We start from the raw sequence: 57,671 nt of genomic DNA, 5'->3' as shown, positions 1-57,671 counted from the left end.
CGCGGAGCTCTGCGGCCGGAGTACCGGTAGCCATCAGAACTGCTCCTCCCTCGTCACGATCCTGCACTTCATGGGGAGCTTGTGCATCGCGCGGCGCAGGGCCTCACGAGCGATCTCCTCGTTGGGGTAACTCATCTCGAACATCACGCGACCGGGCTTGACGTTCGCGACCCACCACTCCGGCGAACCCTTACCGGAACCCATACGGGTTTCGGCCGGCTTCTTGGTGAGCGGGCGATCCGGGTAGATGTTGATCCAGATCTTGCCACCACGCTTGATGTGGCGGGTCATCGCGATACGTGCCGACTCGATCTGCCGGTTGGTCACGTACGCCGGTTCCAGAGCCTGGATGCCGAAATCGCCGAACGCCACCGAGGTGCCGCCCTTCGAGAGACCGCTGCGGCTCGGGTGATGCTGCTTACGGAACTTGACCTTGCGGGGCATCAGCATGGGTCAGCCCTCCTGCTTTTCTGCCGGGGGCTCGGCCACCGCGGTAGCGGCGCGCCCGGCCTCGGTGCTGGTCGCAGTGGTGCCGGAAGAACCGGAACGACGCGGGCGGCTCGGCCGCTCCCGGCGCGGGCGATCGCCGGCCGGGGCGCTGGGGGCGGGCAGCTCACGCTTGCCGCCGACGATATCGCCCTTGTAGATCCAGACCTTGACACCGATACGACCGAAGGTGGTCTTGGCCTCGTACAGGCCGTAATCGATATCGGCACGCAGGGTGTGCAGCGGCACGCGGCCTTCGCGGTAGAACTCCGAGCGCGACATTTCGGCGCCACCGAGGCGGCCCGAGCACTGCACGCGGATGCCCTTGACGTTCGGCGAGCGCATGGCCGACTGGATGGCCTTACGCATCGCGCGACGGAACGCCACACGGTTCGACAGCTGTTCGGCGACACCCTGAGCAACCAGCTGGGCATCCGATTCGGGGTTCTTGACCTCGAGGATGTTCAGCTGGACCTGCTTCTTGGTGAGCTTCTCCAGCGCGGCGCGGATCCGGTCGGCTTCGGCGCCACGGCGACCGATGACGATGCCCGGACGCGCGGTGTGGATATCGACGCGGACCCGGTCGCGGGTGCGCTCGATCTCCACCTTGGAGATGCCGGCCCGCTCCATGCCGGTGCTCAGCAGCTTGCGGATGGCGACGTCTTCCTTGACGTAGTCCGCGTACTGCTTATCGGCGTACCAACGGGACTTCCAGTCGGTAGTGATACCGAGGCGGAAGCCGTGGGGGTTGATCTTCTGTCCCATTTACTTTGCCCCTCCCTTCCGGCGGCCACGAGTGCCACCGGCGGTGGGGACGCTCTCGACCTCGATGGTGATGTGGCTGGTGCGCTTGCGGATCCGGAAGGCCCGGCCCTGGGCGCGCGGCTGGAACCGCTTCATGGTCGCGCCCTCGTCGACGTACGCCGTCGAGATGACCAGGGTGTCCGGGTTGAGGCCGAGGTTGTTCTCGGCGTTCGCCGCGGCGCTGGCCACGACCTTGGCGACCGGGGTGCTGGCGGCCTGCGGGGCGAACCGGAGCAGGTCGAGCGCATCGGAGACGCGCTTGCCGCGGACCAGGTCCACGACCCGGCGAGCCTTCATCGGGGTCACGCGCACGTGCTTGGCGGTCGCGCGCGCAGTCGGATTCTGCGTTTCTGTGCTCATCGCCGCTTGCTCTTCCGATCTTCTTTCACGTGGCTACGGAACGTCCTCGTCGGCGCGAACTCACCGAGCTTGTGCCCGACCATGTTCTCCGAGACGAACACCGGCACGTGCTTGCGGCCGTCGTGGACGGCGAAGGTGTGGCCGATGAAATCGGGGGTGATGGTCGAACGACGCGACCAGGTCTTGATGACCTGTTTGGTGCCCTTGTCGTTCTGCACGTCCACCTTCGCCTGGAGGTGGTCGTCGACGAACGGGCCCTTCTTGAGGCTGCGTGGCATTTCTTACCTCCTCCTTAGCGCTTCTTGCCGGTGCGACGGCGACGGACGATGAGCTTGTCGCTCGGACGGTTCGGCTTACGGGTGCGGCCTTCCGGCTGACCCCACGGCGAGACCGGGTGGCGACCACCGGAGGTCTTGCCTTCACCACCGCCGTGCGGGTGGTCGACCGGGTTCATGACGACACCACGGACCGTGGGACGGCGTCCCTTCCAGCGCATACGGCCGGCCTTGCCCCAGTTGATATTCGACTGTTCGGCATTGCCGACCTCACCGACGGTGGCGCGGCAGCGCACGTCGACGCGGCGGATTTCACCGGAGGGCATACGCAGCGTGGCGTAGGGGCCTTCCTTACCCAGCAGCTGGATGCTGGCACCGGCGGAGCGGGCCATCTTGGCACCGCCGCCGGGACGCAGCTCCACCGCGTGGATGGTGGTACCGGTGGGGATATTGCGCAGCGGCAGGTTGTTGCCGGGCTTGATATCCGCGGTGGGACCGGACTCGATCTTGGTGCCCTGCACCACGCCCCGGGGGGCGATGATGTAGCGCTTCTCGCCGTCGAGGTAGTGCAGCAGCGCGATATTGGCGGTGCGGTTGGGGTCGTACTCGATATGAGCGACCTTGGCCGGTACACCGTCCTTGTCGTGCCGGCGGAAGTCGATCAGCCGGTACGCGCGCTTATGACCGCCACCGCGATGACGGGTGGTGATCCGGCCGTGGCCGTTACGGCCACCGCTCTTGGTCAGCGGGCGAACCAGCGACTTCTCGGGAGTCGACCGGGTGATCTCGGCGAAGTCCGAGACGGACGACCCGCGGCGGCCCGGGGTAGTCGGCTTGTACTTACGGATTGCCATGAGTTCTTCTCTGCTTTCTGGATTCCCAGGCGCTTACGCGACCGGGCCTCCGAAGATCTCGATGGGCTTGCTGTCGGCCGAGATGGTCACGAGCGCGCGCTTGGTGTCTTTGCGCTTGCCGTAACCGAAGCGGGTCCGCTTGCGCTTGCCCTGACGGTTGGCGGTGTTGACGCTGGTGACCTTCACCCCGAAGACCTTCTCGACCGCGATCTTGATCTGGGTCTTGTTGGAGTCCGGGTGGACCAGGAAGGTGTAGGTGCCTTCCTCGATCAGGCCGTAGGACTTCTCCGAGATGACCGGCGCCAGCAGGATGTCGCGCGGATCGGCGATGGTGCTCACTTGCTCTCCTCCTGTGCAGCCTCAGCCGGGCCGTGCACGAAGGCGTTGAGCGCCTCGACGGAGAACACGACTTCGTCGCTGTCCAGCACGTCGTAGGTGTTCAGCTGGTCCGGTGCGATGGTGTGCACGTATTCCAGGTTGCGGGCACTCTTCCAGGCGGTGACGTCCTCGCGGCCGACGACCAGGAGGAACTTCTTACGGTCCGAAAGCTCGGACAGGAAGGTCTTCGCGGTCTTGGTGGAGGGGTCCTGGCCTGCGACGAGCTCGCTGATCACGTGGATCCGCTCGCTGCGCGCCCGATCCGACAGCGCACCACGCAGGGCGGCCTGGATCATCTTCTTGGGGGTGCGCTGGCTGTAGTCGCGCGGCTTGGGGCCGTGCACGATGCCACCGCCGGCGAACTGCGGGGCGCGGGTCGAACCCTGGCGGGCGCGGCCGGTGCCCTTCTGGCGGTACGGCTTCTTACCACCGCCGCGGACCTCGCCGCGGGTCTTGGTGGAATGCGTGCCCTGGCGGGCGGCGGCCTGCTGGGCCACGACCACCTGGTGCATCAGCGCGATATTCGCGGTCACATCGAAGATCTCGGCGGGGAGATCGACGGTACCGTTGGATTTGCCACCGAGTTCCTTGACCGGCAGCGTCAGGTTTGCCTTCTTCTCGAGGCTGGTCATGCGTGCGCACCACCCTTCACGGCGCTCTTGACGATCACGACGCCGCCCTTGCGACCCGGGATCGCTCCCTTGATCAGCAGCAGGCCGTTCTCGGCGTCCACCTTGTGAACCGACAGGTTCTGCGTGGTGACGCGGTCGTTACCCATACGACCCGACATGCGCATGCCCTTGAACACGCGGCCGGGGGTGGCGCAGCCACCGATGGAACCCGGGCGACGGTGCACGGCCTGTGCACCGTGCGAGGCGCCCTGGCCGCTGAAGCCGTGGCGCTTCATGGTGCCGGCGAAGCCCTTGCCCTTGCTGGTACCGGTGACGTCGACGTAGGTGCCCTCTTCGAAGGCATCGGCCGAGATCTCCTGGCCGACCTCGAACGAGGCGACATCGGCGACACGGATCTCCGCGACGTGCCGGCGCGGGGTGACACCGGCCTTGGAGAACTGGCCGGATTCCGGCTTGTTCACCTTGCGGGGGTCGATGGCGCCGAAGGCGACCTGCACGGCGCTGTAGCCGTCGCGCTCGACGGTACGGATCTGGGTGACCACATTCGGTCCGGCCTTGACGACGGTGACCGGGACGACCCGGTTCTTGTCGTCGAACACCTGGGTCATGCCCAGTTTGGTGCCCAGGATGCCGGCCGCGGGCCTGCTCTTGTTGTCAGTCATATCGAGAGTCCCCGTCACTGGATATTGACGTCGACGCTGGCCGGCAGGTCGATGCGCATGAGGGCATCCACCGTCTTCGGCGTCGGGTCGAGGATGTCGATCAGCCGCTTGTGCGTACGCATCTCGAAGTGCTCGCGCGAGTCCTTGTACTTGTGCGGCGAACGGATGACGCAGTACACGTTCTTTTCGGTCGGCAACGGCACCGGCCCGACGACCCGGGCCCCGGTGCGGGTCACCGTTTCGACGATCTTGCGTGCAGACGCATCGATCGCCTCGTGGTCATAGGCCTTGAGCCTGATGCGGATCTTCTGTCCCGCCACGCTAAGTGTCCTTTTCTCCGCTTTCGTCCGTGATCCGGATACCGGCTAGGGCGTCCGTACCACCTTCATTTGCACAGCCCGAACACACGATGACGTCTCAGTGGAGACCACGACCAGGGAAAACCCAGTCCGTGCCGCTGTTCATCTGTCATGGTTCTCCGGTCCACGCGGTCGGGCGTGTCGCCTTCTCGCTCATTCCTCGGCCCCGGAAGAAAACTTCGATCGTGGCCTGCGGAACTTCGTCCCGGACGTACCCGCACCGCATACGATGAGGTACTCGCTGGTTTTACTCACCCCGCCCAGCCGTGCCATTTCATGGAAACGACGGCGACCCGGGGCAAGGCAACCCGAACAGTATGCACGAGGCCCCCGAGGCGTTTCAAATCGGGGTCGGCCGAGGTCGCGCACTGCGGCAACCATACCGCCGAACGGCTATCTTACCGCTGAGTAAGATAGCCGCATGACGAACCTAACCGGTACCTACCGCGGCTGGCGCAAACTGCCGGACAACCCCCTCGGCCACGGACTGTTCTCCCTGTCGATGGTGGCCCGCGTCCCCTATTTCGCCACGGTCCTGCCCCGGGTGGTCCGGCTGGAACCCGGCCTGTGCGAGGTCAAGGCCCCCAAATGGTTCGGTGTCCACAACCACCTCGGCACCTTCCACGCCATCGCCGCCTGCAACCTGGCGGAGATCGCCATGGGCATGCTGAGCGAGGCAACGGTCCCCACCACCCACCGCTGGATCCCCAAGGCGATGCAGGTCCAGTACCTGACCAAGGCCACCACCGGCCTCCGCGCGGTGGCCGAACTCACGGAGATCCCCGACTTCGCCACCCTCACCGAGGGCCGCGATCTGACGGTCCCCGTATCGATCTACGACAAAACCGGTCGCGAGGTCGTGCACGCCGACATCACCACCTGGGTGACCCCCAAGAACTGACTCCCAGCCCGGCCCCGCAACCACCATCACAAACAGCCGCCTGTTGCTCTCCCCCGGGTGAACCCCGTTGAATGCCTTGTATGGCAGCCAGTACGGACAAGTTCGATCTCTGCGTCGTCGGGCTCGGCCCGTCCGGCCGGGCTCTCGCCCACCGCGCCACTGTGGCCGGGCTGCGGGTGGCGGCCGTGGATCCGCGGCCCGATCGGCTGTGGCCGCCGACGTTCTCCTGCTGGATCGACGAACTGCCGGAATGGTTGCCGCACAGCGTGATCGCGAGCCGGATCCCGGCACCGGTCGTCTGGACCACTGCCGAGCTCCGGATCGAACGCCCCTACTGCGTGTTGTCGAAACCGCTGCTGCGGGATGCGCTGGCGCTCGACGATGCCCGGGTGTTCGCGCAGCGCGCAGCCCGGGTGGATGCGCACGAGGTCGAACTCGCCGACGGCACGGTGATCCGCGCGGCGGTGGTGGTCGATTCCCGCGGTATGCCGGGTCCGGGTGATCGCCGGACGGCCAGCGCACACGGGATCTTCGTTGCCGCCGAAACCGCTGAGCCGATGGTCCGTGAGGGCGAGGGGCTGCTGCTGGACTGGCGGCCGGAGAACGGCGCGGGCCCCGACGAGCCGCCGTCGTTCCTGTACTCGGTGCCGCTCGGCGACGGCACGGTGATCTTCGAGGAGACCAGCCTCGGGTTGCGGGGCGGGATGCCGCAGCACGAACTGCGTAAGCGAACCCTGAACCGGCTGGCCGCGCACGGTATCGAACTGACCGGGGAGGAGCCGAGCGAGGCCGCGCACTATCCGCTGGACACACCACCACCGGCCAGGGGGGTCGGGCGGGTGGTGCCGTTCGGTTCCCGCGGCGGGATGATGCACCCCTGTACCGGCTACAGCGTGGCCGATTCGTTCGCGCTCGCCGATACCGCGGTCGCCGCGATCGGGCGCGACGAGGATCCGATCGCCGCGTTGTGGCCGTGGCAGGCGCGCCTCACCTACTGGATGCGGATGCGTGGACTGTGGGGGCTGGGCCGGTTGACCACCGAACAGTCCGTCGCCATGTTCGATTCCTTCTTCTCCGCATCCCCGCGCGGGCAGCGGGCCCTGCTGTCGGCGCACGACGACTACGCCGTCCTGGGGTCGGTGCTGTTCAACACCGTCGCCCATACCTGGCCGTTCCGCTGGCGCTACGACCTCGTCGGCTGGACCAACCGCAACCGGTGGGTCGATTACCCCTTCGCCCCCGCGGTGCCGGCCGACAGCCGCAGGTAATCCCGAGCCGAACCCACCGACAGCCGGGAGCAACCCGAGCAGGCCGGCCGATAACTGGGCCTGACTCCGGCGCCGGCCGCGGCGTCAGGCCCGATAGAGTCGGCGGTCCCCTGAGCCACCGGGCCGACCCGCCGAAATCGACCCCGGCCGTGCGCACGGCAACGGCCCCGGCCACCCCGCCGAATGCCGGGAGCGGTCCCCGACGGTGCCCACGGCTGCCGGCAGTATGCCCACCGGCCGGTCCGGGCCGGGTGCGGATGCTTTGCGCCGATCCGATGGCGGCCCGCAGTACTTCGCCGCGGCGGCGAGTTCCTCAGCCGCTGGTTTCCGAAGCCTTCCGGTAGCCGCGGATCGCCGGGTAGCCGAAGATCAGGATGACCCCGCCCACCCACAGCAGGGTGTCGATGAGCGGTTCGGCGACCGGACCGCCGTAGGAGAGCCCCTTCATCGCCTCGATGGCGCAGCTCATCGGCTGGTTCTCCACGGTGGAGCGCAGCCAGGTCGGGTAGGCCTCGATCAGCACGAAACCGGAGTTGAAGAACAGCAGCAGGTTGGTGAGCAACCCGACCAGCTGCACCAGCAGCGGCCCTTCGGTGACGGTGGCGATCGCGGTGATGAACACCGCGAATCCGATACCGAACAGGACCGGGATCCCGATGAGCCCGAGCGCCGCCAACGGCCCCTGTTCGAATCGGAAACCGATACAGAAACCCACCGCGATCACGATCAGTGTGGTGACCAGCACCCGGATCGCTTCGGCCAGCAACCGGCCGGTGAGCCCGGCCGCACGATGGATCGGCATGGTCCAGAACCGGCCGAGGAGCCCCGTGGCCTTCTCGTTCTTGAAGCCGAGGGCGCTCACCACGGCCCCGATCATCGCCGCGATCAGTGTGATCATCGGGACGGTGCCGTAGACAGCCGGTTTTCCGGAGAAAGTCGAAATGGATTCGTCGAGGACGATCCAGAACATCAGCAGGGTCAGCGCCGGGTACACGATGGTCTGGATGGTCGTCGACGGATCGCGCAGCCAGGCTGTCAGCAGCCGTTTGCATTCGACCCAGCTGTGGATGGCCCAGGCCGCGGGCGAGTTCTCGGCGCGGGTGGTGACCTTCGGCAGGTCGATCGCGGCGGCCGTCGGCGCGAAACGTTCACGGCCCGCAGGGGTATCGACAATGCTCATGCCCGCCTCACACTTGCCCAGACCGCGAACGGGACGAACAGCACTGCCCCGGCGATCAGCCAGATCAACCCGACCCGCAGCACCTCCCAGCTCACCCCGTCGCCCGCCATATCGCGCAGGGCGTAGGCGAACTGGGTGATGGGCTGGTTGCGGACGAACGGCTGGACCCATTCGGGGAACTGGGTTTCCGGGACGAACCCGCAGGACATCATGCCGAAGATCAAGGTCGGCAGAGTCAGCGCCTGGCTCAGCGCCTGCGGGCTCTTCGTCAGGCTCCCCAGGCCGTCGGCGCCGACGGCCAGCATGGTGCCGACGGCGAGCGCGAAGGCACAGAATCCGACGGTTTGCCCCCACCCGGCGGTGAATTCGAAGCCGATGATGTGCCCGTAGATCAGCGCGGCGGTCAGCGAAACGACGGACCGGACGAGACCGGCCGCGATCCGCGAGGTCAACGGCACCAGCAGGCCGATCGGCATGGTCTGCAACCGGGTGGTGAATCCGGTGCGCGCCTCGAAGGCTGCCAGTTGGGCATTCGACATCATGGTGAACGCCATGGTCTGCAGTACGACGATGGGCATGACGAACTGCGCGTAGTCGATGCCCTGGAACTGCATCACCAGGCGCAGCGGCAGATAGAAGCCGACGGTGAAGACGAGCGGCGTGAGGATCGCGCCGATCAGCTCACCCTTGCTGACCATGGTCCAGACGGTCCGGCCGGTGAGTGCCCGCCACTGGGCGAAGTACGAGACGTGCGTACGCGGCAGATCAGCGGCGAAGAGACCGGTGCGGTCGAGGGCGGGAGCGCTCATGTGGGCTCACCCGGCCGCTCGGTGCCGGTATGGCCGGTGATCGACAGGAAGACATCATCGAGGGAAGGCCGCCGCAGCCCGATATCTGCGAGCCTGATGTCGGCGGCATCCAGCCGGCGCAATGCCTCGGCGAGTGTCGCGGCGCCCTCCGGCGCGGGGATGGACAGCCGCTCGGAACCGTCGAGATCGGCGGCGACCGCGGACGGGACGAGATCGCCGAGGGCCGCGGCGGCACGACGTACCTCGGCGGGATCCAGCGGCACGATTTCGCAGTAGCTGCCGCCCGTCTTCTCCTTGAGTTCGTCGGCGGTACCTTCGGCGATCACCGTGCCCTTGTCGATCACGATGATGTTGTCCGACAGGACATCGGCTTCTTCGAGGTACTGGGTGGTCAGCAGAACGGTGATGCCCTGTTCCTTCAGGGCGTTCACCAGCTCCCAGACGCCCTGCCGGCTCCGCGGGTCGAGACCGGTGGTCGGTTCGTCGAGGAACACCACTTCCGGCCGGACCACCAGCCCGCAGGCGATATCCACCCGGCGCCGCATACCACCGGAATACTGGTGCACCGGGCGGCGGCCGGCGGCGACGAGATCGAATTCGGCGAGCAGTGTGTCCGCGCGTTTGCGCGCCGCCGATTTACTCAGGCCCATCAACCGGCCGAACAGTTCGAGATTCTCCCGGCCCGACAGGTTCAGGTCCAGCGCCGCGTACTGGCCGGTCATCATGATCGAACGGCGCACCGCGGCCGGGTCGCGCCGGACATCGTGACCGGCCACGATCGCCTGCCCGGCGTCCGGCCGCAGCAGGGTGGACAGGATCTTGACGGTGGTGGTCTTACCGGCACCGTTGGGTCCGAGGATGCCGAGTACGGTGCCGCGCTCGGCGGTGAAACTCACCCCGCGCAACGCGTGGACCTCGCCGAACGATTTGGTGATCCCGTCGACTTCGACCGTCGCCGAACCGGCGGTCGCGCCGGGGCCCGGTATCCGGGGGGTCGCCCGGCTCACCTCCGCGGGAGAGTTGTCCGCCTGGGCCGCGGCGCTCCCATCCGGCTCGGCGCGCACACCATCCGGCTCGGCCGGAGAGATATCGCCCGGCTCAGCCGGAGAGGCAACGTTCCGGGCGGCTGTCCCGGCATCATTCGAACTCGGCATCAACTCTCCACTATCGGCCGGATGGGGCGGTGGGGCGGACCGGCGCATCGGTATCCCGCTGGATGATCCCCGGCGCCGGTCGCGATGTTACCGATCGGCGTTTCGGCGTCCCGGACGCCGCCGGTACCCCGAACGGAATACGGCCAACTGTGCGTTTGCTCACAGCAGCGTATGGGCAGACCATCATTGCTGGTCGGCGGTGCATTGACAGCGCACGGGCAGTACGAGTGCCTTGTCGGCGTGGCCGCCACCACCATAATCTGACGTGCATGGCCGATACCGCGCAGCCCGAGGTGGCGGCGCGTTCGGGAGGACCCGGCCGACCGAGCGTGCTCACCTCCTACGATCCCCGCACCGGAGAGATCGTCGGCAACTACAACATCGCCGGACCGGGCGAACTCGAACGTGCCGTGTCCGATGCCCGTTCGGCCGAGAGCTGGTGGTCGACAGCGGGTTTCGGGCCACGTAAACGATTGCTGCTGGAATGGAAACGCGTGATCGCGCGCCGCGCCGCGCAATTGGTGGAGATTCTGCGCGAGGAAACCGGTAAACCCGAGGCCGATGCCGCGATCGAGGTGATGCTCGCGGTGGAGAACCTCGATTGGGCCGCCCGCAACGCGGGCCGGGTGCTCGGCCGGCGCACACTGGCATCGAACTGGCTCACCCGCAACCAGCACGCGTCGGTCGGCTATCTGCCCCTCGGGGTGGTGGGTGTGCTGGGGCCCTGGCACAATCCGGTTTTCACCCCGATGGGATCCATCGCGTACGCCATGGCCGCCGGTAATGCCGTGGTTTTCAAACCCCATGAACTCACCAGCGGTACCGGTCTGTGGCTGGCATCGACCTGGCGGGAAGTCGCGCCGGACAAACCGGTGCTGTCGGCGGTCACCGGTGACGATTCCACCGCCGCCGCGCTGTGCCGCGCCGGGGTGGACAAGATCGCGTACGCGGGCCCGGAGGCGCCGGGCCGGGAGGTGATCTCGCTGTGCGCGCAGACCATGACCCCGGTCGTGGTGGAGAACTCCGGCAAGGGCGCCATGATCGTGCACGTCGACGCGAAAGTCGATGATGCCGCCGAGGCGGCGGTGTTCGGTGCCATGGCCAACGCGGGCCAGAACGCGACCGGCGTCCAGCGCGCCTATGTCGCGGCATCGATATACGACCAGTTCCTCGACCTGGTCGTGGACCGGGCGCGGGCGCTGCGTCCCGGCGCCGACCGCCGGTCGTCCTACGGCCCGATGATCCTGGAATCGCAGACCGAGGTGGTGCGTAGACAGGTCCGCGACGCCCTCGCCCGGGGCGGCCGAGCGGTGGTCGGCGGCCTGGATTCGATTCGGGAGCCCTACGTCGAACCCATCGTTCTGGCCGATGTCCCGGAGGAGAGCATCGCCATCACCGAGGAGGGCATCGGCCCCGTTCTCATCGTGAACAAGGTGCGCGACCTCGACGATGCCGTTACCCGGATCAACGATGCCGGGCGCGGTATCGCGGTATCGGTGTTCACCCGCGATATCGCCGAGGTCGAAATCTATGCCGAACGCCTGCGGGCGGGAGTGGTCACGGTCAATACCGCCACCACCTACGCGAGCATCCCGGCGCTACCGTTCGGCGGTGTGGGCGAGTACGGGCAGGGCCACAGCCATGGTGATCTGGGCCTGCGCGAATTCAGCCGGACGTTGTCCATCGCCCGGAACCGCTACGGGGAAGCGCTGGGGTTGTCCAGCTTCTACCGGAACGCCCGGCGACTGCGATTCGCACGCGCTGTTTTCCGCTTCCGGCACGGGTGAACGCCCGCCGCCAGAGCGGACGCGTTCAACCGGCGCAGTTGCCCGCGAGCCCGGCCGAGGATCCCGGGCAGGTGAGGTGATACCGGCCCCCGCGGTCGACGGTTATCCACGCCGCAGGCTCGAGCCCGAACCGGAAAGTGTTTCGCAGCGGGTCCGCCGGGTGCGGTTCAGGACGATTGCGGGCCCAGCAGCGTGGCCATCATGAGGGCATGCAACCTGGCCATCTGCTGCGGGCGGGAATCGAAGCGGATCAACCGGCCCACATCGATCACCTGACCGATCGCCGAATGCACCCGGAAGCGCGCCTCCGTGGCGTCGTCGTCGAGCAGGTTCGCCCATTCGTGCACGTTCTGCCGCTGGATCGCACGCAGTTTGTGCTGTTCGGCCTGTGGCAGGTTCGGGAATTCCGCGTAGTACACCGGCATGATCTCCGGCATGGCGAAACTGAGCCGCACATACCGGTCGGCGATCTTGTTCACCGCGTCCGCGCGGCCACTGGCCTCCGCCAGCGCCTCGGTGATCGCGAACGCCAACCGGTCACCGGTGCGGTGGAACGCCGCGGCCAGCAGATCGGATTTACTGCTGAAATACCGGTAGACGCTGGAGGCATTGATACCGACGGCGGCGCCGATCTCCTCGATACTGGCCTCGTGATAGCCGCGGCGGCCGAATATACGGATCGCTTCGGTGAGCAACTGTTCCCGTTTGGAGGTCACCGGTAGACCGCGCGGCTGCGGATCGGCCTCACCGGGGCCGGGTGCGGCCGGGAGTTCGGTATGCACGATCGCCCACGCCATATCGCACAGCAGCGGTAGCAGTTTGGCGCTGGACAGGGCGGTGCGATGCGCCGAGATACTGCCGATCACGCTGAGCACCGCGGCCGCCAGCAGGGCGATATCCTCCGGTGGCGCGTCCGGCCGCAACTTCTCGATCGGCCCGGCGAAGGTCCGGTTGATCTCGTTGTAGAGGGTGCGGATCCGGGCGCGGTCCGGCTGCTCGAGATAGCGGCCCTCCCAGCGGTACAGGCCGGCCTCACGGCGGATCTCGATGGTGTGCTCGGCCACGGCGCGGATCAGGGCGTCCAGATGCTGCTCCGGGGTCGCGCCGGGTTCGTCCGCGCCGCGCGCGGCGTCCAGGAGTTGGCGCGCGCCTTCTTCGGCCGCGGCCACCAGCAGCGCGTACTTGTTGGCGAAATGGCGGTACAGCGCCGGGCCGGAGATCCCCACCTCGGCCGCGATCTCGTCCACGCCGACCGGGTAGTAGCCGCGCTCGCTGAACGCGCGGGCCGCCGCGCGCATGATCTGTACTTTGCGATCCTTGGGACGCCGGCGCCCGCCCTGGCCGTTGCCACGGTCGGCCGGACGAATGCGCACCGGGCCCACCCGGCTGCTCTCCGCGACCATGCATTCTCCGTTCGCCTCGGCGGCGCCGCCGGTGTTGACAGCGCCCGACAAGTCAACCTAAGTTAACCACAATTCGCAATGTTAACCGGTATTCGCGAGCCGGTCGGCACCGGACAGCACCCGATGGAGCACATATGGTCAACACAGATTCCCCCACCACACAGCCGGCGGGTTTCTCCGCGGTGCACGACGGCCGGGTACTGCGGGTGACGCTCACCAAACCCAAACGCAAGAACGCCCTCGACTACGACAGCCTGGTCGCGCTCGGCGATACCTTCCTCGCCGCGGCCGAGGACAAGTCGGTCCGGGTCATCGTGCTCACCGGTGAGGGTGGCGATTTCTGCACCGGCGCCGATCTGGCCGCCAGTGCCGAAGAAGGTGCCCGTGGCATCACCCCGGATATGGTGATGGATGCCGCGAACCGGCTGGTCCGTGCCATTGTCGATATGCCGGTTCCCGTGATCTCCCGGATCCGCGGCGCGGCCGCCGGGGTCGGGGTCGGTATCGCGCTGGCCGCCGACCTGGTCTACGCCGAAGCCGACTCCTACCTATTGCTGGCCTTCATCAATATCGGCCTGATGCCCGACGGCGGTGCCGCGGCCCTGGTCGCCGCGGCCGCAGGGCGCCCACTGGCAGCCCGCCTGGCACTGCTGGGCGAGCGCCTGCCTGCCCCCGCCGCTCGCGCCGAGGGGCTGTTCACCGATGTCCTGGCGACCACCGAGGAGCTCGACGCCGCCGTCGAGGCCGCCGCCGAGAAGATCGGCCACGGCCCCCGCCGGGCGCTGGAACTCACGAAGAAGGCGCTCAACCGCGCCACTCTGGCTGCGCTCGACACCGCACTCGCCGACGAAAAAGCCGGGCAGGTGGAACTCCTGCAATCGCCCGATTTCTTCGAAGGTGCGGCCGCCATGCTGGGCAAGCGCAAAGCGGTCTTCGCGGAGTAGGTGAGCCGTACTCGATGACAGCGGCCCGGTCGGTGCGACCGGGCCGCTGTCGTGTTCCGGGTCCAGGACCGCCGCAAGTACCGGCAGTGCCGTCGGCCGCCGGCAACGAACTACCTCGTGGAAGTCCCGGGGCCACGCACAGATTCTGGGCGGTGGGCGCTGGGGACTCCGACGATGGACTGCGCACATACGAATAAGGGCGGCCCGGTCATCGACCGGGCCGCCCTTATTCGATTTCGCTTATCCGCGTGGCGGGATCAGACGCCGAGACCGCGGGCGAGCACCGGCCAGGAGGCCCGGAACTCGTCTTCCCAGTAGCCCCACGAGTGGGTGCCCGAATCACGGAAGTTGAAGGTCGCGGGGATACCCAGCGAATCCAGCCGGCCCTTCAGGTTGTGGGTGCAGAAGTTCGTACCCGCCTCGATGACACCGCCCACGATGAGCTGGTTGGCCAGGCCGTAGGACCCCGGCAGCGTATGCGGGCCGTTCAGCGTGTCCCAGCGGCCGGGCAGGCCGTTACCGGTGGATACGTAGAGTTCCATACCGCGCAGCGCCTCGGCATGGACATACGGATCGTTCGCGACCCACGCCTCGGAGCCCTGCGGACCCCACATGTTCATGGTGTCGCCGCCGCCCCACGTCTCGACGGTGAGCTTCACGAATTCCGACCCCACCGGATCGCTGGTCTGCGCGCAACCGCTGTAGGAGGCGGCCGCCTTGTACAGGCCCGGTTTCCCGATCGGCAGGGCCAGCACGGTGGTGGCGGAGGTCGACAGGCCGGCGAGGGCATTGACGCCGTTGGTGCCGAGCGCACCGTCGACCAGCGGCGGAAGCTCCTCGGTGAAGAAGGTCTTCCACTTGTTGCGGCCGAGCGCCGGATCATCCTTGATCCAGTCGGTGTAGTAGGTCCAGCTACCACCGATCGGCTGGACGACGTTCACATTCTTGTCGGACAAGAATTCGAGCGTATTGGTCTGCGCCTGCCACGACGCGGAATCCTCGCCGCCGCCCGCACCGTTCAGCAGATACAGCGTGGGCCGGGGCACCGAGGCGTCGGCCGGACGCTGGACATCGACGACGATCTCCTTGTCCATGGCCGTGGAGTGCACGTACAGGCGCAGGTTGCGATCATCCTTGTACTCGGCCTTGACGATCCGCGACCCGTTGGGCGAAGTGGGATCGGCGAGCAGCGTCTTGGACTCGATGATCGGGTCGGCCGCCGCCGCAGTACCGCCACCGAGCCCCGTCATCACTCCCGCGAACACCGCTGTGGCCGCGACCATCGCCGCGGCGCGTCTTCCGCCACGCCGGCTGAGTCGACGTATCAATTTCGCACCTTCGCTTCGTCTCGAATGTTCATCGGGCTCTTTCCACACACCGGCACCCGCCGGCTCCTGGACCCGAACGCCTCACAGTAACCGGGCACGAGTCGGCCGCCCCGGAGTTTCCGCCTGTGTAGTCGTACGGCGTGGACATATCGTTACCGTAGCGTTGTCCGAATGTCTCGGGCCGGTCGCGCTGATCGGGCTAATCATGCCCGCCGCGTCGCGAACCGACCGGCAGCGACCCACCGTTGCGCTCCGTACGACCCAGGTATTCCAGCACACCCTCGCGCCGCCGCACGATATCGCCTGTGCGGTACAACCGGCCGCCGCCGGCCGCGGCGATGAAATGCACGGCGGTGGCCCCCGGCGCATCGTAGAAACCACGCGCCAGCTGCGGCCCGCCGATGTACATCTCGCCGGCGGTGCCCGGCGGCACCGGACGCAATTGTTCGTCCAGCAGATACACCCGGTCGTTGGTGACCGGCCGCCCACCGACCGACCCGACGGTGATCACCCCCGTCTCGTTGTGCCCGTACCAGATGACCAGCTCCGCGCCCGGCAGCAGATTCATGAACCGTTCCACCCCGCCCGACGGCAGGGCGGCACCGTCCACGACGAGACGCCGCAGGCTCGGATGCGCGGCCCGGCCACCGCCGTCGGTCACCGAATCGAGGAACCGGTCCAGCAGCGCCGGGACGACATGCACGACCGTCACCTTGTGGGCGGCGATCGACCGCGACAGATCCGCGGCCCGGCCGGGATGGTCGGGCATCAAGATCTGCGCGCCGCTGTGCAGCGGCCGGAACAGCTCCCAGAGTGTGATGTCACCGACTGTGGGCGCCGCGTGCAACACCAGATCCGCCGAATCGTACGGATGGCTGCGCTGCGCCCGGCGCAACCGTTCGACCATCTGCCGGTGCGTACCCGCAACCCCCGCCGCCATATCCGGCCGGTAGCGGATATCGGCGATATCGTCGGCGGCCACCGCCGGGTCGGCGGCCGGATCGGTCGGCAGGTCCAGGTAGAGCAGGTCGATCGCGACGACCGGGATACCGGTCCCCGTGGTCACGCCGTCGTCGGAAACGCTCAGCACGCAGATCGGCTCCGCCGATGCCAGCACCCGGTCCAAGTCCTCGGCGGAACCACCCGGATTCACCGGTACATAGGCGCCGCCGGCCCGCAACACCGCGCAGACCGCGACCACCAGGTCGATTCCAGGTCGCATGGCCACCGCGACCGGGGTCTGGGCTCCGACACCGAACCGGATCAGCTCCACCGACAGCGCCCGCGATTTACGGTCCAGTTCGACGTAGCTGAGCAGCCGAGCACCCTGCCGGACCGCCGGGTCGGCAGGTGTACGCGCCACCTGCGCATCGAACAGCGACAGCAGGGTGTTCTCGTCGTCGCGGGGGTCGAGATCGCGAATCGGTGACAGGTACGCGGTGGTCTCCACATCGGCGACCGGCCGCAGGAAGGTCGTCGGCTCCGGATCGGCCGTGGACTCCGGCTGCTCGCCACCGGGTTCGTCCGCTACTGCGGCGAGTTCCGGCCGGCGCTGCGGCAGCGGCGCCGCGGCTTCGGGTGCGGACCACCCGCCGGACTCGGGCCGCCGCTGTGGTTCGGCGGTCTGCCCGGAATCTGCGGAACCTTCGACCTGAACAGGGCGTCGCTGCGGCAGCGAAACCGGCCCGGCGGCGGGTGCGGCCTCTCCTGGATCCGTGCCGGTAGGCGACCGGCCCTGGACAGAGGTGGCGGAGTAAGCCTCATCGATGCTGTGATCGGCCGGTCGCGGCCGCCGCTGCGGAAGGCCGGAAGGACGCGGCGAAACCGGCTGCTCCGAGGAATCCGGGCCCCCTTGCAGCGTCGGCCGGCGCTGCGGCAGACCGTTCGAACCCGCACCGGCAGCCTCGTCATGCGGGCTCCCGGAGTCCGCATTCACCTGCGGCACATCGACAAGACCGGCCAGCGGTGATTCCGGACGCTGTGCCCCGGTTTCTCCGAGCTGCTCATCGGCCGGGTGGTACCGCTGCGGCAGAGCCGGGCCGGGTACGGGCTCCGGTGGAAGCGAGCTGTCCGCCACACCGGGCTGCCGTTGCGGTAAGCCCGAATTCGCCGGCGGCTCGGCCGAAAGCGAGCCGTACTGCGACCGTTGCGGCAGGCCGGAGCCGATCGACGGCTCGGACGGAGGCAAACCGCGTTCGGACCGCGACTGTCGCTGCGGCAAACCCTCGGTACCGGATGTGGGCGCGCCACCCGCCGACCGGTCGGCGGACTGCCGGCTGCGCTGTGGCAGTTCCGAGGACGACGGTGACTCCGGCAGCAGCGGGCCGTCGTGTAAACGCGGTTGACGCTGCGGCAAGCCCGAGGAAGGCGATATGGACGGGGCCGACGGTTCCTCGGCAGCCCGCGGTGGAGCGATAGGTGCCGGTGTGTCCGGGTGTTCATTCCCGGATTTTGGACGCCGCTGGGGCAGGCCACTCGCGCTCAGCCGAGAAACCTCACCGGACTGATCTGCGGAACCTCCCGGCTCCTCGCCGACCAGCGGCCGGTCGGTCGCATCGGACGGGAAGGCTTCGGGACGTCGGTCTTCCGTTCCTGCGAGCTGGTCCCCCGTCTGAAGACGGCGTTGTGGCAGACCCGGACCAGCGGATGGAACCGGCGGGGTCGCACCATCCTGCGACCGCGGACGGCGCTGCGGCAGACCATTCGGGACCGGACCGGCTGCGGTTCCGGCACGATCATCGACGTTCGCGGGCTGCCGCTGTGGGAGTCCCTCGACGGCGGATTCGGGGGCGTCCGGAGCTGGATCGCTGGTCCGGCGCCGGCGCTGCGGCAGACCGGAGCCGACGGGAGGAAGCGGTGCGTCGGTGACCGGGCGCAGCAGGGAAGTGACCTCCGCGTCCGGGACCGGCGCCTGCTCCGGCGTGCGCGGATCGTGCTCCGGGAGGGGTTCCCGTTTCGCCGGCTCCTGCGGAGCGACTCCGCCGTAGCGCCATGCTCGGTCGTCGGCGTGGCCGTCGGCAGGTGATTCGGTCGGCGGTTGCTGATCCGGCGGTGCACTCGCGCCGGCCGCGGAATCGGCGGCCTCGTACCCGGCCGGGGTGTACGAATCAGCCGTTCGCGGCGTGTACGAGCCGGGGCCGGCCGTTGTGTACGAATCGGCCGACGGCGGCGCGTACCGGGCCGGGCCGGTCGTTGTCCCCGGATCCGCTACTTGGTCCGGCCCGGTTGTTGCGCCCGGATCGACTGTCTGCGGGGCGTACCGGTCCCGCCCGGTTGTTGCGCCCGGATCGGCTGCCGGCGGGGCGTACGGGGCCGAGGCGGTGGGTGTCTGTGGCGCCGGGGCGGGCGGGGCCGGGCGGAGGCCGTGTTCGGCCAGCCCACCCAAAGCACGAACCCAGTGCTCGGCAAAGGTTTTCACATCTTCGCCGACGAAAACTTCGGTGGCGTAGTCGAAACGGCACAGCAGGCCGTCGTCGGTGACATCGACGGTCAGGACCAGCGGGACCCCGTCGGCCGGGCCGTCGGTGTGCACGCGGGCCGGCCGCAGGTCGCGGTAGCGCAGCGTGAACCGTCCCGAATCGGCGGCGGCGAATTCGGCGGAGGTCTCCGCGCTCAGATAGCGCAGCAGCGCGTACCCGGCACCACCGCCGGGGACCGAGCGGACGAGATCGCGGATCTGGGTGAGCGCGGCTCCCGCGGCGGGACCGCCCACCAGTGCGTCGGCAGTATCGATATCGGCGACCTGCACCGACAGTGGGAACTCGGTGGCGAATCCACCCACCAGATCGTCACTGCGGCTCATCAGCGAGCGGGCATCGGCGTCGTAGCGCACCAGTGAGCCCAGAGCCCCGACGACCGCGCCCTGTTCGCCGGTGCGCAATGCGATCGCGACCGCGGTCAGCAGTACCTCGGGCACCGTGGTCTGGTAGGCGTCGGCCGCGGCGGTCACCGCGGCGGTGCCTTCGGCGGTGATCGCCAGCGATACCCGGCGCCGGGCCCGCAGGTCGACGGTACCCAAGGGTGCCGCGGTGCGGGCACCCGCCAGATTCCGGCGCCACCAACCGGCCTCGTCGAGGAGATCGATGGACCGGGCGCGCTGATCGAGGGCCTGGACGAGCTGCGGTAGCCGCGATTCGGAGGCCGCGGGCGCAGTATCGCCGGCGATCAGTTCATCGACGATCACGCGCCAGGACCGGTCGTCGACCACAAGACCGTTCGCTACGACCACCAGTCGACGCGCCGATTCGGGGCCGGTGACCACGAAATGGATATTGCGACCGGTCGCCGGATCGAGGGCGTCCGCGGCTGCCTGCACCACATCGTCGGTCGCGACCGTGTTCTCGCCCGATTCGGGATCGAGCCACCAGTGCTGCCGGTCACCGCGCTGGTCCCGCGGCGGAACCCACAGGGTGGGCGACCGATCGCCGGTGTCGAGCCGGGCCGACAGCAGCGGATGCCGGGTGACCAGTGCACGAACCACTGCTTCGGTGTGGTCGAGCGGCCGGCCGGCAGGCAGGTCCAGCACGATCGATCGGACTTCGACCCCCGGCAGTGGATTGTCGAGGAGACGGATCACCGTCGGGGTCGCGGGGAGTTCTCCGTAAACCTCGGAGCCACCCGAACTCTCGCCCTCGGCAGCCGGTCCGCGCTGCGGTTCGGAAACCGCCGCAGTGTCGCCCGGGTTCCGGGAAGTATCCGTATCGTTCGCGGCGGTATCGCGCTCGCCGTCGACTACGCCGGATCCGGAACGCACACCGGCACCCGCGAACTCCGCGGCGCCGGTATCGACGACAGCACTGTCCTCCGGCCGAGTATCCGCGCCGATGGCCGTCGCAGGATCGGCGCCGCTGACGGCCTCGGTATCCGGGCGATCGACCACCCCGGATTCCACGGACCCGGCAGCACCGACCGCATCGGCAGCGGAGGTTGCGCCGATCGTGTTTGCAGCATCGCGGGTTCGGCCCCCGGTACGGCCGGCCGTGTCCATGGCCGTGTCTCGGGCACCGGCGCGACCCGGCAGGTCTGCGTTCGCGGTTTCCGCTGCGGCACCACCGGCCATGTTCACGGCGCCGGTATCGCGTACGACGCCCGCGGCCGTGCTCCGGATATCCGACGGGTCGGTGTTCGCGGCCTGCACATCGCCGGCCCCGTAAACGTCGGCTGTCGAGGTCTGCGCGACTCCGGCAGCGGGCTCTCCGCCGCGACTGTCGAGCTGCGCGACGGATTGCACCGGATCCGGCTCGAATGCAGTGGTGAGTGCCGGAATCTCGTCGGGGTCCGGCAGCCGGTCGCTGTCGGGTTCGCCCGCGGAGTTCAACGGAATCTGTTCGACGGCCTGGTACGCCACCGGCAGGAGGGCGGCCGGCAACAGCCGGGCGAGCCCGGCCCGGACCCGGTCGAGGTCCGGATCGGTGCCGGGTTCGAGCACCACGTAGACGGCCGAGCGACTGCCGGGAGCGGTCGGGTCGATCCCCGCGGCGACGGTGCGCGACAGAACGGCGGCATCGGCGATCCCCGGCAGTGTGCGCAGGGCTGCCGCGATCACCTGTGGCCGGAGGCGGTGGCCGCGGAACCGGACCTGGTTGTCGGTGCGGCCGAGCAGGTCCAGACGCTGCGGTGTGGTGTGGGTGGCGTCGCGCCACAGCACCAGATCGCCGGTCCGGTACATGCGCTGGCCGTAACCGAAGGGGTTGGCCACGAAACGGTCCGCTGTGAGCGCGGCCCGGTCGGCGTATCCGCGGGCCAGCTGGTCACCTGCGAGATACAGTTCGCCGGGCACGCCCGGCGGGACCGGGCGCAGGCGGGAGTCCAGGACATACACCCGGGTGTTCCACTGCGGCAGGCCGATCGGGACCGACCGTTCGGCCGATCCGGCGGCCGGCCAGGCGGTGGCCGATACCGCGGTTTCGCAGGTCCCGTACAGGTTGTGCACCTGGGCGCCGCAGCGAGTGCGCAGCGCGGAGACGATTTCCGGCGCCAGCGGTTCGCCGGTCACGAAGATCTCGCGCAGGCTGCCCACTCGGCCAGGCTCGATGAGTTCGGCGAATTCGGCGAGTTCGGCCGGCCCGAAATCGGTGACCGTCACCCCGTGGGCGGTAACGGCTTCGGCGATCTGCCGGGTATTCGCGGGCCCGGTCAATACCAGTTCGGCACCGGCGCGCAGCGGCAGGAAGAAACCCCAGAGGGAGGTGGCGGCGGTGGCCGCATTGCGCTGCAGGTAGACATCGGTGAAGCCCAGCGGGGACTGGGCGAGCATCAGGGTGATCTGGTTGTTGAGGGCGGTATGCGTGAGGATCGCCAGTTCGGGTCCGTCCGCGGCGGCCGATACACACATCACGCAGGCCGCGTTACCGGGCCGTGCCGGGCGGGTCAGTTCCGCGGAGCGTACGGGTTCGGTGGAGTACCGTCCGAGCTCGTCCGAATCGACCAGGAGAACCGGTGCGGACTGCCGGCTCGCGCGCACGGCTTCGGCGGCCCGGGATTCGCTCGCGCGGTCGGCCAAGACCACGGCCGGTACGGCGGTATCGAGGACCTGCGCGGTCCAGTGCGCCGGATCCCGAGGGTCCAGCGGCAGGTAGGCACCGCCCGCGGTGAGCACGGCGTAGATCGCGACCACGAGATCGGGAGTGCACCGGGTGGCGATACCCACCACTGTTTCCGCGCCTACCCCGGCCTCGATCAATCGGCGCGCCAGGCGGTTGACCCGGCCGTCGAATTCCTGGTAGCTCAGCTCGGTTTCCGAATCGGCCACGGCCACCGTATCGGGCCGGATGGCGACGGTTCGGCGGTAGCCGTCGAGCAGGAGTTCGGGCGCCACCGGATAGCGGGTGTCGTTCCACACCACCAGCAGTCGGTCCAGGTCGGCACGCGAGAGGAGGTCGATATCGCCGACCGGGCCGTCCGGGTCGCCGCCGGCGACGGTGAGCACCCGCTGGAATCGCCGCGCGACCTCGACGACGGCGGTGCGCCCGATCCGGTCCGCCGCGAAGCGGAATGCGGCGGCGATTCCGTCCGGGGCGCCGTCGGGCGCCCGGTGCGGATCGATGACCAGGCGTAACGCCGCGCCGGCCGGTGCGGTGGGAACCTCGACGGGTTCGGTGGCCAGGCTCGGCATCTCCAACCGCGGGATATCGGTGTGCCGCAGTGCGATGGCCACATCGAACAGAGAGCCGTCGATACCGAGTGCCTCGGTGAGCAGTTCGAACGGCAGATCCGCGTTGGCGAAGGCCCGGCGATCGGATTCCGCGACGCGTTGCACCAGGTCGAGAAAGGATTCGGCCGGGTCGATACGGGTGCGCAGGATAACGGTGTTGGCGTAGGGGCCGATCGAGTCGTCGAGTTCGCGTTCGTCACTACCGCGCACGGAACTGCCCAGCACGATATCGGTGACCGCCGCCGACCGGGCCAGCAGCACCGCGAAGGCCGCCCGCAGCACGATGAATTCGGAGGTGCCGGCCCGCTGAGCGATTTCGGCGATCCGGCGATGGGTGCGGGTACCGATATCGAAGGCGTGCATACCTTCGCCGGTGGCAGCAGCGGTATCGGCCGGGAACTCGAGCCGCGGCGGCAGTTCGGCCAGGTACTCGCGCCAGTACGCAAGCCGCCGGGCGGCGAGTGAATCCGGGTCGGCGATATCGCCGAGTTCGGCCCGGCGGCCGAGGAAATAGTCGAGGTATTGGATCGACAGCGGCTGCCACAGCGGCCGCGACCGGTTGCGGCGGCCGAGGAATGCCCGCAGCAGATCGCGGAGCAGCAGGCCGGCCGAGACGTCGTCGGCGAGGATCCGGTGGACCACGACCGCGACCACATGTTCGCGCGGACCCAGCTCGGCCAGCGCGAACCGTACCGGGACCTGGTCGGCTGCTGCAGCGTCGAAATCGGTTTGCGATAACGCGTGCAACCATTCGCCCAGGTCCGCGGCGGGCACCGGTTCGGCGACCACTTCGGGCACGGCCTGTTCGCGAGGCAGCACCACCTGTTGCGGTGCCGCGCCCCCCGCCGGGTAGACGGTACGCAGAGTTTCGTGCCGGTCGACCACATCGGCGACCGCGGCCTGCATGGCCGCGGCGTCCAGAGTTCCGGACAGCCGCATTGCCGCGGTGATCGTTTCGACGGCGGTACCGGGCGCGGTCTGGTTACGTTCCCACAACCGCAACTGTCCGGGTGAGAGCGGAATGGTCGCGGGACGTTCCACCGGGTCCGGCGGCCCGGCCGGCCGCACCTCGTCCAGATCGGACGGAACGCCCGGTCCGCCACCGGAGGGATTCGGCAGCTCCTGCTCGGCGGACCAGGCGGGAGGTACCGCCCAGTCCGGCCGGGCGGCCAGTGGCTGTGCGGGCCCGGGTGCCGCGGTATCGCGGTCCGGCTCCCGTCCGGTGGACAGCGGGTTCTCGTAGAAGGCGGTGGCGTCGCTGGGGATCGGCGCGGGGCCGGTGGGCCGCAGGGCGGCGCCCGGCGATAGGTCCGCGGCGGCCGGGAACTGGTTCGCGGGATCCCCGGGGCCCCCCACGGGTCCGGGGAGCTGTTGGCCGCTACGCAACCAGTCGTCGGTCGAATCCTCGAACCGGTGCCGATCGGGGGCCGCGGCGAATCCCGGCTGGGACAACCCCGAATCCGCAGGTTCCGCGCGATCCGCCCGTTCGGCTGCACCGAGTCCTGCTGATTCCGATTCGCCGTACAGACCGGGTCCGGGCGAATCGGCAACCGCCGGTTCGAACGGTTCCGTGGCACCTCGGGGGCCGCGGCCCGGAAGGGTTTGCTGACGGTCGGGCATCTCGAGATAGCCGCGACCCGTCAGTTCCATATCTCGCTGTTCGGAGGCCAGCCGGCTGCCCTTCTCCGGTGACGAGTCCGGGGAAAGCTCGGCGTGACCGGCGAAGCCGTGGCCCTGGGATACCGGCTCGGGCGAACCGCTCGGCGCGGGGCCCGATCCGCGCGGCGCGGAGGTTCCGGCACCGGAATCCGATCCGGGCATCCCGAATCCGCTCGCCATCGGATCGGCGTCCCGCACCGGCCGGTCCGGATCCGCCGGGTCCCGAATCGGCAGGCTCTGCTCGTAATCCGGTAGGTCACCGGCGGGCCACCGGCCGGATGCTGCCGGCGTTTCCGGTGCCGCGGGTTCGCCCGCTACGGGTACGGCTGTTTCGCCGCGACTCGGTCGCGATACCACGGCGGGACCTTCGAGAGCCGGTAACTCGACCCGCCCCACATATTCCATGGCACCGCCGGACCCGCGCCGCACCAGGTCACCGGTGCGGTAGAGGCGGGAGCCGTCCGCGGCGAACGGGTCGGCGATCAGCAGTTGCGCGGTCCGGCCGGGCCGGCGGTGGTAGCCACGTGCCAATTGCAGACCACCCAGGTACAACTCGCCCACCGCACCGTCGGGAACCGCGGCGAGCTGTTCGTCCAGGATATGAGCCGTCACCCCGCGGATCGGTGCGCCGAGAGTGAGCGGAGCACCCGGCACCAGCGGTGAGCTGATATTGGTCATGACGGTGACTTCGGCCGGGCCGTAGCCCTGGTAGAGGACCCGGGACGAACCACCGGTCACCGGAATCGCCCAGCGCTGCACCGACTCGGGCGGGCACGGCCGCCGGCCGGCGATCACCACACCCAGTTCGTCCAGTCCGGCGGGGTCGATCAGTTCGAGTGCGTCCGCGGGCAGGTAGGCATGGGTCGTGCCGGTGCGCCGCAGCAGTGCGGCCAGTTCGTCGGCCCGCGAGACCAGCGGGGACACCACGACCATGGTCGCCGCGCCGCCCAGCGCCAGCAGCAGTTCCAGTACCGACGAATCCGAGGGCAGCGGCGCGAAGTTCAGGGTGCGGTCATCGGGTTCGACCCGGTAGCGACCTTGCTGTTCGCTACAGAGACCGGACAGTCCGGCCTGGGTCACCACGACCCCGTCCGGCAACGTCTCGCCATCGGCGACATAGGTGACGTAGGCGGGATGTTCGGCGCGCAACGGGCGGACGCGGTCGGCGTAGGTGACCGAGTCGGCGGAGAACTGCTCCAGTGAACGAGCCGTATCGACGGTATCGACCTGCAACCATTCGATTTCTTCCGGCAGTTCGTTGCGCACCCAGGACACCGCCAGGCCGTAGACAGCACCTGCGTCGACGAGTAGGTGCGCGACCCAGCCCGGTGGATAGGCCGGATCGATCGGGACGAACCCGGCACCGGTCTTGGCCACGGCCCACACCGCGAGGACGGCATCCAGCGAACGCGGAATGGCCACGGCGACCAGGTCCTCCGGGCCGATACCGCGGGCTATCAGCGACCGCGCCAACCGGCTGGACCAGGCGTCCAGATCGGCGTAACCGACCTGTTCCAAGGGCCCGGTGCCGTCGGCGAGGACGAGCGCGACACCATCGGGATTCGTTTCGACGGCATTGGCGATCAGTTGCGGCAGAGTGGTCACGCGGGGCCGCCGGATTCGCTGCGGCCTGGTCCGGACCGGCCGCGTCATGCTGCGCTCCGGAGGAGGTCATCCCGCTGACCGACTACCGCATCCATCTATCCGCCTCGCCTGCCTATCGCACTTCACCGCCGCGCCGACCGTGGCCGCGGCATGGTGGCAGCCTGCCACAACCCGCCGGTCCCCGGTATGGCACCCGGCAGGTTACCGCCCCGGTCACTGTTCGACCATCCGGCCGGCCGTATCCGGACCGGCAGGCCGTCAGCCGATCAGAGCCGGTAGGTCCAGCACCCAGGCAACCCCGTGCCATGCCGGTCCGGGTGGACCGCCGTCCGCCAGGATCAGCGCGGTCAGGTCGGGTAGTGATCCGGGATGCAGGAACCCGAGTCCCTCGTTGTCGGACCACAGATGGGTGATCCATTCCTCGGCAGGAGTCGCCCTCCGGACGTCGCCGAGGGGCAGGACCACCGTTGCGCCTGCGGCCCCGGCCGCCACGAACTCCGTCACCGCCGCCGGACCGTCACCGCGGCCGTAACCGTATGTCCTGGCCTCGTAGGTCAGCTCGGTGGCGGCATGTACCCGCGCCACCGCGGCCGCCAGCCGGTCGTAGGTCACCCGCCGGCCGGTGGCGTCCACCACCACGAGATCGCCGCCGCGCAACGGCCGTACCCGGTGTGCGTGGGTGACCGGCCGCGCGGACTGCCGGCCCATCTCGGTTTGCATAGCCGGACCGTCCAGTACCAGCCACTCCACCTCCGGCTTCCTCGGCGCGGCGGTCACCGCCATACCGAACTCCACCACCAGACCTGCGGTCGCCGCCACCCGCACGGCGTCGGCGGGCACCAGTGCCGCACCGGCTTTGAGTACCGCCCAGGTGACCACCACCGAATCCATGTCACGGTCGAACGCGGTCACCACCCCGGTCCCCGGCCCGCACCCGCGGGCGATCAGGACCCGCGCCAACCGGGACGAACGGGTATCCAGTTCCTGGTAGGTCATCACCTCGTCGCCGCGGACCACGGCCGGTCCGTCCGGTTCGTCTTCCACGGAGACCGTAAGGGTCCGGGCGAGCGCGATACCCGCGGTCGCTGCCGAAACCGCCGGCCCGGCAGTAAATTCGCTCCCCGCCGTATCCGGCGGTACGAATGCTGCCGAGGCGGGCGAACGCGCCGCAACGCCCGTTTCAACCGTCGCGATCCCGGTCGAACCCGCCGCAACAGCCGACTCGTCCCCGGATGTATTGCCCGATATACCCGCCGGATCAACCGACCCACCACCGGACGCAGTAGCCGCCATACCTGCCGGAACCACTGCCTCATCATCGGGCGTGATGCCCGGCACCTCCGCCGAACCCGCCGGTCCACCACCGGCCCCAGCGTCCGGCACATCCGCCGAAACCACTGATTCGGAGCCGGATGCCGCGTCTGCTGTATCAGTGGGTTCGGCAGCCGGCTCCGGGGCGGAATCGCCGATGATATCGATATCCCCGACCCGCAACCTCGGCTCCGCGGCGACCGCGGTGAGGATCCGGGTCAACCGGTCGCCGAACGAGAGCACCGTCTCCTCGTCGAACAGGTCGGTGCGGTACGCCAGCGCGATCCGGAGCTCGCCGGGAGCACCGTCTCGCTCGCGGTGCGGATCCATATCTATTCGCAGATCGACCTCCGCGTCCGAGATGCCGTGATCCAATCCGCGGACCGTCAGCCCGGGCAGATTCACGACGGCCGGTGTGTCGAGCAGCGACAACAACACACCGAACAGCGGTTCGCCCGCGGGTGTTACGGCGTCCAGGACCTGTTCGAAAGGAGTATCGGCGTTGGCGGAGGCCGCCAGATTCGTTTCCCGGGTGCGGTCCAGCAGCTCGATGAAGGTCTGTGTGGCCCGGACCCGCGTTCGCACGGTAACCGTATTCGCGAACCGGCCGACCAGATCGGCCAGCGCCGGTTCGTCGCGGCCGGTGATCCGGCGGCCGACCGCGATATCACCGGAGCCGGTCGACCGGTGCAGCAGTGCGGTCACCGCCGCGTGCAGGATCAGCAAGACGGTGGCGCCGCGTTCCTCGGCCAGTGCATCCAGCGACCGGTGCAGCTGCGCGGGCAGGACGATATCGATCGCGGCATCGGGTAGCGATATCCGTTGCGGGCGCAGCCGGTCCGGTGGCAGCGCGCTGCTCCTGGCCGATCCCCGCAACTGTTTCTGCCAATATCCCAATTGCTGTGCCGCGAGCGAATTCTCGTCTTCTTCGTCGCCGAGGAGAGCGCGCTGCCAGATTGCGTAATCGGCGTACTGCACCGGTAGCGGCGACCAGCGTGGCGATTCCCCGCTCACCCGCGCCAGGTATGCGGTCATGAGATCCCGCAGCAACGGCGCCGGGGACGCGCTGTCCGCGGCGATCCGGTGCGCCACCAGCGCGAGGATATGCTGGTCGGCGCCGGTGCCGAGCAGCAGTCCACGGATCGGCGCCGCGGTGGTGATATCGAACGCGGTGGCGCGCAATTCGGCGATCCTGCCGGATGGGTCGTCGGTATCCGCGATCTCCAGGCCGCCCCGTAGTACCTGGGCCACCGGCAGGATGTCCTGATACGGCACCCCGTCCGGTCCCACCGGGTAGCGGGTGCGCAGCGGTTCGTGGCGTTCCAATAGATCCGAGATCGCGTACCGCAGCGCCGAGGTGTCGAGCGCACCGGTGAGTCCCACGGCGAGCACGATATTGTGCGCGCCCGGGTCTGCCCGGCCCCGCAGCCATATCCGGTGCTGGTTGGGCGCGAGCGGGATCCGCTCCGGCCGCTCGGCCCGGTCCAGGGCCGGCCGCTGCGCCGCCCGGGCGGCCCCGGGTACCACCCGGGCGGCCAGCGCGGAGACAACGGGGGCTTCGAACACCGTGCGCAGGGTGAGATCGGCGCCCAGCGCTTCGTTGATACGGGACACTGCCCGGCTGGCCAGCAGCGAATTACCGCCGAGGACGAAGAAATCGTCGTCCGCGCCGATCCGGTCGTCGTCGAGTAGTTCGGCGAACACCTCGGCGACAACGGTTTCCGTACGACCCGCAGGCTCCGTATATGGCGCGCGCTCCCCTGGAGGTTCGAGGGAGACGACGTCGACTACTTCGGGCCCGGCCCACGACTCGCGCGGCTGCCGTCGACCGGTGTACTCCAGGTTGGCGCGTCCGGCGAATCCTGCCCACCGCCCGAAATCCCCGGACCGGTACATCCGCGACCCCGGCACGCCGAAGGGGTCGGCCACGAATCGTGTCGCGGTGAGTCCGGGCCGGTCCAGGTAGCCGCGGCCCAGTTGGGCGCCCGCCACGTAGATTTCGCCGGGCACGCCCACCGGTGCGGGCTGTAGCCGATCGTCGAGGACGAGCGCGTCCAGGCCCGGCAACGCCCGCCCGATCACACTGGCCGGGTGGTCCACCAGATTTTCGTCCAAGATCAGGTACGAGGCGTGCACGGTCGTTTCGGTGGTGCCGTACATATTCACCAGCCACGGCGCGTCCCTTTCGCTGCCCGCTGAGGCGCCGTGGCGCTCGTACCAGGGCCGCAGGCGGCGCAGGTCGAGGGCTTCGCCGCCCAGCACCACATACCGCAGGGCGGACGTCTCATCCGGGGCGTTCGTGATGCTGTCGGCCTCGATGAATCGATAGAACTCCGACGGAGTCTGGCCGATCACCGTGACCCGCTCGCGGACGAGTAGTTCGCGGAATCGTTGCGGCGAATCCGCGGTTTCCGCGCCGACCACCACCACGCAGCCTCCGCCGGCGAGGGCGCACCACAGCTCCCATACCGAGAAACCGGAGGTGACGGGATGGAACAGCGCCCATATATCGGCGTCGTCGAAATCGAACAGCAGTTGGGTATTCGCGAACAGCTCCACCACATTGCGATGTGTCAGACCGGTGGGTGCGGCCGGGTGCGCGGCATACATCAGGTTGTCGGGCCACAGTGGCGCGCGCCGGTCCGTGTCGGTGACCGGGTTCGCGGAATGGTGCGTGGTTTCTTCGACAACCACCACGGGCATGCCCGCGGGTACCGCATCGAGTGTCGTCGCGACGGTGAGCACAACGACGGACTGCGTTTCCGGGAACACAGGCTGCACCGTGTCGATAGGCAGGTACGCGGCGCCCGTCAGCAGCACGCCCAGCAGGGCCACCGGGAGGTCCTCGGTGCGCGGTACCGCGACCGCCACCAGGGTTTCCGGGCCGGCACCCGCATCGATCAACCCGCGCGCCACGCGATAGGAGCGGCCGAGCAGTTCGTCGAAACTCAGTACCGCATCACCGGACCGCACGGCGGGGGCCGCCGGGTCCAGGCGGGCGCGGGCCTCGATCAGGTCGACCATTGTCACCGGCGGCACTGCGGCGCCCGCACTGTTCCACTCACGCAGAACCAGTTCGCGTTCCCCGGGGAAGTGCAGGTCGATATCGCCCACGACGACGCCGGGGTCGGCGGCCACGGCGGTCAGGATGCGGAGCAGCCGGTCGGCGTGATCCCCGACGGTCGGTGCGTCGAACAGGTCGCGGGCGTAGGTGAAGGCGAGGGTGGCGCCGGCGCCGTCGGCGACCAGATCGACCCGCAGATCCAGCTTTTCCGGCAGCTCGGCGGGTTCGCTGTCGGTCGACAGCAACACCCGGAAGGGTGGCCGGCCAGCCACCGTGCGGAGGGTGTCGATCAGGTGGCCGAGGCGTTCGCTGCCCCGGCCGGCCGTGCCCAGGGCCGCGGCCCCGGCTTCCCGGGCCTCGACCAGTAGTGCATCGAAACCGTCCGCCGGATTCACGTCGGTATGCAGGACCGACAGCCCCGCCGCGGACCCCTTGGTCGCGAACGCGCCCACCGCGGTTTCCCGATATCCGGACAGTCGTGCCAGCAGTACGGCCAGCGCAGCCTGCACCACGGTGAAATCGTTCGTATCGTATTGCCCGGCAGCAATATCCAGCGCGTCGTGCAGCGCACTGTCCAGTTCTCGGCGCAACACACCGCTGCGCCGGGACGCGGTGGCCGGCCGCGGCCGGTCGGCAGGTAGCTCGCCGTGATCGCCGAGCACTGTGGGAGCGTGCCACCAGCCCGCGGCCGGTAGAGCAACCTGCGCGGGTACGGCCAGCAACTGTCCCACGAGCGCCCGCAGCAGCCCCGACAATGCTTGCGCGCCGAGTTCGCCGACACTGTCGCGGCGGTAGCGCAACCGCAGCAGCAGCCGGTCGCCCGCTTCCACCACCAGCGTCACCGGGTGGGGGCTGTCGATCCGGGTGGTGAGATCCACGACCTCCAGACCGTCGAGCGCCCCGGCCGCGGCGCGCAACCCGGCCGCGTCGACCGGGTCGGGGTCGAAGGCCAGCACGGTGTCGAAAAGGTGGGTGGCACCCGGGGGGATACCGGCCGGGTCGAGATAGTGGTGTTCGAGCAGGGTGGCCTGTTCGGACTGGATCCGGGTGAGCAGTTCCCGCACGGTCCAGCCGGGCTCCGGCCGTACCCGCACGGGAATCGTATCGGCCAGTAGCCCGGCCATCTCGTCCGCTCCACCGAGCTCCGGCGGGCGGCCCGGAACAACAGCGCCGAAGACGATATCCGCGCGGCCGGTCAGACTCGCCAGGACCAGCGCCCACAGGGCCCGCACCACGGTTTCGACCGTGACACCGGAGGCCACCGCGTAGGCGGCCATCGCGACTGTTTCCTCTTCGCCGAGCGCGTGTACCGATTCCCCGTACCCGTCCTCCGGTTGCGCGGGCGGAGCGAGTACCGCACCGAGTTCGGTGGGCCGGGCACCGCGCAGCACCTCCGACCAGCGGGCACGGGCGGCCTCGGCATCGCCGTGCGCGCGCCACCGCAGGTATTCGCGGTAGGCCGGCGGATCGGGCAGCGCCGCTCCGTCGCCGTGCCGGCCGTACAGGGTCAATAGATCGCGCAGCAGAATCGCCGCCGACGCGGTGTCGAACAGCAGCGGATGCGCGACCAGCACGCAATGCGTCCGCCCGGATACCGTGCGGTAGACCGTGAACCGCAGTGGCGGCGCGCTGTCCACGGCGAATCCGGTGCGGTGTTCGGTGGCCAGCAGGTCGGCCATCTCGTAGTCGCCGACATCCTCGACCACCCGCCACGGCACCTCGGCGGTTTCGATGACCAACTGCACCGGGACGCCGTCGGCGCCGGTGGTGAATACCGAACGCAGCGCCGGATGCCGATCGGTGAGCGCCTGCGCGGCACTGTGCAGCCGGTCGAGATCGACAACACCGCCGAGTTCCAGCGCGAAAAGCATCGCATCGGCACCGTCCGCGGTGAGCTGGGAACGGAAGAACAGGCCGGTGCCCAGCGGCCCCAGCGGCAGCACCTCCGCCAGCCGCGGATGCACCGCCCGCCAGGCCTCCAGTTCCGCATCCGCCACTGGTATCAACAGCGAATCGAACCCGCTCGCGGCAGGGTCCCCGGCGTGCCGGGCCAGCGCGCGCACAGCGGCCAGCCAATCACCGGCCAGCTCTCGGACCGCGGATTCGTCGACGATATCGGCGAGATAACCGAACACCACGGTCAGCGCGCCGTCGGCCCGCACGACGGCATCGATATCGACGACCAGGTCCACCGGCATACCCGGATCGGGTTCGGCGGGCACATCGCCCAGTTCACCGGTCGGCGACCAGGCCGGATCGGCGCGTTCGGCCACTCCCCCGTCGCGGCAGGTGAAACCGATCTGTGCAGGGGCCGCACCGGGCTCACCGGGGGTAGCCGGGTGCAGTGCTCCGAAACCGGCTCCCCCGTCCGGAACTGCGTCGAGCTGTTCACACACGGTCTGCAGCAGCGCGGCGGTTTCGGCGCCACCACGTAACGCCGCATCGCCGGCGATACCCGACAGGTCCAGGGCCACTGGGTATTCGGTGCTGAATCGGCCGACGGTCCGAGCGATATCGACCTCGGAAAGTATGGCGGACGAACGGCCGTCCCCTTCGAGCCGGACCCGGGTGAAAGCACAATCCACACCGCGCCGTAACCGCCAATTCCGTACCGCCAACGCCAGCGCCGCCACCAGCGGATCGTCGGCGCCGGTTCCGTACCGGTCCGGTAGCTCGGCCCGGACCTTACCGGCGATACCGGCCGGCACCTCGACCGCGAACCGGCACACCGCCCCGTGGGTATCGGTGGCCGGGTCCGCCGGGCGGGTGCCCAGTAGTGGGTCGGGCGTGGCCAGAACCTCACGCCAGTAGATGTTTTCGCTGTCCCGGTCCGCAGTGGCCAGCGTATGCGCGCAGGTCCGGAACGATATCCCGGTGGGCGGTAGTTCGACATCGCGCCCCGCAGCCATCCGCTCCCACGCCCGGGCCAGATCGTCGACGACAATGCGCCAGGACGCGGTATCGACGACGTATTGATGCACGGCCAGCAGCAGGGCATCCCGGGCGCCGGGCCGCCGCAGCCAGGTGGCGGCGACCATCCGGCCGCCCAGCGGGTCCAGCTGGGCCACAGCAGAATTGGTTGCCGCCCGGACGATCTCGGCCGGCCCGGTACCGCCGGCGCCTGCCGGAACCTCGACCTCGGAGATCAGCACACCGGTCCCCGGCGGGTAGTCCGGCACCTCGAAGCGGTACCGGTCACCCTCGGTCACCACCTGAGCACGCAACATCTCGTGGCGGGCCGATACCGCACCGACGGTGGCGGCCAGCCCGGCGCGATCGATACCTTCCGGCAGCGACAGCACCACGCTCTGCGCGAACCCCGGAAACACCCCACCGGCGAGGTACCGGTCGAGAAGCGGGGTCAGCGGGACCTCGCCCATACCGCCGGTGGCCGTATCGGTCGCTGTCCATGCGAAACCCGGCTCACCACCGCGGGTCGCGGGTCGGCTGCCATCCAGCAAGCCGGCGTCGCCCACCAAACCGCGGACGCCCATCAAATCCGCGTGGCTCGTCGAACCGGCATCACCCCGCAGGCCGGCGTCACTCCCCAGCCCGGCATCACCCTGCAGCCCCGCGCCGCCCGGTAGTTCCGACCCACCCGGGAGCCCCGGCCGACCTGGTATTTCCGGCAACGGGGTCGCGGGGCGAGCGCCGGCGGTGGCTTCCGCTGCGGATTCGGTGATCGCCCCGTTCACCGCCGCGGTCGGTGTCTCTGCGGCGGAATGGGAATCCGGCCACTCGAGCATGGGTTCCGGCAGCGCGCCGAGGTCGGGCTCGCCCCCGGTAGCCCGCGAATAATCACCGGTGTGCACGAAGGCGGCAGGGGTCGCGGGTGCGGGTCGCGATTCGGCCGGGAAGGCCGGCAGGTCGCCACCGTGGGCCTGCGGCCGGGAATCGGCGCTGCCCAAGAATTCGATTTCCCAGCCCCACGGTGTTTCGACGTGCCGGGCCAGGTCGCCCGTCCGGTACATCCGGGTGCCCGGCCGGCCGCCGCCGGGTACGGCGACGAAACGTGCGGAGGTCCGTGCGGGCAGATTCGCATAGCCCTGCGCCAGGACCGCGCCCGCCAGATAGAGCTCGCCCGCTTCCCCCGCGAGGACCGGCCGCAGCCGGGCATCGAGAACCAGCATCTCGACCCCGGCCGCCGCGGTACCGATGGTGCCCGGCCGGTCCGGGGGCGCCGGGCCGGTATTCGTGGCGACGATCCCGGCCTCGGAGCAGCCGTAGGAGGTGACGAAACAGTGTTCCCGCGCCCAGCGCCCGGTCGGCGCGGATCCGTTCCGGTCACCTACGACGGCGACGAGCGCGAGTTCGTCGAGCCCGGCCGGGTCCACCGATTCCGCGACGGCTGCGGTGGTGATCAGGTGCGTCACCTGTTCCCGGTGGATCAGTTCGCCCAGTTCACGCCCGCCGGATACATCGGCCGGGGCGATGACCAGGGTCGCGCCCGCGGTACATGTGAGCAGTAATTCGAGAACAGCGATATCGACGGTCGGCGGGCAACTGTGCACGACCCGGGAATCACTGGATATCCCATAGCTGTCGCCGACCGCGGCGACCACCGCGCCGAGTCCGGCGTGCGGGACCACGATGCCCACGAGTTCACCGGTGGGACCGCCGGGGTAGGTGATGTATGCGGGATGTCGCTCGTCGAGTGTCCGAATCCGGTCGGCGTAGGAGAGGGGATGCCGGGGCCGCCGGGCGATACGGTCGGCCTGGACCGGGTCGTCGAGTTCGATCCAGTACAGGGCGCGACCGAGGACCCGCCGGTACTTCGAGGTGGTCAGGCCGAAGGCAGCCCCGGAATCGGTGGCGATAGACGCGATTCGGCCGGCCGGGGCGGCGGGGTCGATGAAAACGTGGGCGGCACCGGTTTTGGCGACGGCCCATACCGACAGCACCGATTCCGGGCTGCGTGCTATGCCGATCGCCACCACATCGCCCGGTCCGATTCCGCGTTCGATGAGTTCCCGCGCGACCTGCGAGGACCGCTGGTCCAGCTCCCGGTAGGTCAGCTCCAGCTGATCGGCGGGCGCGCCCGTCGGGTTGTAGCGGATCGCGACCTCGTCCGCGGCGGATTCCACCGCGGCGGTCAGTAACTGGCCGAGTGGAGGGGTGCCCGCACGACGCCGGCGACTGCCACGAGGGGAACGACGGGCAGTTTCCATTCGAGTGCATTCACCCTCTCGCATCGAACCCGGATCCGGCCCCCGCGTGCCCGAACAGCGGAGAACCGGTGTGCCCGGGGCGAGCGCGGTCCGGCCATCATATCGGCCGAACCGGTCTTGCGATCAGTTCACAGCCAGCCGCGGCGAATTGCCTGTACCCCGGCCTGGAACCGGGTGCTTGCCCCGAGCCGTTCGAGCAGCCGCGCTGTCCGCCGGACCACCGTGCGCCGCGACATCCCGAGCCGGCGCGCGATCGTATCGTCGGTCGCGCCCATGCTCATCATGGTGAGAATGGCCCGGTCGCGTTCGTCGAGTTCGTCGGCGGCCGGCTGCACCGAGATGGGCGCCGACAGTGTCCACAGCACATCGAAACTTCGGACCAGCAGATCCAGCAGGGGTGAACCGCTGATCCGCAAGGCCATCGGATCGGGCCGGCGTTCGTCGGCGTGCAGGACGAGGCTGGCCCGCTCGTCGTCGGCGACGATCAGCTTGAACGGCGGATCGGGCAGGGTGCGGGCCTGCGCCCCGCGGGCGTTGGTGGCCAGCGTATGCCGCAGCCGATCGGCATCCTGGTAGATCGTGTCCTGGTACAGGATCCGATACCGCACACCTTCGGCCATCCGGGACTGTTTGAGATCGCTGATCCGGCTGTCGCGTTCGGTATCGCTGAGGTGCGGGGTGCGCTCCACCATTTTCACGCCGTATGCCGCGTTGGCGTGCAGGGCCTCGAAATCCGCGAGCAGTTCGGCCCGTTCGAATACGGGGACCACCGCGCCGTTCCAGCCCTGGGCGCGGCGCACCGACCGGAAGGTTTCGCTGAGCCGGGCCGCGGCGGCGTGCATGGTGCTGATCTGTTGCCGGCGCCGGCGGGCTTCGGCCTCCGACAGCGATTCGGGCGCATGCGCGTCCCAGCGCGGTGTGCCGTCGGTATCCACTACCCGGAGTACCGCGCGCAGCTCCGACAATTCGTCCAGGGCCGTTTCGACGGCGGAGTCGGACAGGCCGGTGTGCCGCGCGATATCTGCGGTACCGGACCGTGGCCGCTGCACCAGGGTCGCGTAGACGCGTCCGTGGATGGAGTCGGGTTCGAAGATTTCCGCCAGTTCGGTCACGCCGGGGGTTCGTAGGTCTCCTTGCAGCCCGGTAGGACCGGAAAGGATCGGACGGTCGAGAGAGTTCGAGGAACTCAGCGCGAGGGTCCCCACTCCAGTGGCACCCCCTTGGAAGCCATCCACGTCATCGGATCGATTTTGTTCCCACCCTGATCCCAGATCTCGAGGTGCAGATGCGGACCGGTGGATTGGCCGCGGTTGCCGACGGTGGCGATCACATCGCCCGCCTGCACCCGCTGCCCCTGTGCGACATAGATATCGTTCACGTGGCCGTAGACGCCGGTGGTGCCGTCGTCGTGCAGGACCCGGACCCACATACCGAACCCGGAGGCCGGCCCGGCCTCGATCACCGTGCCGTCGGCGACCGATTTGATCGGCGCGCCCAGGGCATCGGCGAAATCGATACCGTAATGCATGGCGCCCCAGCGACTTCCGTAACTGGAGCTCACCATCCCTGCCACCGGACGCACGACCGGCGCGGGAGCGAACTGCTGGTGCAACTGTTTCAGGGTCTGTTCGGCATGAGCCAGCGGAGCGGCGACCTCGGGCGGCAGATTGCTCAACCCGAAGGGGGCGGCAACAGGAGCCGGGGCAGCGATCTCGGCGGCCTGAACTGGCGCCGGGGCCGGAGCTGCTACATGCGCCTCCGCCGACTGCTCGGCGGGCTGTGCGACCTCCTCGGCGACCGGGGGTGCAGGGGCGGCCTCTGCGGCCTCCTTTTCACCGTTACCCGGGAGCAGCGGCGCGGCGTAGGCCAGCGCCGGCGCGACCTGTGAGGCGGTACCGATGATCGCGCCCGCCGCGACAGCGGCGCCGGCAGCCGCCCGGGCCTTCTCGACGGCGGTGGACGCGGCCCGGTGGCGATGCGGCCGCACGCGGACCTCGTCGCCGATGAGGCTCATAACGGTGATGGAACCGGTGCCTGATCGATGGTGCGCCACTGTCCGTCCTCGCTATCCGGTCAACATGTTCACGAATGCCTCACGTGCGGATCCAGACCCGAGCCCGGTAAACGTAACGTTTAGGCATCCGTTGTGACGGTAACTCTACCGCCCCGTGACCATATCGCAACCTTTCCTCGGAAAGGCCCGGTCAGCGGCCTGAAATGCCGGTGTGAAACGGTCACGATCGCGCGAATTTCCCGTGACCTTACCGGCCGCGAACCGACCTCCGGCGAACACACCCGGCGCCTCCTCGTAGCCGTCCGGCCCGCATCACCCCCGGCCACGATGCCGAAGCCCGTCCGGTCAACCCCCCGCGACGAGCCCGCCGGCCACCGTCGCCGCAAGACGACCGACCGGTTCGGCGGAGACTCAAAATGACCACCACCGAACATCTTTCAATGGCAATCCACTGTTATTGACAACCGATTTCGATTAGACTCGGCCCGGCAGATCTGCCGCGGATTTCCGCATCACCTGTCGCACAGACCAGTTGACCTCAGGAGGTCGCCGTGTCCTTAGATGTCCCCACCGCCCTGTTGGAACGCGCCGAAAGCGGCGAGATCAGCGACGCCGAATTCGTCGAATGCGTCCGCACCTCCCTGCCCTACGCCTGGGAGGTCGTCAGCCGCGTCGCCGATGAATTGCAGACCGGTACCGTGGAATTCGCCGACAACGAAGAGGCTCCCCCGGACGAAACCGCACGTGGCCAGCTGTTGCGCGCCCTGGCCTCCGATGCCATCCGAGGCGGGCTGGAACGGCATTTCGGCGTGAAGCTGGCGTTCCAGAACTGCCATCGCGTCGCGGCGTTCCCGCTCGCGGCCGTCGGCGGTGATACGTACAACCGGTTCATCAGCCCGCGCAACCAGTTGCTCAACCAGAGCCCGGAACTGCGCAACTGCTGAGAACACCGGTCCCCGACGCGGTTTCGCGCCGGGGACCGCGTTTTCCGGTGCTCAGTGCACCGTGGTCACATCCAGTTCCCCGTCGGCATGCCGCGCCCGCAGCCGCTTCTTGTCGAATTTGCCGACGCTGGTCTTGGGCACCTCGTCGACGAAGGTCCAGTACTCGGGCAGCTGCCATTTCGCGAACCGCGACGACAGGAATTCACGCAGCTCCTCCGGCTGCACCGAGGCACCCTCGGCCACCACGATCGCCGCCAGCGGCCGCTCGTCCCATTTCTCGTCCGGAATGCCGATAACGGCCGCCTCCGCCACGGCAGGATGCCCCATCACGGCGTTCTCCAAGTCCACCGACGAGATCCACTCACCACCGGACTTGATCACATCCTTGGACCGATCCACCAGCGTCAGATAGCCGTTCGGCGTGATCTTGCCGACGTCGCCCGTGCGCAACCAGCCGTCGTCGAATTTACCCGGGTCCACCGCCACCCCCTCGGGTGAGTAGTAGGAGCCGGTGATCCACGGTCCACGAACTTCCAGCTCCCCCAGGGATTTCCCGTCGTTGGGCACCACCGACCCATCGTCGCCGACCAACCGCGCCTGCACGCCGGCCGGGAAACGCCCCTGTGTGACCCGGTAGGTCCAGGCTTCCTCCTCACTCACCCCTTGCGGTGGATGCGCCAGGCTGCCGAGCGGCGATGTTTCGGTCATCCCCCAGGCGTGCACCACCCGCACCCCGTGCTCCTCCTCGAACGCCTTCATCATCGACGGCGGCGCGGCCGAGCCGCCCACCACCACCGCACGCAGATGAGTGATGTCCTGCGGTTGCGCTGCCAGCGCCGCGAGCACCCCGCCCCAGATGGTCGGCACCGCCGCGGCGAAGGTGGGCTTCACCGCCGCCATCATCTCCAGCAGCGGGCCCGGCTGGAGGAAGCGGTCCGGCATCAATACGTTCGCGCCGGTCATCAGCGCCGCGTACGGCAGTCCCCAGGCGTTGGCGTGGAACATCGGCACGATGCCGAGCACGGTGTCGTCGATACGCAACCCCATGGCGGAGGGGGTGGTGGCCTGCATCGAGTGCAGCCAGTTGGAGCGATGCGAATACACCACCCCCTTGGGGTCGCCGGTGGTGCCGGAGGTGTAGCACATCGCTGCCGCCGAACGTTCGTCGACGACCGGGAAATCGAAGCTGTCGGGGTATTTCGCGAGGAGTTCGGCGTAGTCGTGCACGGTGACGCCGTCGACCGCGGGCACAGCCGCGACATCCCCGTTCACCACGATCACATGCCGGACCGTTTTCAGCTGCGGCAGATACTGGCCGAACATCGGCACCAGGCTGCCGTCGACCAGTACCACCTGATCTTCGGCATGGTTGGCGACATAGATCAGCTGTTCGGGCGAGAGCCGGATGTTGAGGGCGTGCAGCACCGACCCCATCGCGGGAATGGCGATATAGGCGACCAGATGTTCGTTGTTGTTCCACATGAAGGTGCCGACCCGGTCGCCCCGCCCGATACCGAGATCGGTGAGCGCATTGGCCAGCCGGGCCGAATCGGCGCCGACCTCGCGATAGGTCATGGTGCGCACTCCGTCGCCGGTCCAGGTGGACACCGTGGAATCGCCGACGAAGGTGGACGCGTAGCGCAGCAGCGTCGCCAGCGAGAGCTGGTCGTCCATCATGGTGCTCAACATCGGAAATACCCCTTACTGATCTGGGTGGCGGAGGGCGCGCGATATGAGCCCGGACCTCTTCGGTGAGACACAGAAGTGGGCATGACTCACATCACACCGCCGGAGACTACCGTGCAGTAGCTGGGCATGGGGACGGTAGGCAGGAAACCGTTCGAAATAGGGTCGACGCTGGTCAGCGGGCGAGAGTCCAAGCGCGGCGACGGCGACCGAGTGACGGGATGAGACGCAGTGCCCGCGACGCCCCCTGCGGGCCACCGGCACTGCGTCATCGCCGCCGAGCACCCACTTGTGATAGCCGGGATTTCCGCGCGCTGCCAAGTCAGATAACGAAATGACATCTAAACGAGACACGGTCCCTATTCGTGTACCGACTGATGGGATGAATCCACCACCGGACCAGCAACGCGACCACGCGTTATGGTCGACACGGACCGACGGAGCGGAATAATCCGAAATCACTTACAGATGCACGCGCAGCGACGTCCGAGCCCGGAAATCTGGCCGGAAATATCGATTCACTGACCTCCGTTCCCCTCCGATACGACCGGCCGGCGACCTACGCTTGAACCATGACAACGCCGTCGATCATCATCATCGGGGCCGGCTTCGGCGGGCTCGGTATGGGACTCGAACTCCTGCGGGCCGGAATAGACGATTTCACCATCGTCGAACGCGCCCAGGACCTCGGCGGCGTCTGGCGGGAGAACACCTACCCCGGCGCGGCCTGCGACGTACCGAGCCCCCTGTACTCGTGGTCCTACGAACCCCGCTCCGACTGGCCGCGGCGTTTCTCCGAGCAACCCGATATCCACGACTACATGCGCCGTGTGGTCGGCAAATACGATCTCGAACGCTATATCCGCTTCGGCACCGAGATCAGCGACGCCGAATACGATGAAACCACCGCGAAATGGCAGATCCGCACCAACAGCGGCGACCTGCTCACCGCCGATGTACTGATCTCCGCCGTCGGCCAGCTCTCCCGCCCCGCCATGCCGAACATCCCCGGTATCGACACCTTCGGCGGGCCTGCGTTCCACTCCGCCGAATGGGACCATTCCGTCGACCTCACCGGCAAACGGATCGCCTGCATCGGCACCGGCGCCAGCGCGATCCAGTACATCCCCCGCATCCAGCCGATCGCCGAACACCTCACCCTGTTCCAGCGTTCCGCCGCCTGGGTGCTCCCCAAGGCCGACGCCGCATACGCCGCCCGCCACCACGCCGTATTCAAGTACCTGCCCCCGGTCCGCTGGGCCGAACGCTTCGGCTGGTGGATGTTCTTCGAGGTGATGGCGCTGGCCCTCACCGATCTGCAGGGCATCCAGGCCCCGGTCCTGAAGGTCGCCGAAGCCCACCGCGCCAGGCAGATTCCCGATCCGGTCCTGCGCGAAAAACTCACCCCCGACTACGCCGCCGGCTGTAAACGCGCCCTGTTCTCCAACGACTACTTCCCGGCCCTCGGCCGGCCGAACGTCACCGTGGAAACCGACGCGATCACCGAAATCACCTCCACCGGCGTGCGCACCGCCGACGGTATCGACCACGAGGTCGACGTCATCATCTACGGCACCGGCTTCAAGGGCACCGAATTCCTTGCCCCCATGAACATCTACGGCACCGACGGCCGCAAACTCGCCGACGCCTGGGCCGCCGAAGGCGCCCGCGCCTACCTCGGCATCTCGGTCCCGAAATTCCCCAACCTGTTCATGATGTACGGCCCGAACACGAACGTCGGCTCGGGCTCCATCGTCTACATGCTGGAATCCCAGGCCCGCTACATCCGTCAAGCCGTCGAATACCTCCGCCACCACCCCGGCCGCGGCCTGGCCGCCCGCACGGAGACCGAACAGCGCTGGGACGACTGGCTGCAGAAACGCCTGAAGGACACCCCCTGGAACTTCTGCTCCAGCTGGTACCGCAACGCCTCGGGCCGCATCACCAACAACTGGCCCGGCGCCACGGTCCTCTACCGCTGGAAAACCCGCCGCTTCGACTCCGCCGACTACGAAACCACCGTCGCATCCTGACGTCCGCGGGCCGCCGGACCTACGATGCGGCCCTACAGGGGGTCACCCGGTAGACTGCTGCCCACCGGCCCCCGGCCCGGCCCTCGTAGCTCAGGGGATAGAGCACCGCTCTCCTAAAGCGGGTGTCGCAGGTTCGAATCCTGCCGAGGGCACAACCTGCGACAGCGTTTCCGCAGGTCAACCGGACTTCACGATCCGCGAACGACTCGAGAATCGTCAGCAGAACCGAATATGTGCAGGTCAAAATATGTGCAGGTCAAACGGTTCCCCTAGTTCGATCCTCGAGGAAACACAAAACAAGGGAAACCGGACCGGCAATTCATGGAATTCAGGGTCAGCCAACATCGAAGCGGCCTGCCTGCCACCTCAGCAGTGCAACAAGAGCCTTCGCCTGCGCGGCAGTGATGCGCTCTGCTTCCGCACCGGTGACATACCGAATCTCGAAAGACGTCGTCATCCCGGTTTCTGCGTCCGCTGTCGGTAGCGCCGTTCGGCATAGGCCAGGTCGTCGCGCCACAACCGGGTCGCGGCGCGGGTCATTATCGGCCGTAGGAAGCGGGCGGCGTGGCTGGCTCGGGCGAAGCCGAGGCGAGTCGAGTCGGCTATTACGGCTTCGATGACGGCGGTTCGTGGTTCGCCGTCCGGCCCGGGGCCGAGCGGTGTGGCATGGGTTTCGACGACACTGCCCGATCCTTCACCGTCGATGATGCGCATCGTGACGGTCCGGGGCTCCGGACTGGTGAACTCGGCGCGCACCGGGACACCGAGACGGCCGCCGACCCGAAAGGTGACTGCAACCAGGAACCGGTCGTCGGAGTCGGCCGAATCGTGTTGCTGGGACGGAGTCTCTAGTACTTCCAGCCGGGTGAATGAGTATGGGTGGAACCAGGCGCCGTGCCACGGGTCGAGTCGGTTGGCGACAATATCGGCCGGTTCGCACACCCCGCTGAGGGTTGCTACCGCGGCGATGGCGCGGTGCGCGGGCGGGCGGGCCCCGATAACAGGTGTTTCGAGCGGGCTACTGTCGCCGATATGGTCGAGGCGGACCCACGCCAGTACGCCGTCATCGTGGCACGGTAATGGTGTCCAGCCGGCCTCCCCGCCGCTGTCCAGTCGCAGCCCGTGCCATCGGCACACGAGGGCACCGCAGTCGATATGTGCCTGCGCCAGCGGCGCGCCCAGATGTGGGCACGCTCCCGGACCTACGACAAGTCGTTGCCCTCGGTCTCGCCATGCGACGAGTTCGACTCCGGCGATCGTGAATCCGAACGGGCGGCCGGGGCGAATGTCTCGGCTGGCGGCGAAGACGTACCAGTTCCCGGACGGGCGTTGTTGTGCGCGTTGGAGTGTGGCGGCGATGAGGGCGGGTTTCGCGGCGTGGTAGGTGGGTTCCTGGTCTGCCCAGTTTCCGGGGTCGATGGGTTGCAGTGGCCATCGATCGGGCCAACGCCGAAACAGGAGGTTGTTCATCGGAGGTCCTCGGCAGGTGCGGTTGCCGTTGCGTAGCGGGTGGCGAGTCGGCGCAGTAGGGCGTTGCGGCCGCTGGTCGGCACGGTGTGCAGATCGTGGCCGGGTAAGCCCCATTGGGTGAGCAACGCGTTCGCCGCCGCCCATCCGGTGGTGGCGGCGCGTTCCATCAACGCGACGGGCAGGTCGATGCGGATGCCGTCGCCGGCCAGCACGAGCCGACGGTGTGGTGTGCGGATGGTGGGCCGGTACGCGTGGTCGCCGACACCGAACAAGGGGCAGTCCTGGTTCCATTGCAGGTGTTCGCCGAGGATTCGGGCGTCGGCGGTTTCCGGGTAGAGGCGGTTCAGCCGGGCGCGCAGCCGAGCGGGGATATCGCGCTCCTGGGCCGGTGTCAGCTGTGCGGGCAGGGCGTAGGCGTGGAGTTCCAGTACGGCGCCGCCGTGGCGCGCGGCCCACGTGCGGGCCTGTTGCTCGTAGTGGTTCAGCACGCTGACGTTGTCGAGGGGGGCGAGGCCTCCGGTGGCCAGGAACGCCGGTCGATGCGGCGCGACCGGCTTGTCCAGCCAGATCCGATACACCAGAAACGGTGGCGCGCTGCGTAACCGTTCGATCGATGCGCGCCACACTCGGTCGCCGAGTTGCGGCGAGTTCTCGACGATGCGACGCAGTCCGGCGGCATCTGTGGCGAGGACGACGGCGTCGGCGGCGATATCACGACCGTCCTGTGCGCGCACCCGGAAGCCGCCCTCGCCCGCGGGCTCGACGGCGGTCACCGTGCTACCGGTGCGGATCCGGACATCGTGCGAGATGAGGTAGTCCTGCAGCGGCGACCACAGTGCGGTGTCGTAGTTCGAAGTGGGGACGTCGAACAACAGACCTTCGCTCGAACCGAGGAAGTAGATGTGGAACATGGTCGCCAGCTCGGCCGCCGACAGCTGGGCGGGTGGCGCGAAGAAGCTGCGGGAGAACACGTCGAAAGCCAGATGGCGGGCGGTGGCCGGAAAGTTGATCTGCTGCAGGAAGGTTTCGGCGTCGGTGTGGTCGAGCAGGTCGTAGATCCCGGGTACGGAGACCGCCGCGAGAGGTGCCGCGGCGCGCGCGTCGATGCGGCGCAGGTCCTGCAGGGGGAAAGTGTGGCTGCGGGCGGCGAAAGCGAGGGCATTCCATGGTGGTGTGCGCGGCAGACGCCGGAAGGTGTCGCGGCGTCCGTGGCCGTCGATGAGTGGGTAGTCGTCGATCGCGACGAGCCGATGCAGCTGCGGATCTGTGCGGCGCAGTAGCGCGCGCAGGTTGTAGTACTGACGGAAGAAGGCGTGGAACCCGCGGTTGATTGCGATCGCAGTGCCGTCGGGCAGGTTTTCGGTCCAGCCACCGACCCGGCCGCCGAGGTAAGGCCGGCGCTCGATGATTTCCACGTCGATGTCACGTTCGGCAAGCCCGGTTGCCGCGGCGAGTCCGGCGATACCGGCGCCGATGACCACCACGTGTGGGCGGTGGTCGAGGCCGCGGCGTCCCGAGGCCGCTGGGGCGCGATGGTGGACAGCACGTCGGTCGCGTCCGGAGCCGGCACGCATCATGGAGCCCCTTCTGATTCGGAGCCGGGCCCCGGCACGGTCGCGGTGAAGGTGTGCACGATGTCGTACTGCCATCCGGGCACAGTCGCCACCCGTATCCCGGTGAAGCCGTTCTCACGTAACCGTGCCCGGAACTGGTGCACGCTGTCGAACGCGGTCACGCTGCGACGCAGGTGCCGGTACAGGGTGGTGTCGCCAGTGAGCAGCGCGCCGAGCGGAATGATCACTGCGCCGCAGACCGTGTTCCACACCACGCGGGCGGGCAGTGACCCGCGCACCGAATACTCGTGCACTACGAGCGGGGCACCGGGATGCAACAGCGCGGCGAACGCGCGCAGCTGGGCGTCGGGGTCGGCGAGGTTGCGCAGCAGATATGCGGCGAAGATCCCGTCGAAACGGCCGCCGCAGCCGGCCGCGTCGAGGTCTTCGATGCGGGTGTGGTGGAACCGCACTGTGGAAGGCCAGTTCTTCGCGCGGGCGCGGGCGAGCATTTGGGCCGATGCATCGATGGCGACGATCTCGGCGTCCGGGGCAACCGACAGCAGCGCTGCGGTCGAGGCGCCGGTACCGCAGCCTGCGTCGAGCAGCCGGAGTCCGGCGCCGTTGGCGGGTAGCTGCATACGTCGCGCGGACAGGCGCAGATGCTTGTGATAGCCGGGGTTGTACCCGACGAGACGGTCGTATTCGGCGGCGCCGTGGTCGAAGGTTGCCGGTACCTGGTCGCGTGGGAGCCCGTCCGGGCCGAGCCGGGCGCAGTTCACGGCGCTACCTTCCGGCTGAGGTGGTGTTCGTTTCGGCGGTGATCGCGATCGCGTCCCACACCAGCAGTATGCCCGCGACGGGCAGCACGCTACCGGCAAGACGCGCCGGACACCGGTGGCCCCTGTGTCCGACGAATTCCCGTAGGACGGTCACCATGAGGCACAGGCCCATCAGGATCAGGTGCTGCCAGTGATCCACGATCACCTCCTATCCGTCCACAAGCTGAACCCGGGCGCCGCCGCGAGCTGCGGTACCTGGTCAGCGGCCCACGGACTGATCGGCCAGCGCAAGCCGGCGGCGACGGCGAAGTCGGGCCACGGCACCCAGCGCCAGTCCATCACTTCGGCGGCGTCGGCATGCACCGGTCCGTCGGCGCGGGCGCAGAATACCGGGCAGACTTCGTTCTCCATGGTCCCGTCGGGTGCGGTGGCCGAATACCGGAACCGCGGCAACAGGCAGGTGGGGGTGTCGATGCCCAGTCCCAGTTCCTCGCGTACCCGGCGTGGAACAGCGTCGCCTACTGGTTCGCCGGGTGCTGGATGTCCGCAGCACGAGTTCGTCCACACTCCCGGCCAAGTCCGTTTGCTCAGTGCCCGGCGCGTGACGAGCAGTCGCCCGTCCCGATCGAACAGGTAGCAGGAAAACCCGAGATGTAGTGGCGTATCCGTGTGATGTACAAGCGTTTTCGGCATCGAGCCGACCTGCTCGCCGCTGTCGTCGAGCAGTACCACGCGCTCTTCGGATCGCCCCGTCATGACGGCATCGCCGTAGTGAGTGTGCCGGCGCGACCGCCGCGGCGGGCCCACAACGCGCGAGCCAGTGCGGGCCCCGCCACGGCGGCGCGCCTGGCGCGGCCGACGGTCGCACGCTGGGAGAACACCGCGAATTCTGTTGCCTCGATCCGGTCCAGAATCTCTGCGTACAGCATTGCCGCCGTTGTGACGCAGGGCCGCGACACCGGGTGCAGTAGCTCGATTCCGGCGCGAGCGGTCCGGTACCAGTCGCGAGCGATCGCATGCTGGGCCGCCAGCGCCGAGCGCACCCGGGTGTCGATCTGTCGATGATCGCGGCACCACTGCAGCCGGTCTCGGTCCACGCCGAAGGCGGCCAATTCGTCGGCCGGAAGGTAGACCCGGCCGCGGTCGAGGTCTTCGGCGATATCTCGCAGGAAGTTGGTCAGCTGGAATGCCTTGCCCAGGGCGGCCGCGTAGGGGGCCGCGTTCTCGGTGGGGCCGACGGTACCGAGAACCGGGAGAACCTGCAGGCCGATCACTTCGGCGGACCCGCGCATATACCGATCCAGCGCGGCCCGGTCCGGGTAGTCGGTCACCGTCAGATCCATCCGCATCGAGGCCAGGAAATCCTGGAACAACGCGCGGTCGATATCGAAGCGGGCGACGGTGTCGCTCACCGCGGCCACGATCGGGTCTTCGTCGGCACTGTTGTCGATACCGTCGAACAGCCGCTGTGCCAGTAATTCCAAACGTTCTGCCGGGGTGAAGGGCTGCCCGCCCGGAAGGTCGACGATATCGTCGGCCCACCGGGCGAATCCGTACAGGGCATGGATCGGCGGGCGTTGCGCCGGCGCGAGCAGCCGGGTGGCGAGGTAGAACGTGCGCCCATGGGTGGCGTTGAGGCCGCGGCACCGCCGGTAGGCGTCACGCAGTCGCGGTTCACTGATGCCGGCGGCGTCGAGTTCGGAACTGATCATGGCCGTACCCCGCTGCTGTTCGCGGCCGGTGCCGGGTTGTTGCGGCCGGCGGCGCCGGTGATGCGGTCGGCAGCGAGCCGGCCCGACAGCAGGGCGGTCGGCACTCCGACGCCGGGTACTGTGCCGCAGCCGGCGAGCACCGCATTCGATACGCCGCGCGGCAGGTTCGCCGGCCGGAACGGCCCGGTTTGGGCGAAGGTGTGCGCCAGCGAGAACGGTGTACCCGCCAGCATGCCCCGCTGTGCCCAGTCGTCGGGACTGTCCAGATGCACGATATCGGCGTGCTCAGCGAATCCCGGCAACAGCCTCTGTTCGACGATCGCGGCCAGGTCCGCGCCGTATCCAGGAGCTCGGCGCTGCCAATCCAGGTGTGCGCCACGGTCGAGATTGGGGGCGGGGGCCAGCACCGAGAACAGGTCGTGGCCAGGCGGGGCGAGTGTCGAATCGGTGGCGGTGGTACGGGTGACCAGCAGCGAGGGATCGCTCATCGGCACGCCCTGGTTGATCAGTTCGTCGAATGTCTGCTCCCAGGCGTCACCGAAAAGCAGAGTGTGATGCGCGGTCGTCGCACCGGCCGGCACACCGATATGCGCGACGACCGCCGACGGCGCGGGCCGCGCCCGCACCGGCCGCCGCGGTGATCGGCCCAGCAGCTGGTAGGCCGTGTGCAGTTCGGTCGCCAACACCACGGCATCGCAGGTGATCCGCTGCTGTTTATCGGTGTGTACGGCACCGATGTGGGTGCCGCATCGTTCCAGGTCGGTCACCGCTTCGCCGTAGTGGAACCGCACCCCGGCGTCGGTGGCGGCTGCTGCCAGCGCGGCGGGCAAGGCGCGCATCCCACCGCGCGGGAAGTACACGCCGCCGACGGTGTCCATATAGGCGATCACCGCATACAAAGCCAAGGCTCGTTGCGGTGACACACCCGCGTACAAGGACTGGAAAGTGAAGACCCGGCGCAACCGCGGATCGGTCAAGAACTCGGCGATGACCCGGTCCAGACGGCGGAAGCCCCCCAATGCGACGAGCCGGGCCAGCGCTGGGGTGACCAGTGACAGTGGTGAGTCGAAGTTGGCGGCGATGAACCGGTCGAACTCGATGCGATATATCTCGGTCAGCCATTGCCGCAGTCGTCGATAGCCGGCGACCTCACCCGGTCCGGCGAATTCCGCGATGGAGTGTTCCATCGCGTCGCGGTCGCTGTGCACGTCCAGTGCGCTGCCGTCGGCGAAGCAGGCGCGGTAGGCCGGAACGACAGGGTGCAGATCGAGCCGGGTTTCGATGTCCTCGCCTACCGCCGCGAGGGTATCGGCGACAATTTCCGGCATGGTGAGCACCGACGGGCCGGTGTCGAGGCGGTACCCGCCGATATCGAGTTGCCCCGCTCGGCCGCCCGGAACTGGTTCGCGTTCCACCACCGTGACAGCGCGGCCTCGTCCCGCCAGGTGCAGCGCGGTGGCGAGCCCGGCGAGTCCCGCGCCCACCACGACGACATGGTCGGTGCTCCCGGTTACGGTCCGCATGGGTCCTTCTTTCTTTGTTCGGCTGTCTGGCTGTGTCGCGTGAGGGTGTGCGGGTTCAGGTGCTACGTCGGGTGCACAGCAGCGCCATCTGCTGCAACGCAGCGGTCACCGTTGGGTCGAGAACACTGTCCACGAGAAGCTTCCGCGCGTCCTCGACGCGGTCGGCGATCATCTGCTCGGCGCGCTGGGGCGCACCGCTGTCCACGATCAACTCCCGGGCCGTCTGCACCGCACTGTCATCGAAGGTGTCGCGCTGCCACAGATCGTGTAGCCGAGCTCGCCCGGACGGCCCGGCCAAGTGTTCGGCCAGCGCGACGACGGTGGTGGCTTTGCGTTCCCGCAGATCCGCGTCAGCTGATTTACCGGTGACCGAAGGCTCACCGAAGATACCGAGCAGATCGTCGCGCAGCTGGAATGCCTCGCCGATCAACACGCCGTACTCACACAGTACTTCCAGGACCGGCTCCGCGCAGCCCGCCATCGCGGCGCCCAGTTCGAGCGGCCGGCGCACCGTGTAGTTACCGGATTTGCGCCGCGCGATATCGAGTACCTGTTCCAGCGTCGGCACCCCTGCGGCGTCGTTGACCAGGTCGGCGAGCTGACCCACTGCCAGTTCGGCACGCATCGCGTCGTAGCGCGGCCACACCCGGCCGAGCGCCGCTGCCTCGACACCGCTTTCGCGCAGCATGCGTTCCGCCCACACCAGGCACAGATCCCCCAGGAGCACTGCCGCGGATTCACCGAAACGCGCCGGCGATCCGGACAACCCTTGCTCTTCATGCCAGCGCGCCAGCCGCACGTGAGCGGCCGGGAGACCTCTGCGGGTATCGGATTCGTCCATCACATCGTCCTGCAGCAAGGCGAACCCGTGCAGCAATTCGATACTGGCCGCGGCCCGGAGTGCCGCCTCGGATTCATCGGCACCGCACAACCAGCCGAGGTACATGAACGTCGGTCGCACAGACTTGCCACCCGGCACGAAATCGAGCAGTACCCGGCTCGGATATTCGAACCCGTTTGCCTGCAGCTCTTCCGCGCACCGTGCGTGTACGAAGTCCTCGACGTGGGTGCGCACCGCGGCCCGGACTTGCGCCGTCCACGACTCGAACCATGCGGAATCGTCACTGTCACTGTCCGTCGGAGGGGACAGGGGTGCCGCCTGTTGTGCGTTCACCACTCCGATTGTGGCACTTTTCCGCCAAAATTGCATCGTTTCCGCATCGTTTAATCGAATGGTGAACTACTTGCCGGCCCGCACCAGTCGACTGATCTCGGAGATTGCCTCCTCGAGCGTGCCGACGCGCCGGCCGCCGGGCAGCGCCGGAGCTGCCGGCCAACCGGGTCCGGCCAGGAGTAGTCGAACAAGGCGGCCACTCCCGGCGGGAACCGGTTCCGCTGCCGCCGTCCGGCCCGATTGGGACCACAGCACCACCACGGGACTGCGCGCCTGTTTGGCTATCGCGTCGGCAAGTGCGATACCGGGCACGGCGGAGCCGAGCAACAAGGCCGGTACGCCGGCTTCCGCGAGCGCGGCACGTAGTACCTCCAGTGGAAGTACGTGCCCCTCGCCCGCAGTGCAGGCCAGCAGCACCGGAGCCAATCCGGCGACGTCGGGCGCCGGCGGTACCGCGCGGTGCAAACCGGTGGTGATCGCCCAGGACAGAACATGCTCCACATCGATCAAGTCGATTCCTCGATGCTGGCGGCTCACGATGTCGGTGAAAGCAGGGCGGCACAACCGGTTCCATGTGGCCACAACGCCGAAACACGTCAGATGGGCGGTGATCTCGGCGAGGAGATCGGCGGCTCGAAGCTGCTCGGCAGCGGCCAGGACCGGAGCCACATTTCCCAGTTCGGGCAGTGAATCCGCTCCGGCACGGGCAACCCTCGCGGCTTTGGCCGGGCTCACGCCGGACCGGACCAGATCGGCCATCCGGCTCAGCATCGCCACGTCACTCGTCGTGTAGTGCCGGTGACTGCCCGGGCGGTGGTGCGCGGGTCCCAGGCCGTACCGCTGGTTCCAGCTACGTAGCGTCGCGATGGGGATACCCAGCATTGCCGCCACGACACCGACGGTGTAGCCGGATGTCGAGTCACTACCTCTCGCGCCACCTTCGACCACGCTCGGCACACCTTTCAACGAAACGGCGCAAACCGCGTCACCGTCGAACGGCTGGAATCCACCACGCGACCAGAAGACATACCGCTCGGCACGGCCGAGCGCGGCGCGGGGGTCGGTTGTATATCCGGTTCGGATGCTCAGCGCAGCGACAAGCACCCCTGCAATGTTTGGAAGTCTCCGGCGAATGCGGGACCGCCGGTGCAGGTGGGGGTGGATACCCCAGTGACGGTTACCGCCGCTCCCGGCCCGGCGATACCGATCGACAGCCCGGGACGGACCCCGGTCAGTGTCGCTTGCGCGCCGGGTCCCACGGCGATAGCGGCCGGGCCCGACAAGAATGCCGAGCTCGATGTCGCCGTTCCGCCGTTCTGTGCGATGGCCAGCGACAGGCTCGTCGCGGCCGCTTCGGCAGCCGCGGTGCCATCGACTCCGTACGCGGCGGCCGCACCGCCCGTATTACTCGTCGCGGAGCAGGACGCGCCACCGGTGTCGGTCTGCACGGATGCGGCTCCGGGCGCCGGACACGACGCAATCGGCGCGGCATTCGCCGTCGGTCCGGCGACCAGCGCAAACACTGACGCGGTCCCTACGCCCACCAGCAGACCGAGCGAGCGGGCAGCAGTGAATCGAAACATGACGATCTCCTCCATTGTCCGAGCTTGTCCCTGGCCGTGCCCCACTTTTGGAGTGTTGTCGGCCGTCTGAAATTTCCGCCTGTAAGGGTTCACACTACGCGCTAAATGATGCAGAATCGACGCATCACGAGAATTTGTTTCGAGATCCATGACGGAAAGCAGTCGCGAGTTTCTGGCCGCATTCCTGCACACCCACCAGACCACGAGCCGTCGGCACGTACAGGCTCCGTTCTTGACAGGAAGGCACGACATGAGAATCCGAAAGCACTCCGCGGCGCTGATCGCAGTACTGTCGGCGATGGCTATCGCCGGCTCGGCGTGTACCGACACCGACGAATCAGGCAACGGCGAGTCTCCACCCGCTATGACCACGTCCTCGCCCACGATGCCGGCGCAGGATGACGGTGCCATGGCCGGGCCGGTCGGCGCCGGGTGCGCAGCGTACGCCGAGCAGGTACCGAGTGGGCCCGGCTCGATCGATTCGATGGCGCAGGAACCCGTGGCGACAGCGGCCGCGAACAATCCCCTGCTGACCACACTCACCTCCGCGGTATCCGGTCAGCTCAATCCGCAGGTGAACCTCGTCGACACGCTCAACAGCGGCGAGTTCACCGTTTTCGCGCCGGTGGACGATGCTTTCGCCGCGCTCGATCCCGCCACGCTCGAAACGCTGAAAACGGACTCGGACATGCTGACCAGCATTCTCACCTACCACGTCGTACCGGGTCGTATGTCACCCGATGCGGTCGCCGGCACACACCAGACAGTCGAGGGCTCCGAGGTGACGGTGACAGGAACCGGCGACCAGATCACCGTCAACGAGGCGACAGTGCTCTGCGGCGGTGTCGAAACCGCGAACGCCACCGTTTACCTGATCGACGGCGTCCTGACGCCTCCCACCAGCTAACGCACCCCGCCGGCCACCGCCACATACCTGCGCACTCGATAATCGGTGCCGGGTATGTGGCGTGGTTGATGTTCTCGCGCGACGGCCGGTGTTGATGCCAGGTCCCCAGATAGCGGGTCAGCTCCAATTTTCTCCACCGGGGCCGGCCCGGTAACGGAAACACGGCCGGGCGTCGCGCCCGCTCCGCCGGAGGTCGCGACAGAAACCACGACAGCGGCCGAGGCCACCCCGAACGCAGCCAATCGCTGTCCCCATCGGCGGCGCGACTCGTCGAAGGCAGAACTTGTATGTGAGAACACCCGGTACTTCTCGAATCTCGGTTACCTGGCTCGGGGCTCTACGTCAACAGAACACGATGCGTAATCGATTCATGGGAATTTATCGGTCGCGTGCCCAGGGAGGACGGCCCGTATCCGAGCCTCATGGCCTCGGACGGGTCTTCATCGTTGCGCTCCAGAAGGCGGCCCACAGCACACAGCGGTCCGGGCGCTTGGTGAACCGGCGTCCGGACCGGGCACAATGGACTGATGCCCGCCGGTCAAGCTCCCCTTTCCGACGCGGCCGGATATACGGTCCGCGCGGTAGCCGACCGACTCGGCATTCCGACCGCGACATTGCGCAGCTGGAATCGCCGCTACGCTATCGGCCCGACCCAGCACCGGCCGGGCCGGCACCGTCTCTACACCGCATCCGATATCGCGGCACTCGAGCAGATGCTCAGCCTTATCCGCGCGGGCGCGAGTCCGGCCGGAGCAGCCGCCGCGGTGACCGCCACATCGCCCACCCCCGCGCTCGGAGAGTGGGAGCCACTACTGAACGCCGCGTTCGCGCTCGACACGCGAACCACCTCCGCTCTGCTGGCCGCGCACCTGCAGGCATACGGAGTCGTCGATACGTGGGATCTCCTGTGTCGCCCCGCCTTCGCGGCCGTCGTCACACGCCAGCTCGGCGGCGAAAGCTGCATCGACGTGGAGCACTTGCTGTCCTGGTCGATCACCGTTGCGCTGCATCGCCATACACCGGCACCCGTTCCGGCGGACAACCATGCGGTCGTGCTGGCGTGCACCAGCGGCGAAACCCACGCGCTACCGCTGGAAGCCCTGCGCGCCGGTCTCGCCGAGCGCAATGTCGGCGCGTTGATGCTCGGTGCCGATGTACCCACCGACGCTGTCGCGGCCGCACTCACCCGCAATGATCGGCGGCCTGACGCCGTGCTCTGGTCACAGCAGGAGTCCACCGCGCTGACCTCTGCGGTACGTGCCTGTCACGTCGCCGGTTCCCGAATCTTCGTCGGTGGACCGGGCTGGGATTCGGCGATCTTGCCGGAGTTCGCGTACCGCCTCGACAAGCTCGGCGAGGCGGTCGACCGGATCACAACGCCACGCGGGTCATGACGGACACCACCGGCAGTGGTTAGACGACCGGGACAGAAATAGAGATGCAGAAATGATGCATACGGCGGTGTCGAGGTGGCGTTCGGCGAACTTCGTGTCCGTCCCGCGGGTCGGTCATCGGACGATCGGGGGACTTTGCCCGTCCGTGTGGGTCGCTATGTGCAACCACGATCAGCCCTCGACGTGCAACCGTGACGACTCGGAGGTGCGGCCGAGAACGTGGCGCAGCGCCGATTCCAGATCGGGGTCGCGGAATTCGTGGCCGGCACGGCCGAGTCGATCCGGCACGACTCGCTGACTGGCGGTAGCGAGTTCGCGAGCACCCGAACGGCCGAGCAGCACGGAAGGGCCCAACTCTGGCACGGCGAGGACCGTTGGCCGCCGCAGGACGCGGCCCAATGTATGCGTGTACTCGATATTGCGCACCGGTCGCGGTGCCACCGCGTTGATCGGACCCTGCAACTGAACGTCCCACAACGTGCGGTGATAAACATCGACGAGATCGTCGATCCCTATCCAGGACATCCACTGACGCCCGGAACCGATGCGGCCACCGAGTCCAGCGCTGAACAGTGGGCGCAGCAACCGTAGGGTCCCGCCTCGCGGCGATTGCACGATCCCGGTACGTACCGACACCACGCGAGTGGTGCCGGAAGCGGCAGCCGCCGCGCCCTCCCAGTCGGCGACGACATCGGCCAGAAATCCGGTGCCGCGCGATGACTGTTCTGTGAGGGTTTCCTCGTCGCGGTCGTATCCGTAGTAGCCGATGGCCGAGGCGCTGACAAACACCGCCACGCCGGCCTTCGCACTGAGTTCGGCCAATTTCCGTGTCGGCGAGATCCGGCTGCCGGCGATCGCTTTCTTGTGCTCCTCGGTGAACCGGCCGGCGATCGGCGCCCCTGCCAAATGAACAACCGCGTCCACGCCGTCGAGCAGATCAGTGGCGGGATCGGCCGGATCCCAGCGCCGCTCCCCGCAATCACGTGGCTCGCCGCGCACCAGGCGGATCACGGTATGCCCGCCCGAGCTGAGAAAGGCCGCCAACGCCGACCCGATCAAGCCGGAGGCACCTGTCAGCGCGACCGTGATCGCGCCTAGCCCGTGATCGGCCGCGCGCGCATGTGCTGCCAGGTCGGCTTCGAGCTGCCGGTACCGGTAGGCGAACATCGGACGCAGCATCGCGGCAGGCACCCACGTCTGCACTCGGTCCACGATCCGAGTGTGCGCGGGGTCCACCTCCTCGAATTCGTGAGTATGCCGCCACGACAAAACAGCAGACACGGGCACCGAGGCCGGACCGTCGGCGGTGATCCCGTCGACAAACCGGTGCGGCGGGTCGTATTCACCGGCTTCGTGCCGGGCTACCCAGCGCAAGCGCGCAGGCAAACCGAGCACCGCGCGCCCATCGGCGAGCGAATCGGCCTCGGCGAGCAACGACACCGGCTGCCATGGTGGTGCGAGCCGCGCGAATGCCCCCGGACGCGCGAACCACGCGAACACCTCGGAGCGAGGCGCCGCGACCACGGCCGAACACTCGATGCTCATTACCCGACCCTACGTGGTTTCGCCGAGCACAGTCTCGAGCCGAAGCCTGATCGAAAGGTCGAGCATGCGCGGTTTCGGGTCGCGTCGTTGCGGGTATCGCCTCGGCAGATCACCGCATCTTCCCGGGAAGCTGCAGAGATCGAGAACACGCCGGTTCAAACGAGTAGCCTGCGCGTTCGCCCTCGCTTCAGCTGCGTCTGGCGCGGTTGCCGGCCAGGCTGTAGTAGTCGACGCCGGTTTCGGTGATGTGGCCGCCGAAGGTGAGCGATCGGTGATCGCTGCCCGTGGTTTGAAGCCGCTCGGACAGGTACCGCAACATCTCGAACTCGCCGAACCGGAACCGATGGTGAACCGAGCGACAATCGCCGAACTCAACGACCAGGCCGAGTCCATCTGATCCATTCCCCGTGAACCGACCCCGAACCCGCACCTTCGGTCAAGTCGGCGCGGACCCTGTTCCGACAACCCGCCGACCAGAGTAAATTCCCAGGTCGTCTACTCTTCCCGTCTTCGATGTCTCCGCACAGGTATCGATGAAGATAGGAGCTACGGACGACCGGGTACAGGCAGATCACGATGCCTGGATTCGATAATCACCCACGATGACCAGGCGTTTTCTGGTTGCCCATGTTTTGTGTGTCCTGCCGAGGGCACCGATCTGCGCGCCATTTGCGCAGTTCATGCCCAATTCGATAAGAGGCGAAGACTGGGACATGAGCAAAACAGCAGGTCACCGGTCGCAGGTTCGTGCCCTAGGGTGTTAGCTCCCAAGCCGAATACCGTCCCACTCGATCGGCAGGATCTGCGCGCAAACACCCATGTGAGGCGTCCTTCTATCCGAACACACGGGGCCGCGCGGAGGACGGTTGAGGGCCCGGCGCGCTCAGGTCAGATACTTGCCCATCTGAGGCACTGCTTCCACCGGGTGCTGGGCGTTGACCGTGTCCGCCACTTCACGTAGCTGCCATCCGTGCTCGCCACGAACCAGCACGGCTAGGACGAAACCGCTGGTGGCGTACGGGCTCAGGTCGTGCCGCAGCAGTTCGGTCCCGTCGCGCGCATCCACCAACCGGCAGAATGGATTCTCGATTTCGGCGAAGGTCTGGCCCGTGTAACAGGTGACCAGCAGGATGATCCGGTCGACGACTGCCGGAACGCGGGTGATATCGATCGAGATGATCTCGTTGTCGCCTTTGCCGTCGCCGGTGACGCTGTCACCGAGATGCCGCACGGAGCCGTCCTGGGAGGTCAACTGCTCGTGATACACCGCATCGACCAGCTGCTGCCCGTCGAAGAGCAGTGCCGTCGCGTTCAGGTCGATCTCCCGGTGCCGGATCAGTCTGCGCTGCGCAGGGTCCCAGCCGAGTCCCATCATCAGGAAGTCGATCCGCTCGCCGCGGTCGGTGACCAATGGCAGAAAGTCCACCGTGTCCCCCTTTCGCTCCGGCAACCAGGCGCGGTGACGCCGATCGCACAAGTACTCTCTCGACATCACTACTTTATGCGGACCTGGAGGGGCGATGACCGCGTACCCGCCAGAGGGACAGGCCATTCGGCGAGACCGATCTGGGTCGTGGCTACCGCGGCGGGCCTGCCGAAGCAACTCGCCGAGCGCGTATCCGGCCTGAGCATCGCCTACCCCGGAGAGGTGCCCTTACCCGACCACGCTTATGGGCGCCAACCGGCTACTCCGCCCCCGATCGCGGCACATCGAGATTGCTGATAGCGCAGAGCCGTTCGGCGAACATCCGGCTCGGGCCGTCGCGTACCCCTTGGCCTTCACACCGGTCGCCGGGAGACCAATCCC

The 57,671-nt window shown here is 68.1% G+C and carries 41 protein-coding genes and 1 tRNA gene (1 of these 42 only partly in view); 10 read left to right on the top strand and 32 right to left on the bottom strand.

Translation table 11 applies throughout. The annotated features are described in order from the left end of the window. The 10 genes in view from rpmC to rpsJ are tightly spaced (at most 33 nt apart) and all read right to left on the bottom strand, a layout consistent with a single transcriptional unit that may run on beyond the window. Positions 1-34, bottom strand: the beginning of a protein-coding gene (gene rpmC / locus ON22_RS03780; RefSeq protein WP_033244240.1) for a 50S ribosomal protein L29. It extends 206 nt beyond the left edge of the window; only the first 34 of its 240 coding nucleotides appear in the window; it begins with the start codon at positions 32-34; its stop codon lies beyond the left edge, outside the window. Then, positions 34-450 carry a 50S ribosomal protein L16 gene (gene rplP / locus ON22_RS03775; protein WP_033244239.1) on the bottom strand — a complete coding sequence of 139 codons (417 nt, stop codon included), beginning with the start codon at positions 448-450 and terminating at the stop codon, positions 34-36. Before rplP ends, rpmC begins: the two co-directional genes overlap by 1 nt. A gap of 3 nt (positions 451-453) precedes the next feature. Next, entirely contained in the window at positions 454-1,251 is a 798-nt protein-coding gene (rpsC, locus tag ON22_RS03770) for a 30S ribosomal protein S3 (protein ID WP_033244238.1), read from the bottom strand. Continuing rightward, positions 1,252-1,650: a 50S ribosomal protein L22 gene (gene rplV / locus ON22_RS03765; RefSeq protein WP_033244237.1), complete on the bottom strand. Its 399-nt coding sequence runs from the start codon at positions 1,648-1,650 to the stop codon at positions 1,252-1,254. Further along, a complete protein-coding gene (gene rpsS / locus ON22_RS03760; RefSeq protein WP_030522695.1) occupies positions 1,647-1,928 on the bottom strand; it encodes a 30S ribosomal protein S19 in 282 nt (93 codons plus the stop codon). The genes rplV and rpsS overlap by 4 nt, the downstream gene beginning before the upstream one ends. Positions 1,929-1,942: 14 nt before the next feature. Next, positions 1,943-2,779, bottom strand: a complete 837-nt coding sequence (gene rplB, locus ON22_RS03755; RefSeq protein ID WP_033244236.1) for a 50S ribosomal protein L2 — start codon at positions 2,777-2,779, stop codon at positions 1,943-1,945. Between the two features lie 33 nt (positions 2,780-2,812). After that, positions 2,813-3,118: a 50S ribosomal protein L23 gene (gene rplW / locus ON22_RS03750; protein ID WP_019045018.1), complete on the bottom strand. Its 306-nt coding sequence runs from the start codon at positions 3,116-3,118 to the stop codon at positions 2,813-2,815. Then, positions 3,115-3,789 carry a 50S ribosomal protein L4 gene (gene rplD / locus ON22_RS03745; protein ID WP_033244235.1) on the bottom strand — a complete coding sequence of 225 codons (675 nt, stop codon included), beginning with the start codon at positions 3,787-3,789 and terminating at the stop codon, positions 3,115-3,117. The genes rplW and rplD overlap by 4 nt, the downstream gene beginning before the upstream one ends. Beyond that, complete coding sequence (gene rplC, locus ON22_RS03740) at positions 3,786-4,451, bottom strand: 50S ribosomal protein L3 (RefSeq protein ID WP_033244613.1); 666 nt, start codon at positions 4,449-4,451, stop codon at positions 3,786-3,788. Before rplC ends, rplD begins: the two co-directional genes overlap by 4 nt. A gap of 14 nt (positions 4,452-4,465) precedes the next feature. Continuing rightward, complete coding sequence (gene rpsJ / locus ON22_RS03735; RefSeq protein WP_003938093.1) at positions 4,466-4,771, bottom strand: 30S ribosomal protein S10; 306 nt, start codon at positions 4,769-4,771, stop codon at positions 4,466-4,468. A gap of 460 nt (positions 4,772-5,231) precedes the next feature. Between rpsJ and ON22_RS03730 the strand changes: the two genes are divergently transcribed. Continuing rightward, the gene (locus ON22_RS03730) at positions 5,232-5,711 is read left to right on the top strand and encodes a hotdog fold domain-containing protein (RefSeq protein ID WP_033244234.1); all 480 of its coding nucleotides are present in this window, start codon (positions 5,232-5,234) and stop codon (positions 5,709-5,711) included. Positions 5,712-5,791: 80 nt separating this feature from the next. Further along, positions 5,792-6,979: a lycopene cyclase family protein gene (locus tag ON22_RS03725; protein WP_033244233.1), complete on the top strand. Its 1,188-nt coding sequence runs from the start codon at positions 5,792-5,794 to the stop codon at positions 6,977-6,979. 313 nt (positions 6,980-7,292) lie between these two features. Here the strand turns inward: ON22_RS03725 and ON22_RS03720 are convergent, their stop codons facing one another. Genes ON22_RS03720 through ON22_RS03710 form a run of 3 tightly spaced genes read right to left on the bottom strand, consistent with a single transcriptional unit; the run spans position 7,293 to position 10,122 of the window. After that, complete coding sequence (locus ON22_RS03720; RefSeq protein ID WP_033244232.1) at positions 7,293-8,159, bottom strand: ABC transporter permease; 867 nt, start codon at positions 8,157-8,159, stop codon at positions 7,293-7,295. Further along, complete coding sequence (locus tag ON22_RS03715; RefSeq protein WP_033244231.1) at positions 8,156-8,968, bottom strand: ABC transporter permease; 813 nt, start codon at positions 8,966-8,968, stop codon at positions 8,156-8,158. Before ON22_RS03715 ends, ON22_RS03720 begins: the two co-directional genes overlap by 4 nt. Further along, complete coding sequence (locus ON22_RS03710; protein WP_231508566.1) at positions 8,965-10,122, bottom strand: ATP-binding cassette domain-containing protein; 1,158 nt, start codon at positions 10,120-10,122, stop codon at positions 8,965-8,967. Before ON22_RS03710 ends, ON22_RS03715 begins: the two co-directional genes overlap by 4 nt. Positions 10,123-10,391: 269 nt before the next feature. Here ON22_RS03710 and ON22_RS03705 point away from each other — a divergent pair, with 269 nt between their 5' ends. Beyond that, the gene (locus tag ON22_RS03705; RefSeq protein WP_081595300.1) at positions 10,392-11,909 is read left to right on the top strand and encodes an aldehyde dehydrogenase family protein; all 1,518 of its coding nucleotides are present in this window, start codon (positions 10,392-10,394) and stop codon (positions 11,907-11,909) included. Between the two features lie 167 nt (positions 11,910-12,076). Here the strand turns inward: ON22_RS03705 and ON22_RS03700 are convergent, their stop codons facing one another. Next, positions 12,077-13,312: a TetR/AcrR family transcriptional regulator gene (locus ON22_RS03700; protein ID WP_033244610.1), complete on the bottom strand. Its 1,236-nt coding sequence runs from the start codon at positions 13,310-13,312 to the stop codon at positions 12,077-12,079. Between the two features lie 134 nt (positions 13,313-13,446). Here ON22_RS03700 and ON22_RS03695 point away from each other — a divergent pair, with 134 nt between their 5' ends. Beyond that, positions 13,447-14,256 carry an enoyl-CoA hydratase-related protein gene (locus ON22_RS03695; RefSeq protein WP_033244230.1) on the top strand — a complete coding sequence of 270 codons (810 nt, stop codon included), beginning with the start codon at positions 13,447-13,449 and terminating at the stop codon, positions 14,254-14,256. 257 nt (positions 14,257-14,513) lie between these two features. Here ON22_RS03695 and ON22_RS03690 read toward each other — a convergent pair whose 3' ends face one another. The 5 genes from ON22_RS03690 to ON22_RS03670 all read right to left on the bottom strand — a co-directional run bounded on the left by ON22_RS03690 (position 14,514) and on the right by ON22_RS03670 (position 37,558). Further along, positions 14,514-15,539, bottom strand: coding sequence for an alpha/beta hydrolase (locus ON22_RS03690; RefSeq protein WP_033244229.1), 1,026 nt, complete (start codon positions 15,537-15,539; stop codon positions 14,514-14,516). A 244-nt stretch (positions 15,540-15,783) separates the two neighbouring features. Continuing rightward, positions 15,784-26,049, bottom strand: coding sequence for an AMP-binding protein (locus tag ON22_RS03685; RefSeq protein ID WP_081595299.1), 10,266 nt, complete (start codon positions 26,047-26,049; stop codon positions 15,784-15,786). 210 nt (positions 26,050-26,259) lie between these two features. Continuing rightward, on the bottom strand, positions 26,260-35,544 hold the full coding sequence (locus tag ON22_RS34365) for a condensation domain-containing protein (RefSeq protein WP_156052295.1): 9,285 nt from the start codon (positions 35,542-35,544) through the stop codon (positions 26,260-26,262). Positions 35,545-35,672: 128 nt separating this feature from the next. Next, positions 35,673-36,656 carry a LuxR C-terminal-related transcriptional regulator gene (locus ON22_RS03675; RefSeq protein ID WP_033244608.1) on the bottom strand — a complete coding sequence of 328 codons (984 nt, stop codon included), beginning with the start codon at positions 36,654-36,656 and terminating at the stop codon, positions 35,673-35,675. 74 nt (positions 36,657-36,730) lie between these two features. Further along, positions 36,731-37,558 (bottom strand): M23 family metallopeptidase, encoded by an 828-nt coding sequence (locus ON22_RS03670; protein ID WP_033244227.1) that lies wholly within the window; start codon positions 37,556-37,558, stop codon positions 36,731-36,733. A 551-nt stretch (positions 37,559-38,109) separates the two neighbouring features. Here ON22_RS03670 and ON22_RS03665 point away from each other — a divergent pair. Continuing rightward, positions 38,110-38,502, top strand: coding sequence for an SCO5389 family protein (locus ON22_RS03665; RefSeq protein WP_033244226.1), 393 nt, complete (start codon positions 38,110-38,112; stop codon positions 38,500-38,502). Positions 38,503-38,553: 51 nt separating this feature from the next. Here ON22_RS03665 and ON22_RS03660 read toward each other — a convergent pair whose 3' ends face one another. Then, positions 38,554-40,191 carry a long-chain fatty acid--CoA ligase gene (locus tag ON22_RS03660; RefSeq protein ID WP_033244225.1) on the bottom strand — a complete coding sequence of 546 codons (1,638 nt, stop codon included), beginning with the start codon at positions 40,189-40,191 and terminating at the stop codon, positions 38,554-38,556. Between the two features lie 569 nt (positions 40,192-40,760). On the opposite strand from ON22_RS03660, the gene ON22_RS03655 reads away from it, so the two are divergent. After that, a complete protein-coding gene (locus ON22_RS03655) occupies positions 40,761-42,221 on the top strand; it encodes a flavin-containing monooxygenase (RefSeq protein WP_033244224.1) in 1,461 nt (486 codons plus the stop codon). Positions 42,222-42,300: 79 nt separating this feature from the next. Then, a tRNA-Arg gene (locus ON22_RS03650) sits at positions 42,301-42,373 on the top strand. A 301-nt stretch (positions 42,374-42,674) separates the two neighbouring features. Here ON22_RS03650 and ON22_RS03645 read toward each other — a convergent pair. From ON22_RS03645 to ON22_RS03600, 10 genes are read right to left on the bottom strand one after another with little or no spacing between them, the layout of a single operon-like run. After that, positions 42,675-43,691, bottom strand: coding sequence for a Rieske (2Fe-2S) protein (locus ON22_RS03645; RefSeq protein ID WP_033244223.1), 1,017 nt, complete (start codon positions 43,689-43,691; stop codon positions 42,675-42,677). Further along, positions 43,688-45,265: an FAD-dependent oxidoreductase gene (locus ON22_RS03640; RefSeq protein ID WP_033244222.1), complete on the bottom strand. Its 1,578-nt coding sequence runs from the start codon at positions 45,263-45,265 to the stop codon at positions 43,688-43,690. The genes ON22_RS03645 and ON22_RS03640 overlap by 4 nt, the downstream gene beginning before the upstream one ends. Next, positions 45,265-46,026 carry a class I SAM-dependent methyltransferase gene (locus ON22_RS03635; protein ID WP_033244221.1) on the bottom strand — a complete coding sequence of 254 codons (762 nt, stop codon included), beginning with the start codon at positions 46,024-46,026 and terminating at the stop codon, positions 45,265-45,267. Before ON22_RS03635 ends, ON22_RS03640 begins: the two co-directional genes overlap by 1 nt. A 4-nt stretch (positions 46,027-46,030) precedes the next feature. Continuing rightward, positions 46,031-46,225 (bottom strand): hypothetical protein, encoded by a 195-nt coding sequence (locus ON22_RS03630; protein WP_156052294.1) that lies wholly within the window; start codon positions 46,223-46,225, stop codon positions 46,031-46,033. 2 nt (positions 46,226-46,227) lie between these two features. Further along, positions 46,228-46,782 carry an isopentenyl-diphosphate Delta-isomerase gene (idi, locus tag ON22_RS03625; protein WP_033244220.1) on the bottom strand — a complete coding sequence of 185 codons (555 nt, stop codon included), beginning with the start codon at positions 46,780-46,782 and terminating at the stop codon, positions 46,228-46,230. Continuing rightward, a complete protein-coding gene (locus ON22_RS03620; RefSeq protein WP_033244219.1) occupies positions 46,779-47,738 on the bottom strand; it encodes a phytoene/squalene synthase family protein in 960 nt (319 codons plus the stop codon). Before ON22_RS03620 ends, idi begins: the two co-directional genes overlap by 4 nt. Further along, a complete protein-coding gene (gene crtI / locus ON22_RS03615; RefSeq protein ID WP_033244218.1) occupies positions 47,735-49,261 on the bottom strand; it encodes a phytoene desaturase family protein in 1,527 nt (508 codons plus the stop codon). Before crtI ends, ON22_RS03620 begins: the two co-directional genes overlap by 4 nt. A gap of 55 nt (positions 49,262-49,316) precedes the next feature. Beyond that, a complete protein-coding gene (locus tag ON22_RS03610; protein WP_033244217.1) occupies positions 49,317-50,471 on the bottom strand; it encodes a polyprenyl synthetase family protein in 1,155 nt (384 codons plus the stop codon). 30 nt (positions 50,472-50,501) lie between these two features. Continuing rightward, complete coding sequence (locus ON22_RS03605; protein WP_231508564.1) at positions 50,502-51,539, bottom strand: MerR family transcriptional regulator; 1,038 nt, start codon at positions 51,537-51,539, stop codon at positions 50,502-50,504. Then, positions 51,521-52,018: a DUF6764 family protein gene (locus tag ON22_RS03600; RefSeq protein ID WP_033244605.1), complete on the bottom strand. Its 498-nt coding sequence runs from the start codon at positions 52,016-52,018 to the stop codon at positions 51,521-51,523. The genes ON22_RS03605 and ON22_RS03600 overlap by 19 nt, the downstream gene beginning before the upstream one ends. A gap of 250 nt (positions 52,019-52,268) precedes the next feature. On the opposite strand from ON22_RS03600, the gene ON22_RS03595 reads away from it, so the two are divergent. Together ON22_RS03595 and ON22_RS03590 are read left to right on the top strand one after the other, a co-directional pair. After that, positions 52,269-52,925, top strand: a complete 657-nt coding sequence (locus ON22_RS03595; protein WP_033244216.1) for a fasciclin domain-containing protein — start codon at positions 52,269-52,271, stop codon at positions 52,923-52,925. A 527-nt stretch (positions 52,926-53,452) separates the two neighbouring features. Then, the gene (locus ON22_RS03590) at positions 53,453-54,319 is read left to right on the top strand and encodes a MerR family transcriptional regulator (RefSeq protein WP_033244215.1); all 867 of its coding nucleotides are present in this window, start codon (positions 53,453-53,455) and stop codon (positions 54,317-54,319) included. Positions 54,320-54,490: 171 nt separating this feature from the next. On the opposite strand, the gene ON22_RS03585 is transcribed toward ON22_RS03590, so the two are convergent. After that, positions 54,491-55,864 (bottom strand): TIGR01777 family oxidoreductase, encoded by a 1,374-nt coding sequence (locus ON22_RS03585; protein ID WP_033244214.1) that lies wholly within the window; start codon positions 55,862-55,864, stop codon positions 54,491-54,493. A gap of 271 nt (positions 55,865-56,135) precedes the next feature. On the opposite strand from ON22_RS03585, the gene ON22_RS37785 reads away from it, so the two are divergent. Then, positions 56,136-56,261, top strand: coding sequence for a hypothetical protein (locus ON22_RS37785; protein WP_255218508.1), 126 nt, complete (start codon positions 56,136-56,138; stop codon positions 56,259-56,261). A 486-nt stretch (positions 56,262-56,747) separates the two neighbouring features. On the opposite strand, the gene ON22_RS03580 is transcribed toward ON22_RS37785, so the two are convergent. Beyond that, a complete protein-coding gene (locus ON22_RS03580) occupies positions 56,748-57,290 on the bottom strand; it encodes a TerD family protein (protein ID WP_231508563.1) in 543 nt (180 codons plus the stop codon). Between the last annotated feature and the right edge of the window lie 381 nt (positions 57,291-57,671).

Source organism: Nocardia carnea NBRC 14403 (genome assembly GCF_000308515.1).
Taxonomy (GTDB): Bacteria; Actinomycetota; Actinomycetes; order Mycobacteriales; family Mycobacteriaceae; genus Nocardia; species Nocardia carnea.
The sequence above is the reverse complement of the archived record's forward strand: the minus strand, read 5'-3'. Positions and strand labels throughout refer to the sequence as shown.

Coding starts and splice junctions, on each gene's coding strand:
- rplP (WP_033244239.1), bottom strand. CDS start 450: ATGCTGATGCCCCGCAAGGTCAAGTTCCGTAAGCAGCATCACCCGAGC.
- ON22_RS34365 (WP_156052295.1), bottom strand. CDS start 35,544: ATGGAAACTGCCCGTCGTTCCCCTCGTGGCAGTCGCCGGCGTCGTGCG.
- ON22_RS03660 (WP_033244225.1), bottom strand. CDS start 40,191: ATGTTGAGCACCATGATGGACGACCAGCTCTCGCTGGCGACGCTGCTG.
- ON22_RS03590 (WP_033244215.1), top strand. CDS start 53,453: ATGCCCGCCGGTCAAGCTCCCCTTTCCGACGCGGCCGGATATACGGTC.
- ON22_RS03730 (WP_033244234.1), top strand. CDS start 5,232: ATGACGAACCTAACCGGTACCTACCGCGGCTGGCGCAAACTGCCGGAC.
- rplC (WP_033244613.1), bottom strand. CDS start 4,451: ATGACTGACAACAAGAGCAGGCCCGCGGCCGGCATCCTGGGCACCAAA.
- ON22_RS03620 (WP_033244219.1), bottom strand. CDS start 47,738: ATGATCAGTTCCGAACTCGACGCCGCCGGCATCAGTGAACCGCGACTG.
- rpsS (WP_030522695.1), bottom strand. CDS start 1,928: ATGCCACGCAGCCTCAAGAAGGGCCCGTTCGTCGACGACCACCTCCAG.
- rplB (WP_033244236.1), bottom strand. CDS start 2,779: ATGGCAATCCGTAAGTACAAGCCGACTACCCCGGGCCGCCGCGGGTCG.
- ON22_RS03610 (WP_033244217.1), bottom strand. CDS start 50,471: ATGCAATTTTGGCGGAAAAGTGCCACAATCGGAGTGGTGAACGCACAA.
- ON22_RS03715 (WP_033244231.1), bottom strand. CDS start 8,968: ATGAGCGCTCCCGCCCTCGACCGCACCGGTCTCTTCGCCGCTGATCTG.
- ON22_RS03595 (WP_033244216.1), top strand. CDS start 52,269: ATGAGAATCCGAAAGCACTCCGCGGCGCTGATCGCAGTACTGTCGGCG.
- ON22_RS03685 (WP_081595299.1), bottom strand. CDS start 26,049: ATGACGCGGCCGGTCCGGACCAGGCCGCAGCGAATCCGGCGGCCCCGC.
- ON22_RS03670 (WP_033244227.1), bottom strand. CDS start 37,558: ATGAGCCTCATCGGCGACGAGGTCCGCGTGCGGCCGCATCGCCACCGG.
- ON22_RS03710 (WP_231508566.1), bottom strand. CDS start 10,122: ATGCCGAGTTCGAATGATGCCGGGACAGCCGCCCGGAACGTTGCCTCT.
- ON22_RS03700 (WP_033244610.1), bottom strand. CDS start 13,312: ATGGTCGCGGAGAGCAGCCGGGTGGGCCCGGTGCGCATTCGTCCGGCC.
- ON22_RS03600 (WP_033244605.1), bottom strand. CDS start 52,018: ATGTTTCGATTCACTGCTGCCCGCTCGCTCGGTCTGCTGGTGGGCGTA.
- ON22_RS03655 (WP_033244224.1), top strand. CDS start 40,761: ATGACAACGCCGTCGATCATCATCATCGGGGCCGGCTTCGGCGGGCTC.
- rpsC (WP_033244238.1), bottom strand. CDS start 1,251: ATGGGACAGAAGATCAACCCCCACGGCTTCCGCCTCGGTATCACTACC.
- ON22_RS03585 (WP_033244214.1), bottom strand. CDS start 55,864: ATGAGCATCGAGTGTTCGGCCGTGGTCGCGGCGCCTCGCTCCGAGGTG.
- rplV (WP_033244237.1), bottom strand. CDS start 1,650: ATGAGCACAGAAACGCAGAATCCGACTGCGCGCGCGACCGCCAAGCAC.
- ON22_RS03705 (WP_081595300.1), top strand. CDS start 10,392: ATGGCCGATACCGCGCAGCCCGAGGTGGCGGCGCGTTCGGGAGGACCC.
- ON22_RS03640 (WP_033244222.1), bottom strand. CDS start 45,265: ATGCGTGCCGGCTCCGGACGCGACCGACGTGCTGTCCACCATCGCGCC.
- ON22_RS03645 (WP_033244223.1), bottom strand. CDS start 43,691: ATGAACAACCTCCTGTTTCGGCGTTGGCCCGATCGATGGCCACTGCAA.
- ON22_RS03720 (WP_033244232.1), bottom strand. CDS start 8,159: ATGAGCATTGTCGATACCCCTGCGGGCCGTGAACGTTTCGCGCCGACG.
- ON22_RS03725 (WP_033244233.1), top strand. CDS start 5,792: ATGGCAGCCAGTACGGACAAGTTCGATCTCTGCGTCGTCGGGCTCGGC.
- ON22_RS03695 (WP_033244230.1), top strand. CDS start 13,447: ATGGTCAACACAGATTCCCCCACCACACAGCCGGCGGGTTTCTCCGCG.
- rplD (WP_033244235.1), bottom strand. CDS start 3,789: ATGACCAGCCTCGAGAAGAAGGCAAACCTGACGCTGCCGGTCAAGGAA.
- crtI (WP_033244218.1), bottom strand. CDS start 49,261: ATGCGGACCGTAACCGGGAGCACCGACCATGTCGTCGTGGTGGGCGCG.
- idi (WP_033244220.1), bottom strand. CDS start 46,782: ATGACGGGGCGATCCGAAGAGCGCGTGGTACTGCTCGACGACAGCGGC.
- ON22_RS03690 (WP_033244229.1), bottom strand. CDS start 15,539: ATGGTCGCGGCCACAGCGGTGTTCGCGGGAGTGATGACGGGGCTCGGT.